General features: G+C 41.3%; 60 protein-coding genes, 3 tRNA genes and 1 pseudogene (2 of these 64 only partly in view). 25 read left to right on the top strand and 39 right to left on the bottom strand.

From position 1 onward, the window contains the following. The 3 genes in view from RM556_RS08550 to queE are tightly spaced (at most 26 nt apart) and all read right to left on the bottom strand, a layout consistent with a single transcriptional unit that may run on beyond the window. On the bottom strand, positions 1-889 hold the 5' portion of the coding sequence (locus tag RM556_RS08550) for an amino acid ABC transporter substrate-binding protein (protein ID WP_311374384.1). The gene continues 8 nt to the left of window position 1, outside the view; only the first 889 of its 897 coding nucleotides appear in the window; its start codon is at positions 887-889; its stop codon lies off the left edge, out of view. Further along, positions 879-1,262, bottom strand: coding sequence for a hypothetical protein (locus tag RM556_RS08545; protein WP_311360699.1), 384 nt, complete (start codon positions 1,260-1,262; stop codon positions 879-881). Before RM556_RS08545 ends, RM556_RS08550 begins: the two co-directional genes overlap by 11 nt. Before the next feature lie 26 nt (positions 1,263-1,288). Further along, positions 1,289-1,969: a 7-carboxy-7-deazaguanine synthase QueE gene (gene queE, locus RM556_RS08540; RefSeq protein ID WP_311360700.1), complete on the bottom strand. Its 681-nt coding sequence runs from the start codon at positions 1,967-1,969 to the stop codon at positions 1,289-1,291. An 83-nt stretch (positions 1,970-2,052) separates the two neighbouring features. Here queE and queC point away from each other — a divergent pair, with 83 nt between their 5' ends. Next, the gene (gene queC / locus RM556_RS08535) at positions 2,053-2,712 is read left to right on the top strand and encodes a 7-cyano-7-deazaguanine synthase QueC (protein WP_311374383.1); all 660 of its coding nucleotides are present in this window, start codon (positions 2,053-2,055) and stop codon (positions 2,710-2,712) included. 42 nt (positions 2,713-2,754) lie between these two features. Here the strand turns inward: queC and RM556_RS08530 are convergent, their stop codons facing one another. From RM556_RS08530 to RM556_RS08520, 3 genes are all read right to left on the bottom strand, one after another. Next, complete coding sequence (locus RM556_RS08530; RefSeq protein WP_311361736.1) at positions 2,755-3,684, bottom strand: LysR family transcriptional regulator; 930 nt, start codon at positions 3,682-3,684, stop codon at positions 2,755-2,757. Between the two features lie 427 nt (positions 3,685-4,111). Further along, complete coding sequence (gene uvrB, locus RM556_RS08525) at positions 4,112-6,127, bottom strand: excinuclease ABC subunit UvrB (RefSeq protein ID WP_311361735.1); 2,016 nt, start codon at positions 6,125-6,127, stop codon at positions 4,112-4,114. A gap of 2 nt (positions 6,128-6,129) precedes the next feature. Continuing rightward, positions 6,130-7,485 carry an MATE family efflux transporter gene (locus RM556_RS08520; RefSeq protein ID WP_311361750.1) on the bottom strand — a complete coding sequence of 452 codons (1,356 nt, stop codon included), beginning with the start codon at positions 7,483-7,485 and terminating at the stop codon, positions 6,130-6,132. A 938-nt stretch (positions 7,486-8,423) separates the two neighbouring features. Between RM556_RS08520 and RM556_RS08515 the strand changes: the two genes are divergently transcribed. The 9 genes from RM556_RS08515 to nth all read left to right on the top strand — a co-directional run bounded on the left by RM556_RS08515 (position 8,424) and on the right by nth (position 15,009). After that, positions 8,424-8,500 (top strand) — tRNA-Asn (locus RM556_RS08515). 29 nt (positions 8,501-8,529) lie between these two features. Beyond that, positions 8,530-8,606: transfer RNA gene (locus RM556_RS08510), tRNA-Asn, on the top strand. Positions 8,607-8,825: 219 nt separating this feature from the next. After that, on the top strand, positions 8,826-9,404 hold the full coding sequence (rsxA, locus tag RM556_RS08505) for an electron transport complex subunit RsxA (protein ID WP_311361734.1): 579 nt from the start codon (positions 8,826-8,828) through the stop codon (positions 9,402-9,404). Then, positions 9,404-9,973 carry an electron transport complex subunit RsxB gene (gene rsxB / locus RM556_RS08500; RefSeq protein ID WP_311374382.1) on the top strand — a complete coding sequence of 190 codons (570 nt, stop codon included), beginning with the start codon at positions 9,404-9,406 and terminating at the stop codon, positions 9,971-9,973. Before rsxA ends, rsxB begins: the two co-directional genes overlap by 1 nt. A 10-nt stretch (positions 9,974-9,983) precedes the next feature. Then, complete coding sequence (rsxC, locus tag RM556_RS08495; protein WP_311374381.1) at positions 9,984-11,960, top strand: electron transport complex subunit RsxC; 1,977 nt, start codon at positions 9,984-9,986, stop codon at positions 11,958-11,960. Next, positions 11,957-13,030, top strand: coding sequence for an electron transport complex subunit RsxD (gene rsxD / locus RM556_RS08490; RefSeq protein ID WP_311374380.1), 1,074 nt, complete (start codon positions 11,957-11,959; stop codon positions 13,028-13,030). Before rsxC ends, rsxD begins: the two co-directional genes overlap by 4 nt. Beyond that, positions 13,027-13,686, top strand: coding sequence for an electron transport complex subunit RsxG (gene rsxG, locus RM556_RS08485; RefSeq protein WP_311374379.1), 660 nt, complete (start codon positions 13,027-13,029; stop codon positions 13,684-13,686). The genes rsxD and rsxG overlap by 4 nt, the downstream gene beginning before the upstream one ends. After that, positions 13,679-14,380, top strand: a complete 702-nt coding sequence (locus RM556_RS08480) for an electron transport complex subunit E (RefSeq protein ID WP_311374378.1) — start codon at positions 13,679-13,681, stop codon at positions 14,378-14,380. The genes rsxG and RM556_RS08480 overlap by 8 nt, the downstream gene beginning before the upstream one ends. After that, a complete protein-coding gene (gene nth / locus RM556_RS08475) occupies positions 14,377-15,009 on the top strand; it encodes an endonuclease III (RefSeq protein ID WP_311361728.1) in 633 nt (210 codons plus the stop codon). Before RM556_RS08480 ends, nth begins: the two co-directional genes overlap by 4 nt. A gap of 48 nt (positions 15,010-15,057) precedes the next feature. Here nth and RM556_RS08470 read toward each other — a convergent pair whose 3' ends face one another. Then, positions 15,058-15,990: a LysR family transcriptional regulator gene (locus RM556_RS08470; protein ID WP_311361727.1), complete on the bottom strand. Its 933-nt coding sequence runs from the start codon at positions 15,988-15,990 to the stop codon at positions 15,058-15,060. A gap of 138 nt (positions 15,991-16,128) precedes the next feature. Here RM556_RS08470 and RM556_RS08465 point away from each other — a divergent pair, with 138 nt between their 5' ends. Beyond that, a complete protein-coding gene (locus RM556_RS08465) occupies positions 16,129-16,827 on the top strand; it encodes a CPBP family intramembrane glutamic endopeptidase (RefSeq protein WP_311374377.1) in 699 nt (232 codons plus the stop codon). A gap of 31 nt (positions 16,828-16,858) precedes the next feature. Here the strand turns inward: RM556_RS08465 and RM556_RS08460 are convergent, their stop codons facing one another. Continuing rightward, on the bottom strand, positions 16,859-16,990 hold the full coding sequence (locus tag RM556_RS08460; protein WP_311361751.1) for a hypothetical protein: 132 nt from the start codon (positions 16,988-16,990) through the stop codon (positions 16,859-16,861). On the opposite strand from RM556_RS08460, the gene RM556_RS08455 reads away from it, so the two are divergent. Next, entirely contained in the window at positions 16,959-17,486 is a 528-nt protein-coding gene (locus RM556_RS08455; protein WP_311361749.1) for a LysE family translocator, read from the top strand. The two genes, RM556_RS08460 and RM556_RS08455, sit on opposite strands and share 32 nt — an antisense overlap. A gap of 107 nt (positions 17,487-17,593) precedes the next feature. Next, positions 17,594-17,806 (top strand): annotated as a pseudogene (locus RM556_RS08450) (endonuclease III); the annotation flags it as partial. 110 nt (positions 17,807-17,916) lie between these two features. On the opposite strand, the gene RM556_RS08445 reads toward RM556_RS08450, so the two are convergent. From RM556_RS08445 to RM556_RS08430, 4 genes are all read right to left on the bottom strand, one after another. Next, positions 17,917-19,239 (bottom strand): serine hydrolase, encoded by a 1,323-nt coding sequence (locus RM556_RS08445; protein WP_311361725.1) that lies wholly within the window; start codon positions 19,237-19,239, stop codon positions 17,917-17,919. A 127-nt stretch (positions 19,240-19,366) separates the two neighbouring features. Then, complete coding sequence (locus tag RM556_RS08440) at positions 19,367-19,963, bottom strand: hypothetical protein (RefSeq protein WP_311361724.1); 597 nt, start codon at positions 19,961-19,963, stop codon at positions 19,367-19,369. 1 nt (position 19,964) lies between these two features. Beyond that, positions 19,965-20,420, bottom strand: a complete 456-nt coding sequence (locus RM556_RS08435) for an RNA polymerase sigma factor (RefSeq protein WP_311361723.1) — start codon at positions 20,418-20,420, stop codon at positions 19,965-19,967. A gap of 109 nt (positions 20,421-20,529) precedes the next feature. After that, positions 20,530-21,024: a hypothetical protein gene (locus RM556_RS08430; RefSeq protein ID WP_311361722.1), complete on the bottom strand. Its 495-nt coding sequence runs from the start codon at positions 21,022-21,024 to the stop codon at positions 20,530-20,532. A gap of 164 nt (positions 21,025-21,188) precedes the next feature. Here RM556_RS08430 and RM556_RS08425 point away from each other — a divergent pair, with 164 nt between their 5' ends. Beyond that, positions 21,189-22,238 carry a helix-turn-helix transcriptional regulator gene (locus RM556_RS08425; RefSeq protein WP_311361721.1) on the top strand — a complete coding sequence of 350 codons (1,050 nt, stop codon included), beginning with the start codon at positions 21,189-21,191 and terminating at the stop codon, positions 22,236-22,238. 41 nt (positions 22,239-22,279) lie between these two features. Here the strand turns inward: RM556_RS08425 and RM556_RS08420 are convergent, their stop codons facing one another. The 3 genes from RM556_RS08420 to RM556_RS08410 form a co-directional block, all read right to left on the bottom strand. Further along, positions 22,280-22,981: a DUF4386 domain-containing protein gene (locus tag RM556_RS08420; RefSeq protein WP_311361720.1), complete on the bottom strand. Its 702-nt coding sequence runs from the start codon at positions 22,979-22,981 to the stop codon at positions 22,280-22,282. 215 nt (positions 22,982-23,196) lie between these two features. Continuing rightward, a complete protein-coding gene (locus tag RM556_RS08415) occupies positions 23,197-24,051 on the bottom strand; it encodes a CPBP family intramembrane glutamic endopeptidase (RefSeq protein WP_311361719.1) in 855 nt (284 codons plus the stop codon). A 1-nt stretch (position 24,052) separates the two neighbouring features. Beyond that, positions 24,053-24,589 (bottom strand): MarR family winged helix-turn-helix transcriptional regulator, encoded by a 537-nt coding sequence (locus RM556_RS08410; protein ID WP_311361718.1) that lies wholly within the window; start codon positions 24,587-24,589, stop codon positions 24,053-24,055. A gap of 204 nt (positions 24,590-24,793) precedes the next feature. On the opposite strand from RM556_RS08410, the gene RM556_RS08405 reads away from it, so the two are divergent. After that, complete coding sequence (locus tag RM556_RS08405) at positions 24,794-24,982, top strand: hypothetical protein (protein ID WP_311361717.1); 189 nt, start codon at positions 24,794-24,796, stop codon at positions 24,980-24,982. Between the two features lie 21 nt (positions 24,983-25,003). Here RM556_RS08405 and RM556_RS08400 read toward each other — a convergent pair whose 3' ends face one another. Further along, a complete protein-coding gene (locus RM556_RS08400; protein WP_311361716.1) occupies positions 25,004-26,020 on the bottom strand; it encodes a helix-turn-helix transcriptional regulator in 1,017 nt (338 codons plus the stop codon). Positions 26,021-26,411: 391 nt separating this feature from the next. On the opposite strand from RM556_RS08400, the gene RM556_RS08395 reads away from it, so the two are divergent. Next, positions 26,412-26,822 (top strand): DUF6326 family protein, encoded by a 411-nt coding sequence (locus RM556_RS08395; protein ID WP_311361715.1) that lies wholly within the window; start codon positions 26,412-26,414, stop codon positions 26,820-26,822. A gap of 178 nt (positions 26,823-27,000) precedes the next feature. Here the strand turns inward: RM556_RS08395 and RM556_RS08390 are convergent, their stop codons facing one another. Further along, positions 27,001-27,852, bottom strand: a complete 852-nt coding sequence (locus RM556_RS08390) for a GGDEF domain-containing protein (RefSeq protein ID WP_311374376.1) — start codon at positions 27,850-27,852, stop codon at positions 27,001-27,003. A gap of 35 nt (positions 27,853-27,887) precedes the next feature. After that, a complete protein-coding gene (locus tag RM556_RS08385) occupies positions 27,888-28,694 on the bottom strand; it encodes an alpha/beta hydrolase (protein WP_311361713.1) in 807 nt (268 codons plus the stop codon). A 396-nt stretch (positions 28,695-29,090) separates the two neighbouring features. On the opposite strand from RM556_RS08385, the gene gloA reads away from it, so the two are divergent. Beyond that, positions 29,091-29,477: a lactoylglutathione lyase gene (gene gloA / locus RM556_RS08380; protein ID WP_311361712.1), complete on the top strand. Its 387-nt coding sequence runs from the start codon at positions 29,091-29,093 to the stop codon at positions 29,475-29,477. Next, positions 29,477-30,511 (top strand): glycerophosphodiester phosphodiesterase, encoded by a 1,035-nt coding sequence (glpQ, locus tag RM556_RS08375; RefSeq protein WP_311374375.1) that lies wholly within the window; start codon positions 29,477-29,479, stop codon positions 30,509-30,511. The genes gloA and glpQ overlap by 1 nt, the downstream gene beginning before the upstream one ends. Positions 30,512-30,515: 4 nt before the next feature. On the opposite strand, the gene RM556_RS08370 is transcribed toward glpQ, so the two are convergent. Further along, positions 30,516-31,388, bottom strand: coding sequence for an OmpA family protein (locus RM556_RS08370; RefSeq protein ID WP_311361710.1), 873 nt, complete (start codon positions 31,386-31,388; stop codon positions 30,516-30,518). A 166-nt stretch (positions 31,389-31,554) separates the two neighbouring features. Here RM556_RS08370 and rnt point away from each other — a divergent pair, with 166 nt between their 5' ends. Then, positions 31,555-32,196 carry a ribonuclease T gene (gene rnt, locus RM556_RS08365; protein WP_311361709.1) on the top strand — a complete coding sequence of 214 codons (642 nt, stop codon included), beginning with the start codon at positions 31,555-31,557 and terminating at the stop codon, positions 32,194-32,196. Between the two features lie 72 nt (positions 32,197-32,268). Continuing rightward, the gene (locus RM556_RS08360) at positions 32,269-32,463 is read left to right on the top strand and encodes a bacterioferritin-associated ferredoxin (protein WP_311361708.1); all 195 of its coding nucleotides are present in this window, start codon (positions 32,269-32,271) and stop codon (positions 32,461-32,463) included. 103 nt (positions 32,464-32,566) lie between these two features. On the opposite strand, the gene RM556_RS08355 is transcribed toward RM556_RS08360, so the two are convergent. After that, a complete protein-coding gene (locus tag RM556_RS08355; protein ID WP_311361707.1) occupies positions 32,567-32,896 on the bottom strand; it encodes a Grx4 family monothiol glutaredoxin in 330 nt (109 codons plus the stop codon). 287 nt (positions 32,897-33,183) lie between these two features. Between RM556_RS08355 and RM556_RS08350 the strand changes: the two genes are divergently transcribed. Further along, positions 33,184-33,765 carry a Fe-Mn family superoxide dismutase gene (locus RM556_RS08350; protein ID WP_311374374.1) on the top strand — a complete coding sequence of 194 codons (582 nt, stop codon included), beginning with the start codon at positions 33,184-33,186 and terminating at the stop codon, positions 33,763-33,765. A gap of 76 nt (positions 33,766-33,841) precedes the next feature. Here the strand turns inward: RM556_RS08350 and RM556_RS08345 are convergent, their stop codons facing one another. From RM556_RS08345 to prmB, 3 genes are read right to left on the bottom strand one after another with little or no spacing between them, the layout of a single operon-like run. Then, positions 33,842-35,056 (bottom strand): MFS transporter, encoded by a 1,215-nt coding sequence (locus tag RM556_RS08345; RefSeq protein ID WP_311374373.1) that lies wholly within the window; start codon positions 35,054-35,056, stop codon positions 33,842-33,844. 20 nt (positions 35,057-35,076) lie between these two features. Further along, positions 35,077-36,174, bottom strand: coding sequence for a chorismate synthase (aroC, locus tag RM556_RS08340; protein ID WP_311374372.1), 1,098 nt, complete (start codon positions 36,172-36,174; stop codon positions 35,077-35,079). 58 nt (positions 36,175-36,232) lie between these two features. After that, positions 36,233-37,237, bottom strand: a complete 1,005-nt coding sequence (gene prmB / locus RM556_RS08335; protein ID WP_311374371.1) for a 50S ribosomal protein L3 N(5)-glutamine methyltransferase — start codon at positions 37,235-37,237, stop codon at positions 36,233-36,235. A gap of 78 nt (positions 37,238-37,315) precedes the next feature. Here prmB and smrB point away from each other — a divergent pair, with 78 nt between their 5' ends. Next, positions 37,316-37,888: an endonuclease SmrB gene (smrB, locus tag RM556_RS08330; RefSeq protein ID WP_311361702.1), complete on the top strand. Its 573-nt coding sequence runs from the start codon at positions 37,316-37,318 to the stop codon at positions 37,886-37,888. A 61-nt stretch (positions 37,889-37,949) separates the two neighbouring features. Here smrB and RM556_RS08325 read toward each other — a convergent pair whose 3' ends face one another. The 4 genes from RM556_RS08325 to RM556_RS08310 form a co-directional block, all read right to left on the bottom strand. Then, positions 37,950-38,078, bottom strand: coding sequence for a DUF3149 domain-containing protein (locus RM556_RS08325; protein ID WP_311361701.1), 129 nt, complete (start codon positions 38,076-38,078; stop codon positions 37,950-37,952). Between the two features lie 131 nt (positions 38,079-38,209). Then, complete coding sequence (locus tag RM556_RS08320; RefSeq protein ID WP_311374370.1) at positions 38,210-38,833, bottom strand: hypothetical protein; 624 nt, start codon at positions 38,831-38,833, stop codon at positions 38,210-38,212. 157 nt (positions 38,834-38,990) lie between these two features. Continuing rightward, positions 38,991-40,568 (bottom strand): glutamate--cysteine ligase, encoded by a 1,578-nt coding sequence (gshA, locus tag RM556_RS08315; RefSeq protein WP_311374369.1) that lies wholly within the window; start codon positions 40,566-40,568, stop codon positions 38,991-38,993. Positions 40,569-40,683: 115 nt separating this feature from the next. After that, positions 40,684-43,527 carry a pitrilysin family protein gene (locus RM556_RS08310; RefSeq protein ID WP_311374368.1) on the bottom strand — a complete coding sequence of 948 codons (2,844 nt, stop codon included), beginning with the start codon at positions 43,525-43,527 and terminating at the stop codon, positions 40,684-40,686. A gap of 219 nt (positions 43,528-43,746) precedes the next feature. Between RM556_RS08310 and RM556_RS08305 the strand changes: the two genes are divergently transcribed. From RM556_RS08305 to RM556_RS08295, 3 genes are read left to right on the top strand one after another with little or no spacing between them, the layout of a single operon-like run. Further along, positions 43,747-44,307 (top strand): Hpt domain-containing protein, encoded by a 561-nt coding sequence (locus RM556_RS08305; protein WP_311374367.1) that lies wholly within the window; start codon positions 43,747-43,749, stop codon positions 44,305-44,307. A gap of 16 nt (positions 44,308-44,323) precedes the next feature. Next, the gene (locus RM556_RS08300; protein ID WP_311374366.1) at positions 44,324-45,052 is read left to right on the top strand and encodes a pseudouridine synthase; all 729 of its coding nucleotides are present in this window, start codon (positions 44,324-44,326) and stop codon (positions 45,050-45,052) included. A 34-nt stretch (positions 45,053-45,086) separates the two neighbouring features. Continuing rightward, positions 45,087-45,998: a ketopantoate reductase family protein gene (locus tag RM556_RS08295; RefSeq protein WP_311374365.1), complete on the top strand. Its 912-nt coding sequence runs from the start codon at positions 45,087-45,089 to the stop codon at positions 45,996-45,998. Positions 45,999-46,115: 117 nt separating this feature from the next. Here RM556_RS08295 and lysS read toward each other — a convergent pair whose 3' ends face one another. The 12 genes from lysS to RM556_RS08235 form a co-directional block, all read right to left on the bottom strand. Beyond that, positions 46,116-47,660, bottom strand: coding sequence for a lysine--tRNA ligase (gene lysS, locus RM556_RS08290; protein ID WP_311361694.1), 1,545 nt, complete (start codon positions 47,658-47,660; stop codon positions 46,116-46,118). A gap of 25 nt (positions 47,661-47,685) precedes the next feature. Continuing rightward, a protein-coding gene (gene prfB, locus RM556_RS08285) for a peptide chain release factor 2 (RefSeq protein WP_311374364.1) occupies positions 47,686-48,784 on the bottom strand; the annotation gives its coding sequence in 2 pieces (ribosomal slippage) (positions 47,686-48,708 and positions 48,710-48,784; 1,098 coding nt in all). A gap of 105 nt (positions 48,785-48,889) precedes the next feature. Continuing rightward, positions 48,890-49,462, bottom strand: a complete 573-nt coding sequence (locus RM556_RS08280) for an NAD(P)H-dependent oxidoreductase (protein ID WP_311361692.1) — start codon at positions 49,460-49,462, stop codon at positions 48,890-48,892. Positions 49,463-49,601: 139 nt separating this feature from the next. Further along, the gene (gene argS, locus RM556_RS08275; RefSeq protein WP_311374363.1) at positions 49,602-51,335 is read right to left on the bottom strand and encodes an arginine--tRNA ligase; all 1,734 of its coding nucleotides are present in this window, start codon (positions 51,333-51,335) and stop codon (positions 49,602-49,604) included. Between the two features lie 12 nt (positions 51,336-51,347). Then, positions 51,348-52,925: a peptide chain release factor 3 gene (gene prfC / locus RM556_RS08270; RefSeq protein WP_311361690.1), complete on the bottom strand. Its 1,578-nt coding sequence runs from the start codon at positions 52,923-52,925 to the stop codon at positions 51,348-51,350. Between the two features lie 99 nt (positions 52,926-53,024). Next, entirely contained in the window at positions 53,025-53,510 is a 486-nt protein-coding gene (locus tag RM556_RS08265; RefSeq protein WP_311361689.1) for a GNAT family N-acetyltransferase, read from the bottom strand. Beyond that, the gene (locus RM556_RS08260; RefSeq protein WP_311361688.1) at positions 53,507-53,869 is read right to left on the bottom strand and encodes a hypothetical protein; all 363 of its coding nucleotides are present in this window, start codon (positions 53,867-53,869) and stop codon (positions 53,507-53,509) included. The genes RM556_RS08265 and RM556_RS08260 overlap by 4 nt, the downstream gene beginning before the upstream one ends. Positions 53,870-53,979: 110 nt before the next feature. Then, positions 53,980-54,056 (bottom strand) — tRNA-Trp (locus RM556_RS08255). Positions 54,057-54,135: 79 nt separating this feature from the next. Continuing rightward, positions 54,136-54,936: a phosphotransferase gene (locus RM556_RS08250; RefSeq protein WP_311361687.1), complete on the bottom strand. Its 801-nt coding sequence runs from the start codon at positions 54,934-54,936 to the stop codon at positions 54,136-54,138. A gap of 1 nt (position 54,937) precedes the next feature. After that, complete coding sequence (pnuC, locus tag RM556_RS08245) at positions 54,938-55,546, bottom strand: nicotinamide riboside transporter PnuC (protein WP_311361686.1); 609 nt, start codon at positions 55,544-55,546, stop codon at positions 54,938-54,940. Continuing rightward, positions 55,543-55,800 (bottom strand): YkoF family thiamine/hydroxymethylpyrimidine-binding protein, encoded by a 258-nt coding sequence (locus RM556_RS08240; protein WP_311361748.1) that lies wholly within the window; start codon positions 55,798-55,800, stop codon positions 55,543-55,545. The genes pnuC and RM556_RS08240 overlap by 4 nt, the downstream gene beginning before the upstream one ends. 13 nt (positions 55,801-55,813) lie before the next feature. Further along, positions 55,814-57,671 carry the 3' portion of a TonB-dependent receptor domain-containing protein gene (locus tag RM556_RS08235; protein ID WP_311374362.1) on the bottom strand. The gene runs 251 nt beyond the window's last position, so only the last 1,858 of its 2,109 coding nucleotides appear in the window; the start codon falls outside the window, past its right edge; it ends in the stop codon at positions 55,814-55,816.

Genomic DNA, 57,671 nt, shown 5'->3' with positions numbered 1-57,671 from the left:
TAGCGTCCTCTCTTTTCGCTGCAGACTGAGCAGGTTGATACCAATAATCGGCATCATAGACAGGTGTATTAATGGGTAACAGAGGATTCTCAAGTTCAAAGTGAAGACGCTCATCTAATGCTATTTTGTCTAGCATCTCACCATGATACTCATAAAACAAGGCATCAAAACTGCCATCTTCAATCGCTCTTTGTAAGCCGACCTCAAGCAAGCGAGCCATCGTTACATTACGTTTATTCACAAAAAAGTACATTGCCGTTTTATAATGCAAAGCAACTCCGGGCTTGAGGAGCACGTCTGGATCGGCATTTTCTGCGCTGAGTTCAGGTAATACTTCAATTACAGAGCGCGGGTAAAAATCTGCTTGCTGTCGGGAGATAAGATTAGCCGCTTCTACGTGGTTCTGAGCAGCCAAGACATTGAAGCCATTTGCTTGCAGTATTTTAGTATCAGGCCAATCAACACCTTGCACCGGAGAATAGACAAGAAGTTCTTCCATTGATGTAATTTCTTTTTCATAAAACGGCTTACTTTTATGACTCAATAAGACTCGCCAACCGATAAGGCCCTTAGTAATGGGAATACGAATAGGCAGCAAATCACTTTCTCTTTGCTTGTCAGTCATGCTCCAAACCACATTAACTTCCAAATTTTCTCGCAGCTGTCGCAGTGCTTTGGACTGGTATTTAACTCGAGAAGATGCGCGCATTTCATAGCGCACGCCGGTTTTTTCAAGAGCTAACTTTAATAGAGCCTCAGGATACTTATGGCGCTCATCACCCTCATAGAGTGCACCCGGGTAACTGACGACCCAAGTCGCTGCTTGCACCTTCAAAAAAGCACTACACAATACTAAGCTGGCGATAAACAGTATCTTTTTAGGCATCATCAATAACCACCACAATTATTTTAAGTGCATTGTTTTCATCGGTCCCTAAAGTAAAAGAAAGCTGTATTTTATTCACTTCGGATTCCACTAACAAACCATTGAGATAAAGCTGAGAGAATTTTACCTTTGGCGACATTTGTACTGCTTTTTTTACAACAAACTCTAGTTCTTCACCATCAGCTAGGGAAAGTCGTCGACAATAGTTCATTAACCACTGCTTTAACTCAAGATCTCTATTAAATATGTACTTTTCATTATTGTTCATGACGACGCAGGGGAAATGAAAAAAGGCAAGACTGTCATGAAAGTCCCCTTTGATGAGTAAATTGCACAGTTCTTTTAAAAACAGTTGTTCATTAGGCTGAGGATCCACAAACGCTCCTATTTGATAAGATGATACTACTCGAGTCCAATAAATTTATGAGTTTGCAAAGACAAACGCCAGTTTCGTTGAATGCATGTTTTCACAGCAAAGTCAGTAGCGCGCTTTTGTTGACTGATAGGCTGCAGATAAATCAAAGGTTGTTTGTCCTTAGGCAATAGCGTTAATAATGAATCTAGCTCATCTATGTGCTTTTGCATAGCCACAGGATGTTTTATTTCATTTGCTCTTAGCAATGCGTCTTCCCGCATTTCATAGCCACCCTTCATATTGACCTTTGGAGATACCGTCACCCATGTTTTACTTGAGCACAAAATCTCGAACGTACCACTGGTTTCAATTTGTGTTGTGTAACCCAGTGAATGCGCGAGCTCTGTGAGGTCTCTTAAATCAAACATACAAGGCTCACCACCCGTGATCACGATATGTTTTGCGACATAGCCTTGCTGAGAAAATAAATCGAACAATGATGCTGGAGTGACAGTAAACCACTGTGAGGATTCAAAGTTTTGAGCCATCACGTCTTCTGAACTACTTTCATCTTCTAAATTAATTTGCCATGTATGCTTAGTATCGCACCAAGAACACCCCACTGGACAGCCTTGAAGTCTGACAAATATTGAAGGTGCCCCAGTGTATGAGCCCTCACCTTGCAAAGACTCAAACACTTCATTCACTTTTAAGCTTGCTTGTTGCATATACTCTCTTATTTCTGCATTTCTGTTTGGGATTTTAACAGGGTTCGTATAGAATCAGCACCGTTTTTTACAGGAGAAATGCAATGTCAGCGAAAGTCGTCGTAATATATTCAGGTGGTATGGATTCATTCACCGTGCTCAATAAGGCAATACAAGAAGGTTATGACGTTTATGCTGTTTCATTTGATTATGGTCAAAGGCATAGCAAAGAGCTCGAATTCGCTAGCGGTGTGTGTAAGAAACACAATATAGAGCACAAAGTAGTCGATATTAGTACCGTCAATCAACTTCTCAGTGGCTCGTCACTGACGGATAATATTGATGTACCAGAAGGACATTACGAAGAATCCAGTATGAAGTCGACAGTGGTGCCAAACCGAAACATGATGATGTTGTCGATGGCTGTTGCCTATGCTGTTTCAATTGAAGCTGAAGCTGTCTACTTTGGAGCTCATTCGGGTGATCACGCCATTTATCCAGACTGCAGAACTGAATTTGTTGAAGCAATGAATGCTGTTTGTAAAATTGCTAATTATCAGGCTGTCGAGGTAAGAGCGCCATATTTAGCGTCGAGCAAAATCGACATTTTAACTGACGGCCTTAAATTGGGTCTCAACTATGCAGACACTTGGACTTGCTATAATGGCAGGGAAAAAGCTTGCGGTCGTTGCGGTGCATGTCAAGAGAGACTAGAAGCCTTCGCTGAAAATGGTGTACAAGATCCGCTTGAATACGAAGCATAAAAAAAGCCAGCAAAAAGCTGGCTTTTTAACGTACTATCTACTTTACTTCTGACTTTCGGAAATAAAGTATTCTAATTCTTTGATACAGTGGCGCAATACAGGATTCAATCGAGTATTTTTACCATTCATTACAAACAACTCATGGCTGAATTCGAATAAGCTACCTTTACAGATCGGGACTAACCCCGTTGCTGCGCCCTGCTCTTTCGCGATGTAATCCGGAAGCAAACCTACATACTCGCCAGTCATTACCGCTGCCATACAAACGTCGTAAGAGTCAGAGAAAGTCTGGATTGCTAAACGATTTTCACCGTTGATGTAATTGACTGACGACAAACCTGACATACCGATAGCAGGAAAGTCTTCGATTCGCATATTATCTGGAAGCGCATCAGCTTCTCTGTATTTGGCAAGTGGATGTGTTGGCGCGCAGTATAAGCGTCCTTTACAGTGAACACCTGTTGGATGGAACGTCACTGATTCAGGCTTCACCATGTCATAGGTAGATAAGACCAAATGACATTCGCCAGACAGAGCAACGTGCTCTACTTCGTTATACAGTCGCGTTTGTATATTGACGTGAATATCATCGAATTTCTTCATCGTGCTCTTAACAGCTTTACTGACTGCCAACTGCATCGACGTCGCTAAGCCAGCCATCAAGACAAGCGTAATGTGACCACTATAATCATCGTGTAAACTTTTTAGATTGAACACAAAGTTATCAAACGCGTTAAATATACGTTTTGTTTCCTGAAATACGACCTCGCCTTCTTTCGTCATTTGAAAACCGCCTCGACCTCGGTGACAAAGCACCAAATCTAACCGTTCTTCTAATTTTTTGATTGCAGCACTAATATTTGGACGCTGCATTCTAAGCACTGGCTCAGCTGCAGTAAAACCATTGCAGGAAGCAACAGCGTAAAAGACTCGTAGGAGTTTGATATCAGATTCTTGTAAACGATTTAACATATATCCACCGCATTAGGTATACTTGCCCATACAACTTATCGACATACTATTCAAAGACGTGAGTCATTACAACGTATTTGTTATAAATTCGCATAACTAGAACGCTTATGAATAATATTAGTCCATTTAAAGACGCATAAACAAGATGAAACCAAGTGATGAGCGTGACTACATGTTTATCTGTGTTCATCCGTAAACCGCAACATATAAGAATGTTGCCAACTTCCGTGCTAGCGCTGTAAGCACCTGCAGTTGACCGCATTTAAGTCCCTCACCTCAAAGTCTTCTTGTGGCGAGATATGATATAAAAGCGTATCTAATTGGATACAATACAGCAAAATTCATACAATGAAAAGCGCCTAAACCCTTAATAAATAATATGAATGATGCAGTATTTCCTATATTTAGTGGGAATGTCGAATCGCATCTAAGAGAGCTTTAATATTTCAGCTCGAAGTGTTTCAACTTCATCTCGTAGACTCGCTGCTTTTTCAAACTCCAAGTCCCGCGCATACTCAAACATTTCCTTTTCAAGCGCACTGACTTTCTCCATTAGTTGGCCCGCCGTCATTGCTTTATAGGTTTTCTCCTTCTCTGCAACTTTGCGCAACCTCACTTTTCCAGAAGCCGGATGATTCGTGTCTCCCAAATCCATAATGTCTGTAATCGGTTTGTTCAACTGCTGTGGCGTAATGTTGTTCGCTTCATTATGAGCAACTTGTTTACTTCGCCGACGATCGGTTTCATCCATTGCCTTTTTCATTGAACCCGTAATTCGGTCGGCATACAGAATTGCCTTCCCGTTTAAATGTCGGGCAGCACGGCCAATTGTCTGGATGAGCGACTTTTCCGCTCGAAGGAAACCTTCCTTGTCTGCATCTAAGATAGCGACTAAGGAAACTTCGGGCATATCAAGACCTTCCCGCAGCAAGTTGATACCAACCAAAACATCAAATTTACCAATGCGTAAGTCTCGAATAATCTCTATCCGTTCCACTGTATCAATATCAGAATGTAAATAACGGACTTTTACGCCATGTTCATTCAAATACTCACTCAAGTCTTCCGCCATCCTTTTCGTCAGCGTAGTAATCAGCACTCTCTCATTCAAGGCAACCCGAAGGTGAATTTCAGACAGAACATCGTCTACTTGAGTAGCCACAGGTCTCACTTCGATTTCTGGGTCTATTAAGCCTGTCGGTCTTACCACTTGCTCTATGATGTCACCGTCACACTTCTCTAATTCATAATTACCTGGCGTTGCCGACACATAAATGGTTTGCGGAGAAATATGTTCAAATTCCTCAAACTTCAAAGGTCTATTATCCAAAGCCGATGGTAATCTGAAACCGAACTCCACCAGTGTTTCCTTGCGCGAACGGTCTCCTTTATACATTGCACCAATTTGAGAAACGGTAACGTGAGACTCATCGATAAATATAAGACCGTCTGCTGGAAAATAGTCGAGTAAGGTTGGTGGTGGCTCTCCTGGCGCACGACCAGATAAATATCGACTATAGTTTTCTATACCTGAACAATAACCAAGCTCTAACATCATTTCGATATCGAACTGAGTACGCTGACTAATGCGTTGCTCTTCAATCAGCTTATGATTGGCTTTTAAATTCTCTTTTCGTTCTTTTAACTCATCTTTAATCCGATCAATTGCAGCAACGATTTTTTCTCTTGGAGTAACGTAATGCGTTTTGGGGAAAACGGTGGTCCTGACTACTTTTTTATCTACCGCACCAGTAAGTGGATCGAATAGGCTTAAACTTTCAATTTCCTCATCGAATAGTTCAATGCGCACTGCTTGTTTCTCAGAATCCGCTGGAAAAATGTCAATAACATCGCCGCGCACTCGGAAAGTACCTCGCTCGAAGGAAATATCGTTACGCTTATATTGGAGCTCTGCAAGTCGCCTTAAGATGTCACGTTGATCCATCGTGTCGCCTTGGCGCAAATGCAACAACATTTTCATATAACTCTTAGGGTCACCCAAACCATAAATTGCTGAGACTGACGCAATAATCACAACATCGCGTCTTTCCATAAGGGCTTTCGTTGCAGACAAACGCATCTGCTCGATATGGTCGTTAATCGACGCATCTTTTTCAATGAAAGTATCTGTGCTTGGCACGTATGCTTCAGGTTGATAGTAATCGTAGTATGAAACAAAATATTCAACGGCGTTATCCGGAAAGAATTCCTTCATTTCCCCGTATAGCTGTGCCGCTAGCGTTTTGTTATGCGCCATAATGAGGGTTGGACGTTGAACTTCTGATATCACGTTCGCCATAGTAAAAGTCTTACCACTACCTGTAACGCCAAGCAGAACTTGTTTTGCCAAACCTGATTCGAGACCATCCACCAAGCCTTCTATCGCTTTTGGTTGATCCCCTGCGGGCTTGTATTTTGAAACTAAATTAAAACCTTTCGACATGATCAATCACTTTCTACAATTGGTAAAACAGGACTTTGCTCAATTTCTTTTTTGATATTTTGCTTAAACCAAAAATAAGAAATACAGGCAGTAAATAAATTCGCGACGACGCACCCCCAAAACAACCCTTCCAAGCCATATAGGTAGCTTCCTAGCCATGCAATAGGTACATAACACACGAATAGTCTGAGAATACTGAGTATCAACGCAGACATGGGTAAATGCATTGCGTTGAAAGAGGAGTTGGCAAGAATAATGATACCTTGTAAGCCATATCCAAGAGGTACTATCAATAAAAATAAGCGAATGTCTCTTGCCACACTGGCTTCTTCAGCGAATACGGCAGCAATCCAAGGTGCACATAGAGCCAACACGATGAACACAAACAATTGCCACGCAACAACAAACTTTGCGCACATATCAAACGCTTGTTTTATCCGCGAGAACTGATTTGCCCCATAATTCTGACTAATAAATGGTGGCAATGACATAGATAGCGCGAGCACGATAATACTCGCTATAGATTCTAAACGGTTTCCGACACCCCAAGCTGCCACAGCCTCGGCGCCATACGTGGCGACAACAGCTGTCATTACGCCACCAGCAATTGGGGTTAACATATTTGCTCCTGCCGCCGGGAGACCAATTTTCAATACACCCCGAGCAGCAACAATAAATTCAGCAAATGATAAGAGCCGGGTTTCAATGAGCTGCCTTTTTACCGCTAGCAGATGGATAATCCAAAACACACTCACTGCCCAAGCAATCGCGGTAGCAATCGCAGCTCCCTGGATACCCATAGCCGGAATCGGCCCCCAACCAAAAATGAGGATGGGATCCAACAATGCATTAATACCACCACCGGCTGCCATGATAATACTCGGGGTTTTAGTGTCACCAAACGCCCTAAGAACCGCATTGCCAACCATTGGTATAGCCAGAAACACACCAGCAAGATACCAAGGAGCCATATAGGCACTGATATAAGGCATCAGCTCATCGCTGGCACCCATCAGGGAAAAAGTTGCCTCTATAGAAAAGAAACCTATGGTGGATAGAACCCCAACCAATAAGGCCGCCAACATTAAAGCCCCCGTAGCAATAGACTTTGCGTTGGCCGTGTCACCGCCTCCAATATACTTTGCAATTATGGCAGACGTACCAATGCCCAAACCGATGTTCAGACTAATAACAGTGAATGTAACTGGAAAAGTAAAACTGATCGCGGCGAGCTGTTCGGTACCTAGCATACTGACGAAAAAAGTATCAACTATGCTAAAGGTCATTAACATAACCATCCCAAATATCATGGGAACGGTCATTCGCCTCAAAGTTGTTTTGATATCTCCGGACAGCATATCGTTGTGTTTTATCGTTTTAGTCACAAGCTCTCTTTTTTACTAATTGGGGCTATCAGCTTTGCTTTCTCTCAGAAAAATAATATTGCGATAATTTTTCAACACAAACTGTATGGTCGCCTTCATTGTATGTTTTTTATGAGTATTTAGATTTATATTTTCAATTTTATTTCATGACTTCTGTCATGCCGACTTTTTAACCACATTTTTTCATACCCGAGCTTATAGCCCCATTTATTGACAAGCTATTGAAAACGGTTCAAAAAAACGTCAATAAAATGTCACAATTGTCATTCGCTTTGTCATCATTTGAATTAATACACAGGTTTCAAACTCCGACACCTATGTCAACGTAAGAATTACCCAAAATAACAAAAAAACCATAAACACATGTTTTAATTGATAAATTTTATTTTTTTAGAATCTTAGTTATTTTTGTTGACAACGATAAGATGTTTGTAACTCATTTTTTACCAATTTCATTCACATACTTATCCACAGATCTAGTGGATAAGTGATTGCGCCCTAATAATGACGCTCAGTGTCGAGCATTTGCCAAATTTTTATGTAAGTCACTACTAACCTTAGGGACAAAACAGTTAGGTTACACTTTTATGAAACACTGGTTATAATAACAGTGGTCAAAGTAATTTTAATAACTTATTCATCTAAATATATTAAAATATTGGTATTTTAAGTCTTATGCACTTTTACCTACTCAATACGACGATCTACTCGATATTTAAATACTATCCTTATCAGCCAGTTAGCGTGTTTTAAATAGAAAACTACTTTCTGCAAAGCATCAAAAGTACAAAACGGATAAGAGAATTAGCTTGTTTACTTAATAAACAATCGAAAATTAAACTGAAAAAACCTCAGATCATTGTTGACAGGAAAGCCTTCGCTCATTAATATGCGCATCCGTTAAAAGCAGGTCCCCCTTAGCTCAGTTGGTTAGAGCGACGGACTGTTAATCCGCAGGTCCCCCGTTCGAGTCGGGGAGGGGGAGCCACTTTTAATGATAGTCATAGTAAGACCTGTTCCCCCTTAGCTCAGTTGGTTAGAGCGACGGACTGTTAATCCGCAGGTCCCCCGTTCGAGTCGGGGAGGGGGAGCCACTTCACACTGCAATTTCAGTACAAAATTCTGCACACCTTCAAAACAAATCAAGTTGTTAATTTGCTTAGAAAAAGCGATAATCACCCAAACAAATCTAAATGTAGTTTTTAGCAGTAAAAACACAGCAAAACTATACTTTAATAAGGTTTATACGACCTAGGTCTGTTTACCTAGATTTATCTCTCTATCTTTTAGTTAAAACGTTGAATTCAGTATAAATGACAGAAATCATTCTGCTACTCATAGGAACAGTGTTAGTAAATAACTTTGTTCTTGTTCAATTTTTAGGCCTGTGCCCGTTTATGGGTGTGTCGGGCAAATTAGAGACCGCGATTGGTATGTCAATGGCGACGACCTTTGTATTAACAATTGCGTCGATGTCGAGCTATTTGGTCGAAACTTACATCCTCACACCTTTGGGTATTGAGTACCTGCGAACCTTAAGTTTTATCTTGGTTATCGCTGTTGTAGTGCAATTTACTGAAATGGTTGTACATAAAACGAGTCCAACCCTATATCGCCTTTTGGGAATATTTTTACCCTTAATAACAACTAACTGTGCTGTTTTGGGTGTTGCACTCTTAAATATTACAGAACAACACAACTTCATCGAATCCATTATCTACGGCTTCGGTGCTGCTCTCGGTTTCTCGCTGGCCTTGGTGCTATTTGCCGCTATGCGTGAACGTTTGGCAGCGGCTGACGTTCCTACCCCATTTAAAGGGGCTTCTATTGCCATGATTACAGCAGGCCTCATGTCGCTTGCATTCATGGGTTTTACAGGATTAATTAAGTAATGTTGACGGTGTTTTCATTATTTATGGTCGCTCTCTTAGCGCTGGTATTCGGCGCTTTGTTAGGCTTTGCCGCAATTAAGTTCAAAGTCGAAAGCGATCCACTCGTTGAACAGATTGACGCCATACTGCCACAGACGCAGTGCGGACAGTGTGGCTATCCAGGATGCAAACCCTATGCTGAAGCTATTGCCAATGGCGATGTCATAAACAAATGTCCTCCTGGTGGCGAAGCAACGATAAAAGAACTAGCAGACCTTATGGGTGTTGAAGCTATTCCACTTGATGCCGCGCATGGTGTAGAAGATGTAAAGAAAGTTGCCTTCATTCGGGAAGATGAATGCATTGGCTGTACGAAATGTATCCAAGCGTGTCCAGTAGACGCAATCTTAGGAGCCGCCAAACAGATGCACACAATCATTGTCGATGAATGTACCGGTTGTGATTTATGCGTCGACCCCTGCCCTGTAGATTGCATCGACATGATACCTGTAGAAGTCGACGCTGCGCATTGGGAGTGGAACTTCAAGAAAGTGTCCGTTGGCGATATTCCTATTAAACAAGTATCTTAGAGGTTATTGGGTGTTTGCAGATTACGACAAAATTATAGAGCGATTAAGCTTGAATCAACTTTGGGATTTTCCTGGAGGTGTGCACCCTGCACAAGAAAAAGAGCTGTCGAATCAATCCAACATTGAAGCCCTAGCATTACCTGAGTTATTTTATGTCCCAGTAAAACAGCACATCGGGATCCATGGTGACCTATTAGTCAATGAGGGCGACAAGGTCTTGAAAGGCCAAGCCTTAACCAGTCGTGAGCAAGCGATGTCGGTGCCGGTTCATGCGCCGAGTTCAGGTACAGTGAAAAGCATCAAAGAGCATGTCTCAGCGCATCCCTCTGGCATTCCAGAGTTAACGGTATGCATCGAAGCCGACGGAAAAGACACTTGGTGCGACTTAAAGCCGATTGTAGATTATACTAAGGCCTCAAAAACAGATGTCATTCAAGCAATCTGTGACGCCGGTATTAGCGGCATGGGTGGCGCGGGATTTCCAACACACATCAAGTCAAGTAACGTCAAACCGATCGAGTTTCTTATTATTAACGGAATTGAATGTGAGCCCTATATCACATCAGATGACCGCTTGATGCGAGAGCATGCTTGGCAAATTCGTCAAGGTATTGATATTTTGGTTCACATACTGTCACCCAAACAAGTTATTGTGGCCGTCGAAGACAATAAACCAGAAGCGTTTGAAACTTTATCGATTGCTTGCCAGCAAAAAGAAAATTATCACCTAATTAGCGTGCCAACCAAATACCCGGCTGGCGGCGAAAAACAGCTCATTCAAGTGCTGACGTCTCGAGAAGTACCTGCGCACGGCCTTCCAGTAGACGTAGGTTGCATCATGTATAACGTGGGCACTTGTTATGCAATAGCCGATGCCATCGTTGAGGGCAAGCCACTGATAGAGAGAGTCGTCACGCTGACAGGTCAAGGCCTCTCAAATGCAAAAAATGTATGGGCTAGACTAGGAACCCCGGTCTCCCATCTCATTGATTCCGCAGCTTATGATGCAAGTAAACAAAAAGAAGCCAGATTCATCATGGGCGGACCTATGATGGGCTTCGCCATTACGTCTTTGCAAACGCCTGTTGTTAAAATAACAAATTGTATACTAGTGCCTAGCGACAATGAGTTACCGCATATTGACGGCGAAAGAGCTTGTATTCGCTGTTCTGCCTGCGCTGATGCTTGCCCTGCCTCACTGCTACCTCAACAATTATTTTGGTATAGCAAAGCAAAAGAGTTGGACAAAGCTGAAGAATATAATCTCTTCGACTGTATTGAATGCGGCGCCTGCGCTTACGTTTGCCCTAGCGAAATCCCTTTAGTGCATTATTATCGGCAAGCCAAAGCTGATATTCGAAATCAAAAAGAAGAAAAAGCAAAATCTGATCGCGCGAAGATCCGCTTTGAAGCTCGCAAGGCAAGATTACAGCGTGAAAAAGAAGAGCGTGAAGAAAAACACCGCTTGGCGGCCGAAGCAAGAAAAGCATCAATGAAGTCCGACGGTGGTGCAGCTAAAGACAAAATAGCGGCGGCCTTGGCGAGAGCCAAAGCAAAGAAAGAGGCTCTTGCGAAAAAAGCGTCTGGAACAAAAGTTACCGAACCGACAAATGAGCAAGTAGAAAAGACCGGTTCCCCTGAACAAGCTGAGTCAGCAGGCGCTATTGCAGACAAGGCTGAAGACCAGAAGAAAGCCGCTGCTGCTGAGAAAAAGAAAAAGGTGGCAGCAACTATCGCTAAAGCGAAAGCGAAGAAGGCAGCCCAAGCAAAAGAAGCCGATAAGCCGAGTGAAAGCGCAAAGAGCGTTGAACAGGCAGAGCCTACAGAAAAGTCAGCAGCCTCGGAACAAGCAGGCGCAAGTAGCAGCGAAGATGCAAAGAAAAAAGCAGCTGCCGCCGAGAAAAAGAAAAAAGTTGCCGCCGCTGTTGCAAGAGCTAAAGCCAAAAAGAAAGCTGAAGCTGCAAAAAAAGAGAATAAAGAATCATGAGTAAGTTAAGTATCTCAAGTTCGCCTCATCACCATATCCGCCGAGATACCGGTCAGGTCATGCGTATGGTTTGTTATGCGTGTATTCCAGGCATTTTAGTCAATATATGGTTCTTTGGCTTTGGTGTTTTAGTGCAGCTTTGCTTGGGCATAGCTACCGCACTTATCACAGAAGGCATTATTTTAGAATTAAGAAAAAAGCGAACTGAGCGTATTCTGAAAGATTACAGCGCAGTGTTAACTGCTATTTTATTGGCGATCTCCATTCCTCCCCTTGCTCCATGGTGGGTGATCGTCATCGGCACATTTTTCTCGATCGCGATCGTAAAACAACTCTATGGTGGTTTAGGCTTCAATATGTTCAATCCCGCAATGGCAGGATATGTGATGTTGCTAGTCTCCTTCCCTGTTGCAATGACCTCTTGGATTCCGCCACAGTCTATCGCTGAGCAATCACACAACTTGCTCGACGCGATATATACCGTTTTCACGGGATTCACTAGCACCGGATTCAGTATCGAACAATTAAAGGTTGGGTATGATGGTATTACAATGGCAACCCCACTTGACCATGTTAAAACAGCCTTGGTTCAAGGTTATACCGTATCTGAAGCACAACAAAATGTGATTTTTGATGGCATTTTTGGCAAGGGATGGTTTTGGATGGCACTAGCCTATCTTGCTGGCGGCCTTTATCTGGTAAAAACGAAGATTATCAATTGGCATATTCCTGGTAGCATGATTCTAAGTGCATTAGCATTCAGTCTATTTTTCTACCTGTTAGATGGTGACCAGTATGCATCCCCACTCTTTCATTTATTTAACGGTAGTTTGATTTTAGGCGCCTTCTTCATTGCGACCGACCCAGTGTCTGCATCTACCACCAACAAAGGTCGGCTTATATTTGGTGCGGCAATTGGTGTGTGGATTATCATTATCCGACAATGGGGCGGCTACCCAGATGCAATTGCTTTTGCAGTCCTTATTATGAATATGGCCGTACCTTTAATAGATTATTACACCCAACCTCGTACTTACGGGCATCAGAAGAAACAAGGTAAAGCCTCATGATCATGAATTATATGGGCAAAAACGGGTTGATTTTAGGGGCATTTGCACTGGTCACCACAGGCCTAATTGCTCTGACCTTCAATGGCACTGAAACACGTATCAAAGCAGCTGAAGAGAAGCAACTTCTATCCGTATTAAATGAGCTCGTCCCTGAATCACAACATACAAATGAACTGCATCTTGATTGTATTGTTATCAAAGACCCTTTATTGGGTAGCAGCGAAAGCAAGCGTATATTTAGAGCCCGCAATGAATCTAACAATGTAGCAGCGGTATTGGAAGCAACTGCACCGAATGGGTACAGTGGTGAAATTAAACTGGTTGTTGCCGCTGATATTAATGGTGACTCCCTAGGTGCACGAGTTATTAAACATGAAGAGACACCCGGTCTAGGTGATAAAATTGACATTCGAGTTAGTGATTGGATCTTGTCTTTCAATGATGTTCCTTTTGATGGGGAATCTGATAATCGTTGGCAGGTTAAAAAAGACGGTGGTCAATTTGATCAGTTTACTGGGGCGACGATTACACCCAGAGCAGTAGTTGAGGCGGTTAAAAATGCACTTCTCTACTTCAATCAAAATCAAGCACTTATTTTCAATACGCCGAGTAACTGCAATGCGACGAATGAACAAGAGGTGCTGATTGATGAATGAGTATCAAAATCTGAGTATCCAAGGTTTATGGAAAAATAACCCTGCGCTTGTTCAACTTTTAGGTTTATGTCCACTCTTAGCTGTTACGGCAACCGTCATTAATGGTCTTGGCCTAGGTTTAGCGACCACTCTGGTGCTTTTAGGCTCTAATGTCGTAGTGTCTATCGTTCGAAATTTTGTACCAAATGAAATCCGAATCCCTATATTCGTAATGGTGATTGCGGCGTTCGTTACTATTGTTCAACTGGTTATGAATGCCTTTACCTTTGAGCTATATCAGGCCTTGGGGATTTTTATTCCATTGATAGTTACCAACTGTGCCATTATCGGACGCGCAGAGGCGTACGCATCGAAGAATCCTGTGCACTTTGCAGCGTTTGATGGCCTGATGATGGGAATTGGCTTTACTCTTGTGCTTGTGGTGCTTGGCGGGCTTCGAGAAGTACTTGGTTACGGCACTTTATTAGCAGGTGCTGATTTACTCTTAGGTGAATGGGCAAAAAGCCTGACCATCGTTGTTTTTAAAACTGACAGTCCATTCTTATTGGCAATTTTACCCCCTGGCGCTTTTCTTGGTATGGGTCTACTCATTGCTTTAAAGAATATGATCGACAAGCGTATTGAACTAAGAAAAGCCAGTAAGCAAGAGGCAAAAGTAGTGCACCGTGCACGTGTCACCGGAACAGACATATGAATAAAGAAAAACGCTACGAAATTTTATCTCGCTTAAGAGCGAACAACCCTCACCCAACGACAGAGTTAAACTTTTCAACGCCTTTTGAATTATTAATAGCAGTCATTCTAAGCGCTCAATCCACTGATGTTGGTGTGAACAAAGCGACAGACAAACTTTACCCCATAGCGAACACGCCAGAAGCGATATACGCTTTAGGTGTAGAAGGATTAACACACTACATAAAAACGATTGGCCTGTTCAATGCCAAAGCGAAAAATGTAATCGAAACATGCAGAATACTCATCGAAAAGCACGGCTCAGTGGTTCCAGAGAGTAGAGAGCACCTTGAAGCACTACCGGGTGTAGGTAGAAAAACAGCGAATGTGGTACTTAATACCGCATTTGGCTGGCCTACCATCGCGGTAGACACGCATATATACCGTGTTAGCAATCGTACCAAGCTTGCTATGGGTAAAAACGTCGACAAGGTTGAAGAAAAGCTGCTAAAAGTCGTTCCTGCTGAATTTAAAGTCGATGTGCATCATTGGTTGATATTACATGGTCGTTATACATGCATAGCCCGCAAGCCACGCTGTGGCTCTTGTATTATTGAAGACTTGTGTGAGTTTAAGGATAAGACTGAATAGCTAGATTCACTTTAGTTAATTAGACACTTTATTTCACGTGCAATGCTTTTAATAAATAAGTTGCTGCTTAACTCTGCTCACAGATGTCTTTAGTTCTTTTGATATCCAGTTTTTGAGATTGATGATTTCGGGGTTCTCTGCTTTTTCATGAGGGCATACAAAGTAGTATGAGTATTTCATTTTTACTGCACGCCCAACTTGTTTGAATAGCTTCATTTCGAGCATATCGGTTTCCACTAAGCTCGCTCTGGCGATTGCCACCCCTTGACCAGCTGCAGTCGCCTGAAGTGCAATATCGGTTCGATTAAAGTTTTGTTCCATTTGACTATTTGGAAAACTAAGTCCTTGGCTTAGTAGCCAACCTTTCCACGAGCTTTCGTCAGTGCCTCTTTCGGCAATGACATCTACTAGCCGGGGAAAGTCGAATAACTTCTTCGGACAATCAATAAGCTCTCTATCTTTAGCGATAACATCACTTGCAACGGGGAAAACCCATTCATCACTAATAAAAGACATATGCAATGAAGGATCGTTGACATCGGTAAGGCGTATTGCTGCATCTATACCCTCATACTTCAAATCGATAATGTTATCGTCAGTTAGTACTGACAAAGGCTGACTCGGATATTCTTGGTTATATTCACTGAGTTTAGGGAGTAACCATTTGGTTGCCAATGAAGATATAGTCGTCAAGCTTAATGGAGCAGCAGAAGTACTCCTCAAGCTGGTCAATGTGCGCTCTAGTTCAGCTAAGTTTAATCGCGACTGGTTGTACAAACGTTGGCCAGCATCTGTAATTTTAATATATCTTGTTGTTCTATGAATCAGTACTACACCAGTGATTTCTTCTAGCTGCTTCAGTCTATGACTAACTGCACTTTGGGTTAAGTTCAGTCGCTCTGATGCTTTACTAAAGCTACCTTGTTCAACTATTGCGTTGAAAACTTGAAGACAGGTCAAAGTCGCAGAATGTAATGCCATATAACGGTTAATTATCTCATTTACTAATAAATAAGTGAAATATTATCATTTAAAAAATGGGTGTGAAAGCATTATATTTGCGTGAAAGTTACACTCAGAAAAACAGTAAAGCCTTAAACAATTAAAATGGTGGTATTAGTGAATTTAACCTCAAAACAGCGAATAATTTTCGAAATCATATGTGTACTCGGCACTATGCTATTAGTTAAAGATATAGCCGATAGATTTAACGTTATCGGCGCAGGCTCAATCGCAATGTGGTGTGGCATAGTTGTCGCTACTATGTTTATGAAGAAACAAAATATTACGTGGAAAGACAGAGGGCTCGGTTTACCTGGTAGTACCAAAGACGGGTTAAAATCGATAGGAATTGCTTTGCTAGTTGTGGTGGTGGTAATCGCTTTTATGGCAGCAATAGTTCCTATTGTTTCAACTGTTTTTGGTGTCACAGTTCCTGTAAGTTCTACTGATAAATTTGAGTTCATGTTGGGGAATCCACTGTATTTTGCGGCTTATTTATTGATAGTAATATGGGTTGGTGCAGCGGTTGGTGAAGAGCTATTAATGCGGGGCTTTTTATTAAACAACCTGATGTCGCTCTTTGGTCAAAGGAAAGTAGGCGTAATCGCTGCCGTTGTTTTGCATGCTGCTATATTTGGCATGCTGCATATATCGCAAGGCGTTCCGGGAATTATTGGCACGGGCGTTGTTGCTGTTATCTTCGCGGTTGTATATCTATTTAATGGTCGCAAACTATTCCCTCTGATTATCGCTCATGGAATCATCAATTCCCTAAGTCTGACAGCTTACTTTTTAAGTGATGGAAACATCACCTAATATCTATCGACTGCAAAGTTAACGAAAAAGTTTAAGTCACATTTCGTCGCACAGGAGCTTTTATGGAGTACTTGTTTTCTGTGATCATTTTTTCAATATCAGCGTCGGTAACACCAGGGCCAAACACGATAATGGCCATGTCATCCGGTTTGAATTTTGGCATGCGTAGAAGCATGCCATTGCTTTGGGGGGTATGCTTAGGTTTCTCCTTAATGCTCTTTTTCGTGGGCATAGGGATTGGACAAGTCTTTACACTGTTTCCTCAGCTAAACATATACATGAAGGTTATCGGCGTTGTTTACTTGCTTTATTTAGCCTACGTCATTGCATACAGTGGAGAGCTTAAAAAAGGGGCCAAGTTTGATCAACCTTTGAATTTTTTGAAAGGGGTGTTGTTTCAATGGGTAAATCCAAAAGCTTGGGTTGTATGCGTGAGTGCGGTGTCAACATTTACTACACCGGGGAATTCATACATTGGTCAAATACTTCTGCTTACCTCTGCCTTCTTAATAGTTGGGCCTTTATGTGTTGGCATTTGGATATTCTTGGGGGCTTTTTTAAAGCAGCATCTTATCAATCCTAGCTACATGAAAAACTTCAATATGTTTATGGCGCTTCTACTCATTTTATCTATCATTCCGGTAATAAAAGCTTTGTAGTAAATTCATTAAAAATTATAGGAAGTGGTAATCTAAAAGAACAGAATCAAACTGCATGAGTTCTTGGTAAGTATAGCGTTATTATGTTACTGATACCTTCCTTACCTTTTAACTGGCCAACAATAGGAGTGGACACGCACATATACCGTGTTAGCAATCGTACCAAGCTTGCGATGGGTAAAAACGTCGACAAGGTTGAAGAAAAGCAGCTAAAAGTCGTTCCTGCTGAATTTAAAGTCGATGTGCATCATTGGTTAATATTACGCGGTCGTTATACATGCATAGCCCGCAAGCCACACTGTGGCTCTTGTATTGTTTAAGATTTGTGTGAGTTTAAAGATAAGACAGAATAGTTCTAGAACTGTCTTAAGCGATAAGCAGAATGTCACAAGCTAAGCTTGCCAGTCCGCTCCACCGACAATGCATAGTGTTAAATAAATGTCGGCAAGACTTTTTCAGTGATAATTTGTAAATAAGACTGCGTGGCATGGCCCGTGACAACCACCACGACACCTAGTTCTTCAATAACAAGAATTGTGTTACCACCCGCACCTTGCGCTGAGTTCGAAGAATATACTTTCTCACCCACTTTTATATCTGTTTGCCACCAGAAATACCCATAAGCCGTCTTCAATATTTTATTGCCTGACGAAAATACCTGCTCTTCCGTTAGCGAGGCGGTGTGTTTTCCTACCATTCTTTTAATATACGATTTGGGAATTAATTGCTCATTTCCCCACCTACCCTTATTCATAATCAATGTGCCAATTTTTAACATATTACGAGAAGTGATGCTTGACCCACTCTCGGCCGTTAGCATACCAACTTCCCTTGTGCGCCAATCGTAATTGGTAATATTCATCTTATGGAACAATTCATTTTTCGCAAAACTCTCGACCGAGCCAGGTACAACGGTGCTAAGCACATTCATGACGATAATAGGATTAAAACTTTGGTAACTAAATGTCTTTGCTGACTCAACTATTGGGGCGGTATCTGCAAAGTATGCTTGGACTTGAGCTATTCCGTAATACTTGTCGAGGTTGCCTCGATATTCGGCCACGTTTTCTTTACTAATTTCCAATCCAGAAGACATTGTTAAAGCATCATGTAGCGTTATAGTCTCTGCACCTTTTGCCAATTTGGAACGGTCTACGCCTTTCAAAAGCGACACTACGGGTTTGTCTAAGTCCTCAAGCGATAGGTAGCCCAATTTAATAGCACGACCCACTAACAAAGCGGTATAGGCCTTAGTCGCTGAAGATTGAGGATGAGATAAATTTATACGGCCTCTTGCGTAGTATGACTCAAATACCATTTTTCCGTTGTGTGCAATCAGTAAACTATCCACTTCTGCATGCTCATTATTTGCGATTTCCCTTGCTAGGTCTAAAATCACTGTTTTGTTGCGACCTTCGTCATCGAGTTTCCCAACAGAAATTCCGTCATCAAGAAAAGCGGGCGCGGCATTCACATATGCGTTTTTAAGTTCGGCAAGATCCCAGAACTCCTGTTTAGTTTCAGGTATATTCCAGTGCCTAAGGTTTGCTTCATTTTCTGCTGCCATTGGAGGTGAAAGGTTCTCGCTTATCCCGTTTTCTAGTTCATCTCCAGCTATTGCAGCTTCTGAGTTACCAGACGCTATCGCTATAATTAATGTGATAAAGACGACAATCACCGCTGAAGAAGAAGCTTTCTTCTTACTTTGTTGTTTGCTGTTTGTTTTTTTGTTGTTTGTTTTTTCGTTGTTCATGGTCGAAATTCCTTAGTAAATTTTGGGCGCATTTGCCCGAAGCCACTTGCTCAACAAGTCGTTCAAAACGCCCTTAAAGTTTTTGTGAATAAGAGGGGTTAGTGACGAATGGACTGTCTGTGGTTAGTTAGCTCATTTCTGCCAATCGTTGCTCAATGTTCTTTAGCAATGGGGCAAATTTATTTTTGGCAGCGCGTTTATTTAAAAGGTACACACCCACAACCAGCAAACCAACACAAGCGTAATACCAGTACATACCCGACGGTATTTGAGGAATGCCTTGTTCGTTTACCTTTGCCCCTAGCGTGATGAGTAAAATTGCAATCGTCAGCGGCGCTATGTACCACCATACAACCGACTCCAACATCTGTTTTTGTTGCTGAATCTTTTGTTTTTCTTGGACTAAAAAGTCCTTAACGCTACCACTTTTCTTGGCGTATACTTTTTTCGCAGATATCAGTCGATATGGTATGTACATGCATGCGACAATCGCAATGATTAAACCAATGCTTTGCATCGTGCTTGCCGAATTTAATAAACCCCATATCCAAACCGGGATAAGAGATACTGCGATTCCAATTTCGAGAAAATCGCGACGTTTAACCTCATTATCAATCTTAGTGGTTTGCTGCTCAATCATGTCTATCACCTCAGTTAAATTATCAGGAGTTGATTCGGTTTCAATGGCTTGTTGCCAGTCTTGCTTTAAATCATCTAGTTTCACATCAATCTCCTATGTAGTTAGTTTCAAATTCATCTTTGATGCGCTTAATACGCGACCTAACGGCATTGGAACTAATACCAAGCACTTTGGCGCTGTCATCCGAAGATAGTCCATCTAAGTACATCATCAACAAGCTCGCATCTGTGTCACCTAGCCTATCCATAAAGTGGTTAAGAATGTCTGCTTGGCAGTTTTCCTGCGTAGGCTGAAGCTCTTCCATTGATTGGTGTAATGGAGATTGTTTAATCTCTTTTTGCTTCACAGCAGCCCGCACAAATGTACAGGCCGTATTCAGTGCTACTTTAAAAACCCAAGTTTCTTGTTTCGACTCGCCACTAAACGACTCGAAACTTCTCCAAAGCTGCAGTAATATTTCCTGATACATGTCGTCAAATTCACCGTCATGACTATATCGGGACGCGATGTACCGTATGCGCCCTTGGTTGTTCATAATCATTTGTTTGAATTCTTTACGCATCTGTATCTGCATATTGCCAATTGTTTAGATATTTAATTAGTCGGTGACAAAACACGATTGTGTCAAACATAATAAATTTTTTTGTAATTTACTTTTTGCGTCTCCATGGCTCAATAGCTTGTTTAAAATATCTCCACCAAACGTACTTCCATGGAGTGCAAATAATGATTAAACCAACCCCAATTAACGATCCTTTTACACTTACAACCCCCGGAATTTGCTCTTCTGCCATCCATAGTGGCAATGCGACAGCAGTCAGCCAAACTACTTTCCAAACGATTTCAAATAGCATAATCGGTAGAAATGCTAACGGACGAAACATGCCGCCTATAGCCAATAAAGCAAGTGTGAATAAAAGCGAATGCCCCACACCTCGCCATGCTGTCCACTCAAAAGGACCCTGTAAAATAGACATCAACTGCCATTTACCAATGACAAAAACTAGTCCCGCAAAAAATATTCGAAGTCCCCAAGTTTGCCAAAGTGGTACTAATGGCGCGTCATTTTGCGTTAAATTATCTTCGTTATTCATACTTCCATTTGTAATGACACCGTCATTATTTGTGTTCGACTTACTGTTCATAGCCATAACCTCATTTTTAAAATTTCGCCTCAATACTCCCATGCTGTATGGCTTTAGGAGAATCGAATTTGAAAATCGATACACGAAAGTGAAAATAAAAGTGAATACCATCGAAAAAGAACACGGTTAATGTAAAATAGCGGTAATCACAAGAGGTGTATAAATTGGAACTGCTAGAAGTCGCTCAGTTATTCATCGTATTGCTAAGCTTTGCATTAGGCATCTTTCATTTTCGCCTTAAAGAAAGACACCTTTTGCACTTTATATTTGCGATTTTTTGTGCCTCTAGCTCCATGTATATTGCACATAAATTAGCCAGTAACTATTGGGATCCTTATCACCATTTAATTGGACTATTGGGGGTTGGCATCTCTAGTGGATATTGGTTATTTGCGCGTGCATTTTTTCGAAAAAACAATCCTATTAATCAGCATCACCTTCTCTTTGTAGCCTTACTTTCTGCATGCCTGATATTACGCCACCTATTCCTCTTTTCTCAAAAAATAGGGTTAGTCGATTCAATTTGGCTGCCTATGCTTTCAAACGTTTTAACTGAAATAATCGCAATATTGTATCCTGGCATGCTTATTCTTATTTTCTGGGAAGGTTATAGGGTTTTACATGGCGCAACTGCCATACAGCGGAAAATGGCTGCTATTTACCTATCGTCATTCATTTTTTGCGTTATCAGTGTGATGTTAATTGGAGCTTCACTTCCTAGTACTCTAGCAGCTGGCGCTGGGAGAGACTGGCTTTCGGCTTTCGCATTTTTTGTCATACTGATCAGTACACATGGATTAATTATTTTTCGCCAACATCAGTTTGAGCAAAAAGAAAAAAGTACGAATTCAAACGTTCAGGAAGAGAGCATACTCGCTAAACAAATCCATGTAATGCTGGTTGAAGAAAAACGCTTTTTGGAACCCAATTTGCGCGTTGCCGATATTGCTCGAGAGCTAGACGTTCCCGAGTATCGTATCCGCGCCATTATGCTCAACCATTTTAACGCTAAAAACTTTAATCACTACGTTAATCATATGCGAGTCGAATACGCTAAAGCGATATTAAGTGCGCCTGATAAACGTGACTGGCCCGTACTTGTTGTTGGTATTGAAAGTGGGTTTGCTTCCGTAGCACCTTTTACCAGAGCCTTTAAGGAATTTTCTGGTTGTACCCCTGGGCAATATCGAAAACAACAGTTAGAAATACAATAGTTCGTTCAATCAAAAACAACCCAATCTAAAAATGAGTGAATTTATTTCAGAATTTGAGACCTTGGTTTAACAGAGCGATCTGTTATCCCCATGATTAAAAGCCACAAACAAGTACCTAGTTCGCCTAACGAAGCGGGCAATGAAACAAATGCTGGGAGTTCAACCTCAGGAAAGAGAAAATGCTGGAAAAATAGAATCAAATAACCGAAGCATCCTAACATAAGTAAAATACCCAACATTTTTGGGATGTACGCAGATTTAAAAATTAAATATCCTAAGGGAAATAACCATAAGCCCCAGAAAATTTGAACGACAGATATGCCATTGTTATACGACCTAAGTAAAAGCATGACATTCGTTTGAATTTGTTCAGTGCTTAACGAATTCAAAAAGCTAGCGTCACTGAGTAAAGTTAAAACATTTACTTTATCCACCATGTTAAATAGTGAAATAGGAACGCTTATTACGGAAAAGGCAACCATTAGTACCGCAAGACACCGATTTACATCTTTAAAAATATCGAAAAAAATAAGCGGTAATAATAGATAAATTACATAACTGAGAATTCCGGCAACAATACCTGATCGATAAAGAAACTCCGATGATGAGATATTGCTCAGCGTTAACGCTGCATCGCTCCAAACTATTAATTCAGTTGGTACATACTTTAAGTTGAATATACCTGTTATTACGAGTAGCAAATATAAAATGCCTGCCAATCGGCCTTTAGTATTTAATTTCATATGTGGTCCCTAATTATTGCAGTACACAGTGAGCGCCGCATATTGGCAGATAAGAAAGGGATTTATGCGCCGAATTCGAAATTCGACGTACATAATATTCAGTAAAATTAAAAATATACTACTGTTGGGCGGCGTTTGACGCAGAGTGTCTCTGTATTCCTTGTTTTGAATTTATTCAATTGCTGCTTTTGCTGACTATATCGATCGACAGAGTTTTAAGTTTTTTGAGCTAATGAAGAAAACTCCTTTACACCTTTCCTCCAATAGGCAAATGCAACAACTGTGGCTACCAACGCTAATACAGCTCCAAATTCATCAATGTAATAACTTGAGTTTTCGTTTGTAATGGTAATAGGCGTAAATACCTTTTGAATAAATATATTGGAAGCGCCATGATACATAACGGCGGTCCAGACACTGTCTGTTTTTAACCTGATATAAGCCATGATAGTGCCGCTAGAAACAATGAATAAGGTAAAGAAAAACAGTTGATAGTAAATCGATGTATCGGTATTCCCATACAAACCTAAAAAGATCAACGGCCAATGAAACGCAGACCAGAGTATGCCACTCACTAACACGACCCCAGTAAATGATGTTATTTTAGAAAGCTCAGGAACCAATAGCCCTCTCCATCCAATTTCTTCTCCTAAAATAGACGGAATTGACATTACAAAGCTGATACATGCGACTAAAAAGAAATGAAAAAGAAATATACTTAAATCATTCCATTCACTTAAGTTATAGCTTTGTTTTTTGTCCGCTAAGAATTCACTGTTGTATAAGCCACCGCCACCTAAAGACCAAATAAGTAAATAAGCCACTAATGCAATAGAAAAGGGTATCAGATAGCTTTTCCATTGCACTTTCCAACTCCCCCATTTCCAACCTAGCTCAGATAAGCTCTTCTTTCTAACTAAACAAGTTAAAATCGTAGCAGCGCCGACTGACAACATGAGGGGCGTTGCTTGCCCCATTCTAAATATCAGCCAAAATCCTAGGAAGTAAAAAGCAATAACGAAGGCCAAAAATGTTGCGAGCGTGATATAGGTGTCTTTAGTAGAGTTCATATTAAGCCTTCTCACCTTTTTTTAAAGCAACTCGTTGCTTATAGGATTGCAAGTGTTCAGGAAAACGCTTTCCAAAAGATTTGTTTTGAAGTGCTGTCATGGCTGAATTCAGGACACTTTGAATATCTACACCTATTTCGTCAGACAAGTCTTTAAATGCGTGCGTAGCATCCAAACAATACAAGTTGAGTATCTCAGATTTTTCTTTTCCTTTAGGCGTCAGGTGATACAAGGTTCTTCGCTTGTCATTATCATCTTTTATGCCTTCAACTAATTTTAACTTAAGCATTATTTTTAAACGCTGAGAAGCCAATTGATGAGACAAATTCAGTCCTTGGGAAATTTGCATAATAGATGCGCTCTCTACGCTAGATAAAAATAATAATGTAGATGAGGCAAAAACAGGAAAACCCATTTCTTTTTCGGTATATAACTCTTCCGACTGGCTTTGTATTAGACAATGTAAATCAAAAACGGACTTTGCCATGAACGCATAATTCGCTTTCAATTGATTACTAATATGTGATTCTTTAGTCATGACTTTTATTCTCTTATTCAAACCATATTATATCCGCAACCACTTGCGAAAGTTGTTGCTAATATTAGGTAAGCATTGCATATCAAGCAAGGAACTATTTGTAACATTATTTGAATTTATAAAATTCCATACCCCCTTAAACACACCAACAAGAGGCATACTTCAATATCTAGCTTTATGTTATTTTTCTGGCCAACGATTGCTATGAAGACGCAAGTATACTGTGATAGCAATCGTACTAAGCTTGCTATTGCCCGCAAGCCGGGCTGCGGCGGTTACGTTGTTGAAGATTTGGGTGAGTTTAAAGATAAAGTTGAGTCGAACTTCCTACTGTCGTTTATTACAAGCATTGCTATTGCTAATTTATTGGTAAAAGTAAGTCAAATGAAGTGAGAAAAATATGAATCAATTTCACTATTGTAGAGTGTTTCTATAAGCAGAGGGACTGTGCCCGACTATTTTTTTAAAAGCCGTATTGAATGTCGTCTTAGAATTAAACCCTACTTCAAAGGCGATATTCGTAATTAGCTTATTTTTGTCCTGTAACGCTAACTTAGCTTCTTCTATTCGAAAGTTGTTTACGTATTGAAAAAAATTAGTATTTAGGTGTTGCGACAGTGTTTCTGATATATGATTCTCCGTTTCGGCAATGCTAGCGGACAATTGGTTCAAAGATAAATTATCCTCTAAAAAGATTTTGTCTGATTTCATTATTCGTTCTAATTTTGTAGCAATTGACTGCATTTTTTCGGCACTAATTAATGCTGTTCGGTGCTTTTTACTCATTTTTGTACTATGCGGAATACCTTTGTCTGACTCATTAAGTCTTTTCTGACTTAAGGCTTTTTGGAGGAAAACAGCCAACGCGATAACTTCAAAACACGGGAGAATGATGCCTGTACCAAACCACCGTAATCCCAATGCATTTATGAAAAACTCAAACGCGTACATTAGCCAAACTATTCCCCAAACTAACAGCACAGGCTTAAACCAATCTAACGATTTTTGTTCAATATCTGAAAAACGCTCCAACAATTGTTGATGATGCGAATTATGTAACTTTAATGCCTTGTATAAGAAAAACACGGTATAAGAAATGAATATGAAGGTTGCGGCAATGCAGGTAAACAACGCTATTTTCCACAACTGAGGATCTCGTGTTTCTGGCTGAGCTAACGCTAGTTTTTCTTCGGGGCTGATCAAGAATAAGAAAGGAGTCATAACCAGCAAGACTAAAATGGGACCAATTAAAGTGGCCGCAACGACCTTTTTGGCGACGACGGTGTTTAATGACATAGTCGCATGAGCATAATAATAAAGAGCTGGGCCCAGTAACACTCTAAATGGAAATTGCGCTCCAGCTAAGTACGGCGCATAGACATACGCACCTGAATAGATAAATAACTCCCCTCCTAGATGAATTAATAGCAAAAGCAACAGCGCTTTGAGAAAAAAGTTTTGCCTTTCGTTTGGCCTTTGAAAAACATCTAACAAGGCAAATATTGTTATTCCTATCATGCAGGAATATAAAATAGTGGGAAGAAGGTTAACCATTAAAGATCACTAATGTGTAATGTACCGCAATTGTATAGTTAAAGAATCAATGAAGCTACCAAGCGCTAATCCAAAATAACCGATGTATCTAAACCAGCATCGATGCCCATACCTAACAAATAACGAACAAAAATTAAAAATAATTAAATAAAACGTTCCAATATGCCCATTTGAACGACAACACACCTAAATTTAGGCACCTTTCACATAGAAACAAATATCAAACGACTTACCACTTAAAAAACTTATATTTAAAGAGAGGAATACAATGAAAATTTTTGAACCGGATGGCAAACGTAAAAACTTATTATCTTTGCTTTGGATTTACCTAACCGTGAATTATATCTATTGCGATGTATTTATTTTACACGATGCCGATTATCTAAAAGCATTTTTATCCGGTGCAGTAGGTAACATGAAAATCACAGACGAATTCTTATTGATGTTTTCCTTTATAATGCAAGTTCCTATGATCATGATTGTTTTGTCTGGGACATTAACTTTTAAACTCAATAGATATTTTAATATTGTGGCAGGTATCATTACCACTTCAGTACAAATTGCAACGGTGAGCATGGGAGGCGCAATTTACTTTATGTTCTTCAGCACCTTTGAGATTTTTACCGGCTTGCTTATCATCTATTTGGCATTTACTTGGAAACAAGACAAAACGCCATAGAATGCATCAATAAAGCCTAAACAAAGAAGCTAATTACACAAGCGCGAGTATTTAGCTTCATCGCTTTTTTGCGCTAGCTTTTTAGTGTGAAAAACGGGTCAGTGTCTGTTCAGGTCTGAGTTAGCACGAATTAAGCGTGTTTAGCTTATACTCAGTCAAAACATTCATATTGTTATAGTCACTCAAGAATTTCGGTTCGATTGCGTCCTTTCTCTTTCGCTTTGTAAAGCGCAGTATCTGCTCGCTTTAATACTTTATCTAGCAGCTCATTGTCTTTCAGTTCGTTTTCACTCAAACCACTTATTCCAATACTCACGGTTAACTGTTCACTATTTGGTAGCAAGATTGATTTTATTTTTTCGTGCAAGCGAGATGCAAAAAGTTGAGCATCAATGACGTTTGAGTTGAATAAAATGATTAGAAACTCCTCCCCGCCCCACCGAGCTAGGATATCCGTGCTTCTTGATGCCTCTTTGAAAGTATTTGCCAACTTAGTCAATACTTCATCACCTACACCATGACCATGATTATCGTTTATCTCTTTAAACCAATCTATATCAATAATCAAAAATGATGTTGGACAAAACGATCGCGTTAATTGGTTTGCCATTTTCATAAAGTCATCGGCCGCAGCTCGACGATTTAGGAGGGAAGTTAAGGGATCTAGGCGTGTTAGCTCTAATAGTTTTTCGTTTTGGTTTTCCAAATGCTCTCTAGCTGACAGTAACTCTTGATAAAGCTTGTCCCTATCTTCAGCAGTCTGTATAGACCAAAATAAAACAGACTCAATCAAAGAAACATTCGCAACTGCATTAATTTTCCCAAGCTTTTGACTAACTAAGGTTATTTGAACTTCTGTGCACTGGCCATCCTTAATTAAAGCAGGTCGAATATAGCTTTCAAAAAAGATCCATGAAGCCTTTGATATAAAATCAAATAGACTGACCGCAGGGTTTAAGGGTATGCCAATAAGGTCAACTGCATATTGATTTAAATAGCTAACCTGATTGGTTTCTATGTCTGTAGTCATGAGTAAACACGGAAAATAATCTAGCTGTGTATTACTCAAGCAGTAAACCTGACTATTTCGTTAAACACCTCTTCCGGATGGGTCATATGTAAGCAGTGTCCGTGAGCCTCTAGTATGCTTAATTTAGAATTTGCAATTTTTTCATGAATGAAACGCCCTACGTCTACAGAGGCTAGGTTATCGTTAGCGCTCTGCAAAACTAATGTCGGCATAGATATTTGGGATAACGTAGCTCGATCGTCAGAAAAAAAAGTGACTTCAGCAAACGGTTTGGCATATCTTGGGTCCGTAGAGCAAAAGCTACCCTCTAGCTCATCAATAAGTACTGATTCATTATCAGCGCCCATCACAAGAGGCGCTAGGTAATTTGCCCATCCTATATAGTTTTTATCCATCAGGTTAATGAGCTCTTTTAAATCTTCTTTTTCGAAACCTCCCGCATATTCAGGGGGAAAGTTTAAAAAGCAAGGAGAAGGGCAGATCATAACCAAACGTGAGAAAAGATGTGGAGATTGAATGGCTGCGCGCATACCGATCATGCTGCTCACCGAGTGCCCTATGAATATAACGTCCTTCAACGTCAATTGTTCACATATCTCAACTATATCTTCTGCATACCCATCTAGGGAAGAGTATTTCTTTTTGTCATATGATGACAAATCCGATTGTCCACTACCTACATGATCAAACAGAACAACCCTGAAGTTTCTTTCAAGCATCGGTGTTAAAAACCGCCACATTTTTTGGTCACAGCCAAAGCCATGAGCAAGCAAAATTGTTTTGTCACCATTGCCAATAATATTAATATTATTTCGGACCTTGATATTGGTATTTAAAATCATCTAAACCGTACTCGACCATTAGTTGCATTAGCGATACTATCGTAGCGCAATGTTATTACTACCACTAAGGATAGCCTGTATAACGACAAAGTAAAACTATGCTCTCAAAGTGCTACCCAAAGATTTTAAACTCTATAGCCAAACCGACATAACATTGATGCCCATGATTCTTCAATACAGCATTTATCTTCGGTGGACGAATTTCGAATCGTAAAAGTCGATGTTATCGTGCTAGATGCTGCAATTGCTGACAGAGTTGCGACAAGATTAATAGAAGAGTATTTTACTGATCACCCTTGAATAGTTGGCTTAGGTGAAGTTCACATCCTCAGAGCACAGAAGTTGTGATAACACAAACAGTCGATACGCAATTATAAAACGAAATAGGAGATTTTAATGCGATTACTACATACCATGCTACGTGTTGGCAACCTCGAAGAGTCTATTGCTTTTTACACTGATACCCTTGGCATGCGTTTGTTGCGCCAAAGCGATAACGAAGAGTACAAATATACACTCGCTTTCTTGGGTTATGGCGATGAGGACAGTAATACTGTCATAGAACTGACTTATAATTGGGGTAAAACTGATTATGAACACGGCGACGCATTTGGTCACTTGGCAATTGGTGTCGATGATATCTATGCTGTGTGTGATCAAATAAAAGCGAAAGGTGGCGATGTCTATAGAGAACCTGGCCCAGTGAAAGGTGGCAAGACTGTCATCGCCTTTGTGCGCGACCCTAGCGGTTACGCGATAGAACTTATTCAAGAAGGAAAGTAATGATGATGACAGTGATGATGTTTTTTTTATTGCTGTCAACGTCGCAAGACCCGCAAAGCGAAGCACTTTCTTCACTCAATACAGAGAATGAAACCTCATTTGCTGTGATAGCTCACAGGGGGGCTTCTGGCTATTTACCCGAACACACTTTAGATGCTGCCACCTTAGCGTTTATGCAAGGAGCAGACTATATCGAACAAGATATTGTGCTAAGTGCTGATAATGTGCCCATTGTGTTGCATGATATTCACATTGATACAGTCACAAATGTTGAAAGTCTCTTTCCTGAACGCTCTCGCGAGGATGGCCGTTTTTATGCCATCGATTTCACATGGGCTGAACTGCAAACCTTATTTGTTCATGAGCGACAAAATATACAAGGTGAACAGGTTTACCCTAAACGTTATCGAGGGAGAGCGGCATTTAAAGTCGCTTCTCTTGAACAGCATATTCAACACATAAAATTACTGAATAAAATTCACGGAAAAAATGTAGGCTTTTATCCCGAAATTAAGGCCTCAGAATGGCATTTAGAGCAAGGTAAAGACATTACCCTCTTTGTGGTGAATGTGCTAAAAGAGCATGACTTGCTTGATAAGCAGGCGAAAATTTTTATACAGTCCTTTTATCCGACGACCCTAAAAAGGCTAAAATATGATTTTGGTGTGACTGCGCCACTTGTGCAGCTTATCGCTGAGAACGATTGGGCCGAAAGCTCTGCAGATTATGATTATTTGCGTACTCAAGCAGGTTTAACAGAAATAGCTAGCTACGCGCAAGGTATTGGCCCTTGGTTGCCACACATTTATTCATTCGAGGAAAGCCAACAAACTGGCCTTGTTGCAAATGCTCAAGCTCTGGGCTTGAAGGTTCATCCATATACTTTCCGTGCCGATGATTTGCCTGAAGCTATGACATCAGAGAGCCTATTAAAACTCACCATTGACACAATTCGGGTCAATGGGCTATTCACTGATCATCCTGATATCACATTGAATTATTTAAAGAGCAGCGCTCGAAGCAAGCAAGAATAACACATTACAACTTAGCCAACTGAATAACTACTCTGCGGTTTTTAGCTCTTGAAAGCTCGTTATCATTAGGTGAAACGTGTCGTTTTTCGCCGTGACCCGTTACTTCAATACGGCGAGTATCCACTCCCATAGATGTAAAGAAATCTCTGATTTCATTTGCCCTGCGAATAGACAGTTGTTCGTTATTCCATGAACCACCATAGCTATCAGAATAACCATCAAGAAGGACAAGCTCTAAGTCGAGATCTTCTTTCAAATACTCACCAATCATATCTAATCGGCGCTTTGAATAATTGGTCAATTCAACACTACTTTTCTTATAGCTCAGCACGGTGTAGGCAATATCTTCAAAGTTGAATGGCAAAAGATTAGCTACACAATCGGCAAATGCATGATAAGAAGGTTCAAAATTACTGGAATTTAAGGCCACGGCGACTGAGTCAAATCGATTATTCCAATCTTGGTAATGAATCGTTGGCCAGTAGCCCTTTTCTAACTCCGTCAACATTTCCCAAGCTGACTCAGATGGTAAATCACCATCATATTGCTTTCGCAGGTTCATTTGACCGATGGTCTTGGTCAACTCTCCTGGCATCCACTTAGGTGGCGTTGAATAAACCGTAGCCACATCATATCGATTGGGTAAACGAAGCATATCCAATACAAATTCTAAATTGAGTTGTTTAGAGGCCTCGGTCACAAATGAAGCAAGCCCATAACCTGGTACAGGATGCATTAATTCACACTTTAATCGTGTTTGTTCACCCAAAGACCATTCAGAATTCTCTACAGATGCTTTATACTCACGCAAGTTGGCTGATGCAATGAATGGGATCAGACAGAACATGCTAATTAGGAATTGATTTCTTTTTTTCATTTTAATTATTTCATCTAAAGAATGTCTCAAGAAGATTACTGTTACTATCGACACCAAGCAGCAAAAACTTAAGCAAATTAACATCTTTGACGAGTGCGACCGCTCAGCGGAAATGCCCCCACTCGCAACACTCTAGCACGCCACGATTGAAGGAAGATTGTTTCATATGTCAAATACCAACGCTTTATTAAAAGACCGCTTTCGCGGTTACTTTCCCGTAATAATTGACATCGAAACTGCTGGGTTTAATGCGCAAACCGACGCAATATTAGAAATCGCCGCGACAACACTTAAATTTGATGAGCAAGGCTTGTTGATACCCGACACGACTTTTCACGAGCACGTTCAGCCGTTTGAGGACGCGAACATTGAAAAAGCGGCTATTGAGTTTAATGGCATCGATCCCTTTTGTGCGCTGCGCGGTGCGAAAGAAGAAAGCGAAGTATTTAAAGCCTTATGTAAACATGTCAGGAAATATCAGAAGCAAGCCGATTGTCAGCGCTCGGTGATTGTTGCGCACAACGCCACATTTGATCAAAGCTTTGTTAATGCTGCCCTAGAACGGCATTCAGTGAAAAGAAGCCCCTTTCACCCCTTTGTGTCATTCGATACAACAACACTTTCTGCACTTGCCTTAGGACAAACTGTACTGGTGAAAGCCTGTGAAGCGGCTGGTATCGCGTTTAATCAATCAGAGGCTCACTCTGCTCTTTACGACACGCAACGCACCGCAGAGTTGTTCTGTTACATCGTAAACCGATATCAGTCATTTGGCGCTTGGCCCCTCGCAAACGCTATTGAGAATTAATCGCAAAAACACTTGCGCTCAAACTAAATAACAATTATTATCATTTGCATATTGATTAAGAGGCGTTTGAAAATGTTCGTATGCATGTGTTATGGCATCACTGACAAGCAAATAAAAAATGCAGTGGAAACCCACGGCGTTGGCAATATGCGTGAACTTAAACAAATTATGGCACTGGGTAGCCAATGCGGGAAATGCATTGAGCTTGCACAGGAAGTTATCGACAACACTATTATCGATGAAAGCCTATTTAAAGACGTAGGCTAAATTACTCTTTTCCACTCAATAAAAAATTTCAAATACAAAAAAACCAAACTGTCTGTTTGGTTTTTTTGTTTACACCCGAGAAATACAGGCTTGCGAACTAGAACTACTCGCTATCTGTTTTAACAGCAGCTTCAGTAATTAGAGGTTGTAGTTCACCCTGTTGGAACATCTCAAGAACAATGTCACAACCGCCAATCAATTCACCATTAATCCACAATTGCGGAAATGTTGGCCAGTCAGCAAACTTTGGCAACTCTGTGCGTATATCAGGGTTTTGAAGGATATCTACGTAAGCAAATTGCTCACCACAGTTCATAAGCGCTTGCACTGTTTGTGCTGAAAAACCGCAAGAAGGTAACTTCGGTGATCCTTTCATATACAAAAGAACAGGGTTTTGACTAATTTGCTCTTTGATTTTATCAATTGTTTCCATTAGAGAACCTTTTATTAATTGTTGCAATGCATCTAACAGTGAGGGTGTAATCGCAAAAAACAAGCGCCTTACCGTTAGAAAATCTAGATTTAAGCTTATGAGGTGAATATTAACGATATTACGCAGAAAAAGTAGTAAAAAATGATCTTCTTTGGGTTTATTTTCGAACTAGTTATAACTTATTAGCGAATTAATTCGTGATTATTCTTGGATTTACTATAATCATCCCAACTATATAGTTAAATAAAAATTCAAACTTGAAACACAGACCCAAAACGGAGAACAAAATGGCTTTTGAATTACCGGCACTACCTTACGAAAAAAATGCACTTGAACCGCATATCTCTGCAGAAACTTTAGAATTTCATTACGGTAAACATCATGCCACCTACGTAACTAAACTAAACGGTTTAGTTGAAGGTACAGACATGGCTTCAAAATCACTTGAAGAAATCGTAAAAAATTCAGAAGGCGGTGTATTTAACAATGCAGCTCAAATCTGGAACCATACCTTCTACTGGAACAGCCTAAGCCCAAATGGCGGCGGTGAAGCAACTGGCGCTTTGGCAGATGCTATCAACGCAAAATGGGGCTCTTTTGCTGAGTTCAAATCAGCTTTCAATGATAAAGCGGTAAACAACTTTGGTTCTAGCTGGACTTGGTTGGTAAAAACTGCGGATGGCAGCTTAGATATCGTAAACACAAGTAACGCTGGCACGCCAATTACTGAAGAAGGTGTAACGCCTCTATTAACATGTGATTTGTGGGAACACGCTTACTACATTGATTATCGTAATGTTCGTCCTAACTACCTAGAAGCCTACTGGGCACTAGCGAACTGGGATTTTGCAGCAAGCAACTTTGCATAATCGAACAGAAACATTATAAAGCCCGCGTATGCGGGCTTTTTTGTGTGTGCTACTGCCCTAATCTATAGAGTCACTCTTAAGTCTCGCTCGGCGCTTTGTTTAACATTTTACTACTAACAAGCAACACCATTACCGCACCAGTAAGCGCAAATCCGCTCGACAGCAAAAAGCTGAACCTCGCCCCTTCGCCTTGTTGCCATGTTTGCCCGGCAACAAAGCTACCAATTGCCCCGCCAACACCGAAAGCAATGCTTACGTACAAGGCCTGCGCTCTGCTTTGAAAACCTTCAGAGAAGTAATGGTGTAGGAAATACACAGATGTTGCATGTGTCATCCCAAAGCTAAAGGCATGTAAAATTTGGCTAAAAATAATGCTGCCAATGAATTCTGGGATGATTGCCAAAATAAACCAACGCAAAGTGGTTAATAGCAATGAAACAAATAACACCCACTTCACTCCTACCCTCGCGATAACTCGAGAAGCGACGAGAAAGATCCCAATTTCAGCCAATACGCCAATCGCTATAAAGAAACCCGTTTGCTTGCCGGAGTAACTTAAGTCAGTCATGTAAAGTGCAAAAAAACTATAGAAAGACCCAAAACTCATTTGAAGCAAAATGGCAGACAGCATAAAGACAATGAAAGGATAGCGTAAGGCCTCTTTCCACGTACTAGTATGCTGATTGTTCTGATCCGTAGAAACTGGAGGTGATGAGATCAGCAAGGAACTTAAATACAAACCGAATAAAGTGAAACTTGCTGTATAAATAATTACTTCGGTACTGAAGTAATCTAACAGCGCGCCTACCGAAAGGCTCATTACGATAAAACCAATACTGCCCCATAGTCGAATTGCACCATACCCACCTCGTGAGAGCTTAGTAGCGCTAACCGTCATTACTTCCAGTTGTGGTAATACCGCTGTCCAAAACATCATCATGATGCCGAAACTAAACGTTAAAGACCAAAAATCGAAAGAAAAGTACACTGCGCTGAAGGTGATAAACGCGAGTAAACATCCAAAGCGCACTATATCGCCACCGCGACCTGTCTTATCTGCAATACTGGCCCATAGGTTTGGACCCAATACCCGTGTGAGTGTAATGATAGCTAATAGGCTGCCGATTTCTTCAGAGCTAAAACCACGACCGTCTAAAAATACGCCAGCATAAGGCGTAATGACACCTAATTGGCCGAAGTAGAAAAAGTAGGTTAAAGATAATAAACCCAGATTTACGGAGCTATTCGCGGCAGCACGGCTTTTAGTTGTTATTAAGAAACGTAAAAACACGTGCATTGCCTTAAAGTTAATTATTTCTGTGCAGGAATGACCGGGGTTATCGACTCAACACCAGTATTTTGTGCGCGATGTCTTAACAGATGGTCCATAAGCACTAAGGCTAGCATTGCTTCAGCAATAGGTACGGCACGAATACCAACACAAGGGTCATGTCTGCCTTTGGTAATAACATCATCAGGTTTGCCATGAATGTCTACCGACTGACCAGAGATACTGATACTGGAAGTAGGTTTTAAGGCCATATGAACAAGGATCTCTTGGCCACTAGAGATACCTCCCAAAACACCACCAGCATGATTAGTGTGAAAACCGTCTGGAGACATTTCATCACGATGTTCAGTCCCCTTTTGGTTAACAACCTGAAAGCCGTCGCCAATTTCCACGCCCTTTACTGCGTTGATGCCCATCATGGCATGTGCAATCTCTGCATCTAAACGGTCAAAGACAGGCTCACCTAAACCGACAGGCACATTTGTCGCACTTACGCTGACTTTGGCGCCTATTGAGTTACCTTCTTTCTTGAGCGCTCGCATATACTGGTCAAGCTCGTCTAGTTTTGTTTCATCAGGACAGAATAATGGATTAGTGTTCGTCACGGTATGATCCACTTTATCCATCACGATTGGACCCAACTGGCTAATGTAGCCATTTATTTCAATGCCATGTAACTGTTTTAAATATTTCTTTGCAATTCCACCGGCGGCAACTCGAATAGCCGTTTCGCGCGCTGATGAGCGACCACCGCCACGATAATCTCTGAAACCAAACTTCTGCTGATAAGTATAATCTGCATGGCCTGGGCGAAAGGAATCTTTAATCTTTGAGTAATCTTGACTGCGCTGGTCTTTATTATTAATCAGTAAACCGATACTAGTGCCTGTCGTTTTACCTTCAAACACACCACTTAGGATTTTGACCTCATCATCTTCTCTTCTAGCAGTCGTATACTTTGATGTGCCTGGCTTGCGTCTATCTAAGTCACCCTGCAAGTCACTTTCGTCTAACTCTAAGCCTGGAGGGCACCCGTCAACAACGCCACCTATGGCGATGCCGTGACTTTCACCAAAAGTGCTAACCGTAAAGAGTTTTCCAAATGTGTTGCCGGACATGTTTCTTATTTCCTTTTTATTTCTTGTAGTATTTTCTTGCTTGCCAGTCGGCAATGACTTACTGCTGGTTTTGTTGCCAGTAATTCACCAGCGTTTCTTTTTGGACTGCAAATATGCCACTGCCGCCGTTCTCAAATTCACACCATTGAACCTCTAAACCAGGGAAGCGATGCGTCATGTGTACCTCACTGTTACCCACCTCAACTAAGATCCAAGCATGATCATTTAAATAATTCGGAGCTTGTTGAAGCATCACTTCGACTAAATCTAAGCCGTCATGTCCTGCAGCAAGCGCATGCTCTGGTTCATGCAGAAATTCATCAGGTAGGTCCTGCATATCCTGCTCATCCACATAGGGCGGGTTTGATATAATTAAATCATACCGCTGACCATCAAGGCTTGAGAACAAATCGGATTGCAAGGGAAAGACACGATCTTCTAGCTGATACTCATAAATATTCATCGAAGCGACGTCTAATGCGCCCGTATCGATATCAACAGCGTCCACAACGGCTGAGTCAAATTTATTAGCGATGGCTATCGCAATGCATCCACCGCCAGTACAAAGGTCAAGGATATGCTGTGGTTCAGAATCAGAGCTTAGCCATGGCTTGAAGCCATTCTGCAGCAGTTCAGCAAATGGTGAGCGAGGTATCAAGACCCGCTCATCGACATAGAAGGGCATACCAGCAAACCATGCCTGATGCGTAATATATGGAAGCGGGCGCTGCTGGTCAACACGTTGTTGTAACCAGTCAATCAATATCGCTTTTTCTGTTGTCGTTACCTTTGCCTGATACAGGAGCTCAAGTCTTGAGGCCGGCATATCGAGAGGTAAATTTAAGGCTTGGAAAACTAAACTGGAGGCTTCATCCCATTCATTGTCCGTACCGTGCCCAAAAAACACACCGGCTTGGTAAAACACAGAAATACTATAACGGATCCAATCCAGTACACTTTCTAATTCCTGAGCAACATGCGGCTCTATTAACGAATCGGAAAGAGAATCATCACTGTTAACCTCAGGGAACACTTCATTGTTGTCGGAATTGTCGACAGCCATTAACTTACTAACTCAATTAACTATAATCCTGATATGATACGCAATATCAGAACGAAATTCGCTTGTTATCTGCCACAAATGCCAAAAAAAGTTAAAAATACAGAATCTCATTCCCATAATCAGGATGAACTCTCGTTCAGCCGTTTGTTTGCTGATGCTAAACCAGTAAAGCATGACAAATATGTATTAACAGTGGATGAAAAAAAGCAAAGTCGACGTAAGAAGCATCAAGCAACAAATCAACTTGAGAAAAAAGCGAATGCGTTGTTTGAATTTTCAGATGGTTTTGAGGCTAACTTACTCAATCACGGTCCTCTTAGGTATGTTAAAGAAGGCGAGCGAAGTGACGAAGTCAAGCGACTCCGCAATGGCGAAATACCACCCGACCTTATACTTGATTTGCACGGCATGAATGCTCAGAACGCAAAGCACGAGATCGCTGCGCTTATTTACGAAGCACATAAAAAGCACTTGCATTGCGTCTGCATTGTACATGGTCTTGGTGCAGGAGTGCTTAAACGTAAAGTGCCTAGTTGGCTGGTTCAGCACCCGTTTGTAATGGGTTTTCATCAGGCACCACTCGAATGGGGTGGCTCAGGCGCATTACTGGCACTTATTCAACAGAATGACGAGCACAGAAAGTACGACTAAAAAAGCGCAGGTTATCAGCAGATTGCCCCTACGCCCTTTGCGTCGATAGCGTCGATGCTACTTATTTGTGTTCTTCTGGCGCACTATTATGAATAAACATATAAGTAAAATAAGCACTCATAATAAGCATTATTAAAATGCCTAACAAAGAACCCCAAACAACTGCATCACCAAAAATTAAATCTAACATAACTCACCTCGTTGGTTTGTTTCTCTATGGTAAGAATAGTTAAATTTTGGCTCTCTAATGCTGATCGAGATCAAGTCTTTGTGCCCGATTAATATAAGTCAGACGCAAAGTTTGAGGTAGATCAAATAGGTTTACGAAAAGAGACGCATAAACCAATTTTTACTGAGGTCTTCTTCGCAAACTTTCATTTGTTTGGCGTATCTTTTCGAGCGCGCATCAACTTTTTTAGCAACACCGACCAACCATTGCTTCTTACGGTATGACTTGCGTTTATAGCCGCCCCAGCCCTCGTGATAATTGAGATACTGCGCGTTAGCATCCCATTTAGATATGCGATTAATTTGATGGGTTTTAGTGATAAACCACCCCATGAAGTCTATCGCGTCCTCAAAGTCTTCGCGACTAGCAAATATATTACCTGTCTCTTTTTTATAATCCGACCAGGTCATTGTCTTTGCTTGTGAGTAGCCATATGCGGTACTCACTCTACCCCACGGTATGAGACCAAAAAACACATAATCTCTCGGAGGCAAGGCATCATGCCGAAATGAGCTTTCTTGATACATCATTGCCATCGGAACATGAATCGGAACGCCCCACTTTTCTCGCATATCATAGGCTGCGTCAAACCAATCTCGTTTTTCGTAAAAAATGGCACAAATGTTTTCTTTTTCTTTGGGTGGCTGAGTGACGCAGGCACTTAATAAGAATAGAAAAGCAGAAAAAATGAATAAATGACAAATATTTTTTAGCATGATGGGAACTTTTACACCTACAAGAACTCATAATATTACTGAATTAACGTGTTTCCCTGTTAACTCACTTCAAGCCCAACATTTGTTTGGGCTTTTTTTTTACAATAAAAAACGTTAATGAAACAAAATACGATGCGCCTTAAACGCACCGATCTTTTTATTTTGCGAAGTAACGCTCAATAAAGTCAGCAAAATCAAGCGTATCACTTTTTTCAATTTGCTCCCGATTGGCAATAGACTCTCTCGCTTGTTGCTTAAAGTCTTCTTCGCTGATATGAAGATAATCTAAACCACTCGCATACTTCTTATACTCAAGTGCGAGTTCTAAGCCTATTCGACTATTATCAATATTATTTTCAATCAAAGTGTTTAACCAACGTGCAGAAGGTGTTTGCGACGGATCTTTCACTTTTAAGAACTCTTTCTCAACAGAAGCACTATACTTTTCATTTCCATTTGCAGAATCCAGTATTAAGGCGACTTGTTTCAAATCACCAAACAGATCTTCGGCCCAGTCAGCGAGACTAATTTCTTGTTTATCACGCAGTAGATTTAGTCCAGGTTTTCGCCCTTCTAACACTACCTTGTTGAGGTTAGCTTCACTTTCTTCATAGGCTTTTTGCTCGAATTTGGGAGATTCGTCAAGCAAACAGTAAAGTAAAAATACATCAAGGAAATAGAACTGATTCTCTTCAATACCCAGCGGTGAGAATGGATTAACATCTAGCGCTCGCACTTCAATATAGCTAACACCACGGTCTTCTAAAGCATCACTCGGTTTCTCGAGCGATTTAGCCACCTGCTTTGGACGAATTGGACTATAAAGCTCATTCTCAATCTGCAATACATTGTCGTTTAGTTGTTCCCACTGACCGTTTTCTCCGGTTGGGAATGCCCGGTATTGTTCCGACGGTGTGTTGATTGCCGCGCGTACTGATTTTACGTACGACCCTAAATCGTTGTAGCAAATATTTAAGGATGACTGTTCTGAGTTTGTATAACCTAAATCACTCATACGCAAAGACGTTGCGTAGGGTAAATATAAAGTACCTACTCCCAGCTTTTCAAATGGAAACTTTTGCTCTTTACCTGCTAAAAACGACTGACAAAGAGCGGGAGATGCGCCATATAAATAAGGAATTAACCAAGATAAACGTCTGAAGTTTCTAATCAAGTCAAAATGATAGGCCGAACGTTGCTCTACGGTGTTTTCTACTTCATTCAGATCGCACCATGCCTGCCAAAACTCATCAGGCAATGAAAAGTTGAAGTGAACACCTGCAATAACCTGCATCATACTGCCGTAGCGATTATGCAAACCTTTCCGGTAGACCTCTTTCATTTTGGCTACATTTGAACTGCCATAACGCGCAATTGGAATGCTCGTTTCCTTATTTACAAAGCAAGGCATACTCATTGGCCACAAGCGTTCTTCTCCGATATTGTCATACACAAATTTGTGGATATCGGCCAGTTGCGCCAAGGTAACTCGCGCTTGCTTTTCAGGTGGCGTAATAAATTCCATCAAACTTTCGGAAAAGTCTGTCGTTATTGATTCATGAGTTAAAGGAGCCCCGAGTGCATCACCATGCATACTGCTTGCTAAACCACCGTTTGGGTTTACTCGCAATGCTTCCCTTTCAACACCATGCTTAATGTTTGGCAAAGAAGATTGGAACTGAGACTGTGACAATGCGCTAAGGCGATTTGAGAAGGTTTGCGGATCAATAGCCAAATTATTATTCCATTACTGGGTTTAAAAAACCCCTGCAATAATCTACTGCAGGGGTACTTTTTTTTGATTATCTCTAGTATAGAGGGTTAATCAATAAATCGCATCAAAGAATCTGTTACTTTGGCACGCTAAGATCGACAATCTCACGATCTAAGACAGTCAATTGCTCACGCAATGTCTCTGCATCACCAACAACAATAATATCCATTGAGTCAGTATCTAACCAACGGGCAGCCAATTTATTGAGTTCTTCAGTCGTCACTTTGTTAATAATGTCTTTTTGACGATCTCGATACTCTTTATCTAAGTCGTAACCGAGCATACGGATCAAAATACCCGCTTTACGCGTCGGTGTTTCAGAACTAAGCGCATCTCGTTGAGTGTAGGCTTTTTTCATTAATTCAAGTTCTTCTTCGGTCATTCCTGACTTTTGATACTCAGAAATTTCACTTAAAAACTCTTGAATACTGGCGACAGTATGTTGACCAGCAACATCAGCCCCGGCAGAGAAAGTACCGGTAAGTTTACCACCACTAAAGCCACTTCGAGCGCCATAGGTATACCCTTTATCTTCGCGAAGATTCAAGTTGATACGACTATTGAACATGCCACCTAGAGGGAAGTTCATCAATCTCGATTTAAAGTACTCGCCTTCAGCGTCATACACCATTGCATGCTTAACAATTGATATTACTGATTGAACGCCACCTGGATTGTCCACTAAATAAATCTTACCTTTTTCTGGCGCATCAAATTCACCAAAACTAGGTAACTCATATGATTTAGCTTCCCACGTTGCAAGCAACTTTGTTGCTTCTAGTGCTTGCGCTTTGGAAATATCACCTACAACCACCATATCGACTAAATTCGGTCGATAATAAGCATCATAGTAGGCTTTCAAATCATCTACAGTAATTGATTCAACACTGGCAGTTGTTCCACCTTCAGGCTGACCTAAGATAGTATCTTCGCCATACAAAACAAGAGCACGTGCTCGACTTGCCAGCGCTGATGGATTCTTAAGTACTTGCTGTAAGCCTTGTAAAGTATTTTGTTTCAAACGAGTGAAGTCTTCTTCTTTAAAACCGGGTGAGAACAGCTTTTCTTTCAAAATAACTAATGTTTCATCTAGGTTTTTACTGAGTGAAGTCACGTACACATTTGTGTAGCGACCAGAAGACGTAAAGGTGATACGACTACCCAACAACGCTAAGCGATTAGCTAGCTCTTCATTACTAGAAAGGGCTGTAGACTCATTCATCATTTGAGCAGTCATTGACGCTACACCTGGCTTGCTTGGAGAATCCAGTAACGTACCTCCCTCCATCGCAATATTCATAAATACAGTAGGCGTTTCTTTTGTATCTACACCTAATATCTCGATGCCATTATCTAAGTTGTGCTTCCAAAAGTCTGGAATCCCTACGATTGGGTTCACACCAGCGCTTGGCTGAATACTGCGGTCAAAGTCATCTTTAATGACGGCTTGTTTAATATCCGCTTGTTCGCCTGTTTGTGCTTCAAAATTGCGCTCAGGTAAGGTGAAGTTCTGCTCTGCAACAGCAAGTTGTGCTTGTCCTTTTGGTACAATGCTCAGTACAACTGCTGGTTTGTTTTTAACATATTGATTATAAACTCGCATTACATCTTCTTTTGTCACAGCATTATATCGCTCGATATCGGCTTGAATACCGTCGGGCTCATTGCTAAATATTTCACCGCTCGCTAATTGGCGAACCTTTCCTGCAACACTTTGCAAGCCAAAAATAGTGTTACTTTCGATGCTCGCTTTAGTGCGTTGTAAATCATCGTCTTGCACGCCGCGCTCTTCAAATTCAACCAATGTCTCATCAATGATCGTCTGCATTTGTTTAAGGCTTTGTACTTTCTGAGGGTTAACAAGAGAAAGCAAGGTAAATTCACAGGCTAATTCACGACATGGATGCGACGCGAATGCTTGAATCGCTAAGCCATTCTTTACCATATTCTTGTATAATAACGACGTTTTCCCACCGCCAAGAATATCCGCTAACACGTCAAGTGGTGCTTCATCTGGATGCTTCGCATATACCGTTGGCATAGTGATTTGTAGTAAAGGCAAGTGCACTTTATCTTCTAAAGTGATGTAACGCGTCTCAGCCAGTTTTGCTGGTGCTTTTTCAGCTTTTGTTACTTCAGGGCCGCGAGGGATGCTGCCAAAGTATTTTTCGACCCATGCTTTCGTTTCAGTTTTATCAATTGCACCGCCGATAGTGAGCACGGCATTATTTGGTCCGTACCATTGTTGGAAGAATTTTTTTAGGTCATTTACATTAACACGGTCAAGATCTTCTACATAACCGATCGTTGACCAAGAATAAGGATGTCCAACAGGGTAAAGTGCTTCGCCCGTTCTCTCAAAGCGCAAACCATAAGGTTGATTATCGACACGCTGACCACGTTCGTTTTTAACGGTTTCACGTTGATTTTCAAACTTCTCTTGAGTCACGGCATCTAACAAGAACCCCATTCGGTCTGCTTCTAACCAAAGTACTTTTTCAAGTTGATTTACCGGAACAGTCTGATAATAGTTAGTGATATCACTATTTGTAGAACCATTCATTGTACCACCGGCTTCGGTCACAATTTTAAAGTGCTCTTCATCTGCCACATTTTCAGAACCTTGAAACATCATATGTTCGAAGAAGTGCGCAAAGCCTGAACGTCCTAGTTCTTCTCTTGCAGAACCAACATGGTAAGTGATGTTCACTTCAACCAAAGGATCAGAATCGTCTTGATGAAGAACAACAGTTAAGCCATTGTCTAATTCATATTTTTCATATGGGATAGTTGAGCCAGATAAGCCAGTATCAAGTTGTTCTTGATCCTTATCCTTATCGGCGGTGCTACATGCCCCGAGTACGATGACTGATGCAGCAACTGCGCTCAGTGCAAGATTTCTTTTTAGATTTTTAATCATTTTTAACCTGTTTTTAATTATTATAAAGCGGTATTCTTTCGCCGTTCTCTCGTCTTGCAGAGTTTACAAAACCCCTATTCAATACTATAACCTTGAATATCGCTAAGCTCCAATATGAACGAAAATAAAAGTGTAAACAGATAATTCAGCTTGTTTACACTAGTCACATTGCATTAGTATGCCTACAAGCCATTAACGAACTAACGTCTGGACCTAACTATGTCATCAAACCTTCCACTTCTTAACTACGATTTTGCGCTTAACCAGTTGGGTGGAAATGAAAGTTTGTTAAGCAAAATGTTGGGGAAGTTTTTAAATGAATTTGAGTCAGTGTCAAGCGAGTTAACCGAACTGCTAGCCTCTGGAGATATGAAAAGCGCTAAGATGCGCGTTCACACCATAAAAGGGATCAGTGGTAATCTGGGCCTACAAGCATTGTATGAATGTGCAACAACGTTCGATGCTCAGTTAAGAGAAGCCAATTATCAAGAAGAGACGTTTCAACATTTCAGCGCCTTAATTGAACAAACCTGTGCTCAAATACAAGAAAGTGAACAAATCAAAGCGCCAGCAAAAACACTTGTTCCACCTACTCTTTCTCTCGAGACCAGCAAATTGGAACTAACGAGAAAACTCGAACGCAATGAATTTATCGATGATGATACCTTAATTAATCTTGTATCTGGTTTATCCATGAGCGAAGAGAAAAGTAAAGAATTGATCGATTTGATTGAAGAGTTGCAATATCAAGACGCGCTGAATTTAGTCTCTGCTCAATAATTAATATCGCAACAACATGCTAAGCCTAGTCTTTGAGCATACCGATTTCTTAGTCGTTAATAAACCGACCGGAATGCCTATGCATGACGCACAAAATGGCATAATTCCCAGTGCGCAAGTTATCTTCGGCGTGAGTAAGCTATGGCTTGTGCATCGTTTAGATGACGCAACTTCTGGCTGCATAATACTTGCTAAAAACCAACAAGCTGCGAGTGCCCTATCTCAATTATTCCAGCGTAGAGAAATACAAAAATATTATATTGCTATCAGCGACAAAAAGCCGAAGAAGAAGCAGGGTAAAATTATAGGTGATATGCAAAAGGCAAGGAATGGTAACTATAAACTGACGCAAAGCAGAGTTAAGCCAGCAATTAGCCAGTTTTTTAGTTTTCCCTTACATCCATTGCCACTCGCTTCTGAAAATAACACCTCTGCAAGTGACGCTAATTCAAATGACAGCTTGCCAAAGAGCTTGCGCCTATTTATGGTCAAACCGCTCACTGGCAAAACACATCAAATACGCGTGGCTTTGAAGTCACTCGGTAGCCCGATCTTAGGCGATCAGCGTTACTCTAGTAGTCAAGCAGATAGGCTTTATTTGCACAGCTATGGCTTATCATTTAGATATCAATCTGAACATTTTCAATTATCGGCATTACCGCTAGCGGGATCTTTGTTTGAATCCTCGATAATGCAGCAATGCTTTGCACGCTACGGTCAACCATGGGAGCTTAAATGGCCTTAACTTTTAAAAGAAGTATCATTATGGTGCGCTTAGCATGAAGGTTGGCATTATTGGACGTGGTGCGATAGGCGTATGCCTTGCTTCTTATTTGAGTAAACAAAACCAAATGCAAACGGTTTTATTTATCCGCGATACCTATGAGCCCATTTCACCTCTATATCTCCAACAGGTAGACGGTGTCGACATTGCGATCACCGCGCCGCAAGTAAACTTGAATGCGGAAACACTGAAAGATATCGATTTGCTCATCTTACCCATCAAGCATTACCAAGTGGAAACCACCCTACTGGCGCTGCAAGGAAAACTGTCTCATCATACGACGGTTTTGCTCTTGCACAACGGTATGGGTACTCAAGCACTCATTGAAAAGCACCTACCAAATACCCCATATTTGATCGGAATTACCACGGATGCTGCTTATCAGGTATCGGCTAACCGTTTTCATCAGGCCGCCTGCGGAAAGTTAGAGATAGGCTGCCCCATACAAACTTCTGAAATCGATTCAAGAAATGTGTCGACGCGATCAATGACCGAATTAATGAAGTTACACCCGCGCTTGACGTGGAGAGAAGACATTGAATACGCTCAATATCAAAAACTTGCTATAAATGCTGCGATAAACCCGCTAAGTGCAACGAAAAACTGCAAAAATGGTCAAGTTAAACACTTTAAAGATGAACTAAAACAAATTAAGAGCGAAATATTTGATCTTTATGAATTTATGAATCTTCCAATTGATAATCATGAACTTTCGCAGCAAATAGACGATGTTATCGACTTAACAAAGAATAACTACTCATCAATGCATCAGGATTTTAATAAAAATCGACAAACTGAAGTTGATGGGATCCTCGGCTTTTTGCTATTAAAAGGCGAAGAAACAGGAATGAAGCTACCGTTTATTGAGAGCCTCTATCAACAAATAGTCTCAAGTGGCTCAGCATGAATCCGGCAATGTTTATCGCAACACCTCGATAAAACTTGCACTATTATTTAAACAAAAAAAAAGCGCCCTGAAGGCGCTTCTTTGATATTTAACTATGTTGCTACTTGCGTTTCTTGTTTACTGCTCTTGGCTTTGCGGCTTCATATGCGGGAACAAGATAACGTCTTTGATCGTCGGGCTGTCAGTGAATAGCATGACTAAGCGGTCGATACCAATTCCTTCACCAGCTGTAGGCGGTAAGCCATACTCTAAGGCAGTAATATAGTCTTCGTCAAAGTGCATAGCTTCATCATCACCGGCATCTTTCTCTTCAACTTGTTTTTTGAAACGGCTTGCTTGATCTTCAGAATCATTAAGCTCAGAGAAGCCATTTGCCAACTCACGTCCACCGACGAAAAATTCAAAGCGGTCAGTAACGAAGGGGTCTTCATCATTGCGTCGAGCCAATGGAGACACTTCCCAAGGGTATTGCGTGATAAAAGTGGGTTGGTCGAGTTGTTCTTCTGCCGTTGCCTCGAAAATCTCGCACAAGTACTTGCCTGGCCCCCAAATACCATCAACTTCAGGCTCTTTAATATGTAGTTGCTTGGCCATTGCTTTAAGTTCATCTAAGTGGTTCTCAGGATCGTTTATCGCAGCAGCATTTGCATCAGGCCAGTATTTCAAAACGGCATCACCCATGCTTAAACGCTGAAAAGGTTGTCCGAAGTCATACTCTTTCGTTTCAATGACCTCGCCTTCTGCATTTTTAACAGTATTAGTGATAACACTTGTACCCATAACGGTCTCAGCCAAATGACGTAACATTTCTTCTGTTAAGTTCATTAGGTCATTATAGTCGGCGTAAGCTTGATAGAACTCAAGCATCGTGAATTCTGGGTTGTGGCGCGTCGACAAACCTTCGTTGCGGAAGTTTCGGTTAATTTCAAACACTCGCTCAAAACCGCCAACGACTAAACGTTTTAAATACAGCTCAGGTGCAATACGCAAGTACATATCGATATCAAGGGCGTTATGGTGAGTCACGAAAGGTTTTGCAGTCGCACCGCCGGGGATAACTTGTAACATCGGTGTTTCAACTTCCATGAACTGGCGATCAGCTAGAAAATTACGGATGCCATTGACTATTTGGCTACGTACTTTGAAAGTGTTTCGAGTATCAGGATTAGTGATCAGGTCAACATAACGTTGGCGATATTTAGTTTCTTGATCAGCCAAACCATGGAACTTCTCAGGTAAAGGTCTAAGTGCTTTAGTTAATAGTTGATACTGATCCATATTGACATACAAGTCGCCTTTACCGGATTTATGTAGATCGCCACTCACTCCAATAATGTCACCGATGTCTAAAGAACCGTATTTCTCTTTAATGTCTTTCTGGATGTCTTTTGCTGCATATGACTGGATCTGACCGGTCATGTCTTGTAAGAGCAAAAAAGGTCCTCGTTTCGCCATGATGCGACCAGCGATACTCACCTTGTTTGCTTCAGAAGCCAAGGTTTCCTTGTCTTTATCACCAAATTTAGCTTGTAAGTCTTGTGCGTAATGCTCGCGGTCAAATTGATTTGGGAAGCCATTTGATGGGCAATTTTCACGGATTTGCGCTAATTTTCCTCTACGCTCCGCAATCAATTTATTTTCATCTTGCTGATGGTCACTCATGTGTTGTCCTGTTAATGCTAATAGTTTACAAACCAGACTTGAGGCTGGCTTCAATAAATTTGTCTAAATCACCGTCTAAGACGGCTTGAGTATTACGCGTTTCAACGCCTGTGCGAAGATCCTTTATTCTGGAATCATCAAGAACATAAGACCTAATTTGACTACCCCACCCTATGTCAGACTTACCGTCTTCTAGGGCTTGTTTCTCGGCATTTTGTTTTTGTAGCTCATACTCGTACAATTTCGCCTTCAACTGCTTAAATGCCTGATCTTTGTTCTTATGCTGAGACCGGTCATTTTGGCATTGCACGACAATGTTTGTCGGTAAATGCGTAATACGCACAGCTGAATCGGTTCTATTGACGTGCTGACCACCAGCACCGGACGCTCGATAGGTGTCAATGCGTAGGTCTGCCGGATTAATATCTATTTCGATATCATCGCTCACCTCAGGGTAGGCAAATGCCGATGCGAATGACGTGTGGCGACGATTACCTGAGTCAAAAGGAGACTTCCTCACTAAGCGATGCACGCCAGTTTCTGTTCGCAGCCAACCAAATGCATATTCGCCGCCAAAGCGAATCGTTGCACTTTTAATCCCCGCGACGTCTCCATCGGATACCTCAATCAACTCTGTCTTAAAACCGTGCTCTTCGCCCCAGCGCAAATACATGCGCAGCAACATATTAGCCCAATCTTGCGCCTCAGTGCCGCCAGAACCGGATTGAATATCTAAATACGCGTCGTTGCTATCGTTCGGACCAGCAAACATACGTCTAAATTCAAGGACTTCAAGCGACTTTACTAGCTCAGCTAACTCGGTCTCAGCCTCGTTAAGCGTATCTGCGTCCTCGGCTTCAACAGCCAATTCTACCAGGCCTTCAACATCCTCGACGCCTTGCTCTAAATTTTGAATGGTCACAACCACTTCTTCTAAGGCAACTTTTTCTTTGCCTAAACCTTGTGCTTGCTCTGGATTATTCCATACATCGGGGCTTTCTAATTCTCGAGAAACCTCTTCCAACCTTTCCATTTTAAGGTCGAAGTCAAAGGTACCCCCTAAGCGAATTCGTTCTTTCACGAACATCAGCAATGGCGGTTTGAATAGGATTTAGTTCAAACATAAGTTCCAAAAAGTAGCTTAAAAATCAATGCGGGAATATTACAGAAATTTGCGCAGGTTTAATAGACGAAAGTCCTCGGAATTCAGATGAAAACCGAGGTATTATTTATTTTTTTGACTGTAAAACAGCTTCGGCCAATGAGCGGCCAATGTTGTGCAGGTTTTTAATCGTTTTTTCATCGCTGACAACGTTGTTGTCGTTCACCAACTTATTAACGCCACTGACGGCTAGTTGATTAGGCAATACGTTAATACCGATGTTGCCTAGAAGCATTCTTAAGGGAACAAGTCCTCTAATACCGCCCAAGCCACCGGGTGATGCAGCAATAATCGCAGCGTATTTTCCGCGGAAAGCTTGTAATGGCTTTTCACCCTCTTCCATTCGAGACGCCCAATCAATCGCATTTTTAAGAACCGCACTATAGCCGCTGTTATATTCTGGACTCGCTATTAAAAAGGCATCGTGACTCATTAATAGTTGCTTAAATTTCGTCGCGTTTTCTGGCATGCCAGACTCAGCTTCTAAATCCTCATTGAACAAGGGCATATTGAATTCTGACATATCAATTGTAGTGACTTCTACGCCTTCTATCTCAGCGCCTTCAGCTGCACACTTTGCAATGCTAAAGTTAAATGAACCCTTTCGAGCGCTTCCTGAAAATGCTAGTAGTTTTACCATGGTATCCTCTGTCGTGGGGCAGTCTCACCACCCCAACTTTATTATCTGAACAAATTGGTACGCATATTATGATTTATTGTTCACCACAACATGCACACTGACACTTCTGTACTGTTCAAAATGCCAATGGGCCTGATGTTTACATCGCATCCAAAGTTTGAATACCTAAAATTTCCAAACCTGTTTCTAATGTTCTGGCAGCCAAACTTGCTAAACCTAAGCGACTTGCGCGATTCTCTTCTGAAACATCAGACTTCAAGATTGGATTAGCCTCGTAAAAACGCATGAATGCACTAGCGACTTCATATAAGTATGTACACATCAAATGTGGCGTAGCTTCTTTTGCAACGGCTTCTAACACTTCGTCAAACTGCATCATTTTTACCACCAGATCGTGCTCTTGAGCTGATTCAACGGTTACCTTAGCGCGGAAAGCATTCAGGTCTTCGTTCGCATTTCGAAAAATACTTTTCACTCGAGTGACAGCATACTGCAAATACGGGGCGGTGTTACCTTCGAAACTCAACATTGTATCCCAGTCGAAGATGTAGTCGGTTGTTCTGTTTTTGCTTAAATCAGCATACTTAACAGCACCAATTCCGACGGTCTTTGCAACATCAGCCTTGTCCGCAGCGCTCAAGTTTGACTCTCGTTGATTAATCAGCACACCCGCTCGCTCGATCGCTTCGTCGAGCAAATCAGAGAGTTTAATTGTTTCACCAGAACGCGTCTTGAATGGTTTGCTATCTTTACCTAACATCATGCCAAATGGACAATGTTCGTAGCTTTCATCTTCACGTAAGTAGGCGGCTTTCCGCGCAACAATTTCTGTCTGCTTAAAATGCAAGGCTTGACGCGCATCTGTGAATATTAAGGTGCGATCTGCTTTCAATTGCTTCGAACGGTAGCGAATTGCAGCCAAATCAGTTGTTGCATAAAGATAACCACCGCCCGACTTTTGTACGATATACACAGCGGGATCACCGTCTTTGTTGGCCAGTTCGGGAATAAACACAACTTTGGCCCCTTGGTCTTCCACCGCTATATTTCTTTCACTTAGGTCTGCAATCACATGCGGAAGATCGGGGTTGTATGCGCTCTCGCCCATGACATCGTCGCGACTGAGGCCTACATTAAGTTTCTGATAAACTTCTTCGCTGTGTTGAATACTGATATCAATGAATTGTTGCCATAAACCTAGGCACTGCTCGTCACCGCTTTGTAATTTAACGACAAACTCTCTTGCACGGTCAGCAAAGCCATCTTCGTTATCGAATCTCACTTTTGCTGCACGGTAAAAGTCTTCCAGGTCTGATAGCGCCGTTTCGGCAACCGATGACTTGTTAAGTTGATCACTCAAGTGGGCCAGAAGCATCCCAAACTGTGTTCCCCAGTCACCCATGTGGTTCTGACGAATAACATCATGGCCTAAAAACTCAAGTACGTTGACAACCGCATCACCGATAATGGTGCTACGTAAATGTCCCACATGCATTTCCTTGGCTAGGTTTGGTGACGAATAATCAACAACAACGCGCTGTGTCGGCTGCTTCTCTACTGTTAATTGAGCATCCGCTAGGGCTAGTTCACACCAGTGTGATAACCAGTCGTTCTTAAGGTGAATGTTTATGAAGCCGGGACCCGCTATCTCTAATTTTTCAGCAAGGTCTTGCAACTCAACATGCTTGAGTATTTCTTCTGCAATATCTCGTGGCTTCTGTTTAAGCTTCTTTGCCAGCGCCATTGCACCATTGAACTGATACTCACCGAAATCAGGACGAGTACTGCGGCTTATCGGGATAGGCGCATCTTCAATGCCCATCGCTTGGATTGCTTGTGAAAATCTCGCACTGAGTAAATGATGAATGTTCATTGCTATAAAGCCCTAGTGTTCTCGTGTTGTTTTAAATTCAATATCTGGGTGACGCTCTTGCGCTAAGGATAAATTGACCATTGTTGGAGCAACATAGGTTAAGTTATCGCCGCCATCGAGTGCTAAATTTGCTTCTGCTTTACGTCTAAATTCGTCCAGTTTCTTAGCGTCCTTACAATAAACCCAGCGAGCTGTCGCCACTGCAATTCCTTCGTAAATAGCGTCTACATTGTACTCCGCTTTTAAACGGGCAACGACCACGTCAAACTGCAGCACACCCACTGCTCCTACTATTAAATCGTTATTTTGTAAGGGACGGAATACCTGCACGGCACCTTCCTCAGACAATTGAATTAAACCTTTCTGCAGTTGTTTTTGTTTCAATGGATCTTTTAAGCGGATACGTTTAAATAACTCTGGAGCAAAGTTAGGTATCCCGGTGAAACGATACTTGTCACCTGAGGTAAATGTATCACCAATTCGAATTGAGCCATGATTGTGCAGGCCGATAATGTCACCCGCATAGGCGTCTTGCAACAAAGAGCGGTCACCGGCAAGAAAGGTCACAGCGTCTGCAACTCGAATATCTTTGCCAATGCGTGTGTGGTGCATCTTCATCCCTTTTTCATACTTGCCAGAAACGACACGACAGAATGCAATCCTGTCTCTATGTTTAGGGTCCATGTTTGCTTGAATTTTAAATACAAAACCACTGAACTTTGAATCTTGGCTTTCTACTCTGCCTTCGTCGTGTTCTCTGCCTTGTGGCTTTGGTGCCCATTCCACTAAACCATCGAGCATGTGATCAACACCAAAGTTACCCAATGCCGTACCAAAATACACTGGCGTTAGCTCACCGGCTAAGAAAGCCTCTAACTCGAATTCATGCGACGCACCTTGAACCAGTTCTAGCATGTCTCTTAGCTCATCGGCATAACTACCAATGGCTGTATCTAACTCAGGATTATGTAAGCCTTTGATAATTTTCGTTTCTTGTATGGTGTGGCCTTGACCACTTTTATACAAAATTGTTTCGTCTCTCAACAGATGGTAAACACCTTTGAACTCTTTACCCATGCCTATTGGCCACGTAATTGGAGCACATTTTATCTTGAGTATATCTTCAACTTCATCAAGCAACTCAATAGGATCACGCGTATCCCGATCAAGTTTGTTCATGAAGGTGATTATTGGTGTATCTCTGAGTCGCGTGACTTCCATCAATTTGATCGTTCTTGCTTCTACACCTTTTGCAGCATCAATCACCATCAAACACGAATCTACAGCGGTTAGTGTGCGGTAAGTGTCTTCAGAGAAGTCTTCGTGCCCTGGAGTATCGAGGAGATTAACAAGGTGCTCTCGATAAGGGAATTGCATCACAGATGTAGTAACAGAAATACCACGTTCTTTTTCCATCTCCATCCAATCAGATTTTGCATGCTGGCCGGACTTTTTACCTTTAACGGTACCTGCTGTTTGTAAAGCATTCCCAAACAACAACACTTTTTCTGTGATAGTGGTTTTACCGGCGTCGGGGTGAGAGATGATTGCGAAGGTTCTGCGCTTCTCTATTTCACTCTGATAGGTCATGATGTCTCATTTAATGGCACGAATTCAAGGGCGCGAATTGTACCCTCTTCTGAGGCGTTTTTGAATGCTAAAAAGCAATTAGAGTCTGTTTATGTAAATCTACAAGACTTTTTTCATGATGTAGGCATTTTCTCGAGTTGGCGGGTTTTTATCTGTTTTCTTTGTCTCTACACCGTGACTCACATCAACTGCAGTATCATAATAGTTTTTACGCTCGCCTATCAATTCAAACCCTAAGGCACGGTAAAGGTTAATCGCCTTTTTGTTTGAGTAACGAACTTCTAACAAAATGGATTTTTGTTTCATTTCCGCCGCTTTAAGAAAAGAAACTTCCATGAGTTTACGACCAATTCCTTTATTGCGATGAGCTAGGTCAACGGTAATATCCTCGAAGGTAAACTCATCCAAAACACTACTCAACAAAATATAACCGACCACCATCTTATTTTCCTTCGCTACGAGCGAAAGTCCATTCATTGCTGACTGATGAAAGGTTGTGAAAGACCAAGGGTTAATCCTGGCCGTTTTAAATATTGAATAGGCAATGGCAACGTCATCTTCTTTAAAAGCCGAGACGGTGATCATTTAACGTCTCTTCGGAGGTGCTGTATGGCCAGCCAAAGGGTCTTTTTCATTGCAGGGCTTTGCATCTGCTTTAATTGTGGAGTCACTAGCACATTGTCTGATAAGGCAATGTGGGGAGCGTCTTCTATAAACCATTGTAGATTCGCATCTTGCAGTGAACCAAAACCAATGGCTTCAAGCACTTTTTGAACAAAAGGAGAATTTTCATCCACACGCTCAGGATCTTGTTTTACTTGAGTTTCAGTAACAGGTTCTTTTTCATCGATTAATGGCTCTTCAGCCGATTGCGCTTCAAGCGTTCGAACAAAAAGAGGGATGGACATGGCTTGTAACACAGCTTGTTGGTATTCAGTCGTCATGTAAAATGCCGTTACCTAGATTACCTATTTGGCTATAGCATAGACAATTAAGATGCGAGTTTACAGTTTTTTAAACGCGCGGTCACATGCTGGAGTCAATTATGGATAAGTGGCAGGGGTGGAGGGACTCGAACCCCCAACCATCGGTTTTGGAGACCGCTGTTCTACCAATTCGAACTACACCCCTGAAGTGCCGAGCATTATACGTCTAGGAAAAAAAAAGAAAAGAATTTTATGCATAATTATCGGAACAGACAAACAAGTGATTATTTTTTAGGCTGCAAACCTACTGCGTCGTACCATAATTGGTAAGTGAGTTGTAAATATTCACTTTGAATCGCGCATTCTTGATATACATCGTCGATCGCTATTTCATTGTATTTGGCGTAGGCACTCAACAATAAGTCATGCTGTTCTGAGTTAAAATTATTCACTTTCGCACAGGAAAGCAAGTCGAAATAACGATTGCCTATTCCAGCATATTCCCAGTCTAAAATGATTTTAGTCGGCGGACATAAATGCGCCCAAACGAGATCATTATGACAGAAAACCCATGATGATGACTGCTCGTTAGCTTGCTTGTTCCATTTCTCGGTCACTGCGGCAACTTGTTCAATCACAAAACTAGAAGGGCTGGGGATGGACTCAAGATAATTGCGCCATTCTGCAGGCAAATCAATGACCCGAGTATTGACATTAATTTTATGAATTAAAGACATGGACTTCACTAAGGCGTTCACATGCAACTCATCAAAGAATAGAGGAATTTGGCTACGATGCTGTTTAATCCACTGCTCTACATATATGCCGTTATCAGGACATATATACAAAGGCGCTGGAGCTACTTTTTTCTTAGCCAGATGTGCTTGTAATTCAAACCTTTCGAGCCGATCAATATTCGTTGCTTCTTCACCTTCAAAGCATTTTACTAAGAATTCATTTTTTTCATCATTCAGATAAAAAGAGTGGTTAATTGCACCACCGGATAAAGGGTAAAGAAGCGCGTCATCAGACAAACCAAGAGGTTCGCTAAGCAGCGTTAATAGTTCCTCTTTACCCTTTTTCAACTCAGCAACCTTTTATTAAATCCTTACGCCATTGCCACAATCCATAGACAGACATTAAGGTGTAAAAAATCATAAGCAAGCTCGTTGGATACAATCCATTTTGATAGACCAAATAGGCGCTTAAAGGGTTAACGGCTAACCAATAATACCAATTGTCTATTTTCTTGCGAGCAACCATTACTGTTGCAAAAACCGAAAACACCGTTGTACCCGCATCTAAGTATACCCACTCAGAAGTGAACCACTGACTTGCTAACAATGACAGTAACAGTGTAATCAAACAACCAGCGGACAGAATATACAAATGCGACAATAAGGACAAGTGACTTACAGGTAACGAAGGGGCATGGCTCTCTTTACTTGATGACCAACTGACAAAACCAACGACAGCCATCACAACATAGTACACATTTAGCATCATATGGAAGATTAAGGTGGTCTCCCAAAATAAGTACGCATAAATAATGGTACTAATCAAAGCGCAGGGCCAACACAGGATGTTTTGTCTAGAGGCAAATACGACATACAGAATGGACAGAAGCACAGCAATGACCTCTAATGGACTTTGCTGTGCAAACTGCTCTAGCGCCTGCTGAAAAAATTCGTTCAACGTCCAGAGCCCATCTTATCCCCGTTTAAAAACTTACAGACAAAAACGGCTTGTCCCGTTTCAGAGTAGGTGCGTTTCATTTCCCTTCCTAACACCAACATAACATGCTCATACTCGCCACTAATAATAGTGCTAGCTGCAGAGGTGCTGGTATCTAATTGAGAGTCGTCATTTAGACGGTCAATAAAGGCCTGAATGGGGGCAATGTATTTTTCATTTAATGGGTAAAGTGATATATCAACCACAAGTTTCATCATACTCTCCTTTTTAAAAACGGTAAGTAGCTGTAAGACCTAACTGCCTTTCTTGACCAAACTGATAATACGGTTTGGCTGGGAAATAACCGTCTCGAGGATCGTTATTGAAACCACCAAAGCCTCTTGTTAGTACCTCTCTGTCGAATATATTCTTGGCCCATAACTGTACCTCAACATTCTCTGACTGCCAGGTGACATAAGTATTTACCAGAGCAGTGAAAGGTGCTGTTTCATCATGCCCCACAGAAAAGCGGTGCCTATCCTTTCCTTCGAACTCAACTAACCATGATAAAGCATCCGTTAGCGCATAATTACTTGAAGCGTAAAGAGTCCACTTTGGCGCTTGCGCTTGAAACTGTTTTGGTACGAATGTGCCGTCTACCGTCTCATAGTTACCAAAAGTAGCGTCTAAGTAACCTACGTTTACGCGCATCGTCAAAGCATCATTGATTTGCCATTGGGTTTGCACTTCCATGCCTTTGTTTAAGCCAGTGTCTGCGTTACCGATAACATCGATGAATTCGACTGCTCCGCTACCGTCTTCACGATCTAAGACTGCAAAGTCACTAACCTGCGCGTCTTCACGCTCCATATAGAAAAACGTGAGTGAAAGCTGTCCTTTTACGCCATTGTCGCTTGCTATCTTACCCTTCACTCCTAGCTCGTAGTTCCAGTTATATTCAGGTTCAAATAAGCGATCAGAGTCACCGACTCTTTCATCCGGATTAAATCCGCCAGCTTTATACGATCGTGAGATACTACTGAAAATCGATGCTTGGTTTATACGATATTGTGCACTGACTTTTGCAGCAAAAAGTGTATCGTCTAATGACTCTGAAAATGCGTTGGAATCAAGGTAGTCAGCTTCAAACTGTTCTGCTCTTGCGCCGAAGGTAAGAGAGAGAGGCTCCCCCACTTGCAAACTGTATTCACCATACATGGCTAATGAGTTTGGATCGTAAGTACTAGTGAAATCGGCAGAGGCAAAGGTATATTGACGCAACAATGATTGCTCACTGCTTTGATAGTAAAAACCAATGACCCAAGGCTGTTCCTCAGTAGAAGCAAAGCGAGCATCAAGGCTTTGGTTACTGATGTCTCTGGTGTACTGATCAAATGACGCGTACTCATCAGGATGAAAACCAACAAAGGTCCAATCTTCGTCATAAGCATAGTCTAGCTCAGCTTCGAGTTGAGTTACTGCGATGGAAAATTGGGTATCATCCCAATCATGTATATACTTGACACTGACCGCTTGGGTATCGGTGCGATCAAATCCGGGTTCGTCTGAACGAGTTAGGTTGTCATTATCAAGTGAAAAAGCGTCATAACCATTGTCTATATCAAAATGATAAAGTTTTAATTCAAGATCAGCGTTGTCTGCCAGACTATAGTCTAAGCTGACTTTTGCTGTAAATTCGTCAATATTGTTCGTGTCATCTTTACCCAAAAAGATATTCTCAACGAAACCATCACTCTTCACTTGTTGAATAGCAACACGACCCGTAAGACCCTCTGCGATCTGATCTGAATATGCGCCGCCCCACTTCTGATAGCCAGACTGACCTAACCCCAATTGCACAAAGCCCTCTTGAAAATCAGTGCTTTGATTGCTAACTATTTTAACGATACCTGCTAAACCCGTTGCACCGAAGCCGGTTGACTGTGGGCCTGATAATACTTCAACTTGTTGAACGTCGAATAGGGTTCCAAGGCCACCGATACCAGAAAAGTTAATTTCATCGACAACTAGGGCGACAGAGGGGTTAATAGGTTCTGAAAATTGACTACGCTCACCAATCCCGCGAATTTGAATAAATTTGCCTCTTGATGCCCCACTAGAGAAATTTAAGTTGGGTACAACTGCG

The organism is Alteromonas sp. W364, assembly GCF_031846205.1.
Classification (GTDB): domain Bacteria; phylum Pseudomonadota; class Gammaproteobacteria; order Enterobacterales; family Alteromonadaceae; genus Glaciecola; species Glaciecola blandensis.
This window is presented reverse-complemented; position numbering and strand designations above follow the sequence as displayed.

Coding starts and splice junctions, on each gene's coding strand:
- queE (WP_311360700.1), bottom strand. CDS start 1,969: ATGCAACAAGCAAGCTTAAAAGTGAATGAAGTGTTTGAGTCTTTGCAA.
- queC (WP_311374383.1), top strand. CDS start 2,053: ATGTCAGCGAAAGTCGTCGTAATATATTCAGGTGGTATGGATTCATTC.
- RM556_RS08530 (WP_311361736.1), bottom strand. CDS start 3,684: ATGTTAAATCGTTTACAAGAATCTGATATCAAACTCCTACGAGTCTTT.
- uvrB (WP_311361735.1), bottom strand. CDS start 6,127: ATGTCGAAAGGTTTTAATTTAGTTTCAAAATACAAGCCCGCAGGGGAT.
- RM556_RS08520 (WP_311361750.1), bottom strand. CDS start 7,485: ATGCTGTCCGGAGATATCAAAACAACTTTGAGGCGAATGACCGTTCCC.
- rsxA (WP_311361734.1), top strand. CDS start 8,826: ATGACAGAAATCATTCTGCTACTCATAGGAACAGTGTTAGTAAATAAC.
- rsxB (WP_311374382.1), top strand. CDS start 9,404: ATGTTGACGGTGTTTTCATTATTTATGGTCGCTCTCTTAGCGCTGGTA.
- rsxD (WP_311374380.1), top strand. CDS start 11,957: ATGAGTAAGTTAAGTATCTCAAGTTCGCCTCATCACCATATCCGCCGA.
- rsxG (WP_311374379.1), top strand. CDS start 13,027: ATGATCATGAATTATATGGGCAAAAACGGGTTGATTTTAGGGGCATTT.
- RM556_RS08480 (WP_311374378.1), top strand. CDS start 13,679: ATGAATGAGTATCAAAATCTGAGTATCCAAGGTTTATGGAAAAATAAC.
- nth (WP_311361728.1), top strand. CDS start 14,377: ATGAATAAAGAAAAACGCTACGAAATTTTATCTCGCTTAAGAGCGAAC.
- RM556_RS08470 (WP_311361727.1), bottom strand. CDS start 15,990: ATGGCATTACATTCTGCGACTTTGACCTGTCTTCAAGTTTTCAACGCA.
- RM556_RS08455 (WP_311361749.1), top strand. CDS start 16,959: ATGGCCATGTCATCCGGTTTGAATTTTGGCATGCGTAGAAGCATGCCA.
- RM556_RS08460 (WP_311361751.1), bottom strand. CDS start 16,990: ATGCCAAAATTCAAACCGGATGACATGGCCATTATCGTGTTTGGCCCT.
- RM556_RS08445 (WP_311361725.1), bottom strand. CDS start 19,239: ATGAACAACGAAAAAACAAACAACAAAAAAACAAACAGCAAACAACAA.
- RM556_RS08435 (WP_311361723.1), bottom strand. CDS start 20,420: ATGATTATGAACAACCAAGGGCGCATACGGTACATCGCGTCCCGATAT.
- RM556_RS08430 (WP_311361722.1), bottom strand. CDS start 21,024: ATGAACAGTAAGTCGAACACAAATAATGACGGTGTCATTACAAATGGA.
- RM556_RS08420 (WP_311361720.1), bottom strand. CDS start 22,981: ATGAAATTAAATACTAAAGGCCGATTGGCAGGCATTTTATATTTGCTA.
- RM556_RS08415 (WP_311361719.1), bottom strand. CDS start 24,051: ATGAACTCTACTAAAGACACCTATATCACGCTCGCAACATTTTTGGCC.
- RM556_RS08410 (WP_311361718.1), bottom strand. CDS start 24,589: ATGACTAAAGAATCACATATTAGTAATCAATTGAAAGCGAATTATGCG.
- RM556_RS08405 (WP_311361717.1), top strand. CDS start 24,794: ATGAAGACGCAAGTATACTGTGATAGCAATCGTACTAAGCTTGCTATT.
- RM556_RS08395 (WP_311361715.1), top strand. CDS start 26,412: ATGAAAATTTTTGAACCGGATGGCAAACGTAAAAACTTATTATCTTTG.
- RM556_RS08390 (WP_311374376.1), bottom strand. CDS start 27,852: ATGACTACAGACATAGAAACCAATCAGGTTAGCTATTTAAATCAATAT.
- RM556_RS08385 (WP_311361713.1), bottom strand. CDS start 28,694: ATGATTTTAAATACCAATATCAAGGTCCGAAATAATATTAATATTATT.
- gloA (WP_311361712.1), top strand. CDS start 29,091: ATGCGATTACTACATACCATGCTACGTGTTGGCAACCTCGAAGAGTCT.
- glpQ (WP_311374375.1), top strand. CDS start 29,477: ATGATGATGACAGTGATGATGTTTTTTTTATTGCTGTCAACGTCGCAA.
- RM556_RS08370 (WP_311361710.1), bottom strand. CDS start 31,388: ATGAAAAAAAGAAATCAATTCCTAATTAGCATGTTCTGTCTGATCCCA.
- rnt (WP_311361709.1), top strand. CDS start 31,555: ATGTCAAATACCAACGCTTTATTAAAAGACCGCTTTCGCGGTTACTTT.
- RM556_RS08360 (WP_311361708.1), top strand. CDS start 32,269: ATGTTCGTATGCATGTGTTATGGCATCACTGACAAGCAAATAAAAAAT.
- RM556_RS08355 (WP_311361707.1), bottom strand. CDS start 32,896: ATGGAAACAATTGATAAAATCAAAGAGCAAATTAGTCAAAACCCTGTT.
- RM556_RS08350 (WP_311374374.1), top strand. CDS start 33,184: ATGGCTTTTGAATTACCGGCACTACCTTACGAAAAAAATGCACTTGAA.
- aroC (WP_311374372.1), bottom strand. CDS start 36,174: ATGTCCGGCAACACATTTGGAAAACTCTTTACGGTTAGCACTTTTGGT.
- prmB (WP_311374371.1), bottom strand. CDS start 37,237: ATGGCTGTCGACAATTCCGACAACAATGAAGTGTTCCCTGAGGTTAAC.
- smrB (WP_311361702.1), top strand. CDS start 37,316: ATGCCAAAAAAAGTTAAAAATACAGAATCTCATTCCCATAATCAGGAT.
- RM556_RS08325 (WP_311361701.1), bottom strand. CDS start 38,078: ATGTTAGATTTAATTTTTGGTGATGCAGTTGTTTGGGGTTCTTTGTTA.
- RM556_RS08320 (WP_311374370.1), bottom strand. CDS start 38,833: ATGCTAAAAAATATTTGTCATTTATTCATTTTTTCTGCTTTTCTATTC.
- RM556_RS08310 (WP_311374368.1), bottom strand. CDS start 43,527: ATGATTAAAAATCTAAAAAGAAATCTTGCACTGAGCGCAGTTGCTGCA.
- RM556_RS08305 (WP_311374367.1), top strand. CDS start 43,747: ATGTCATCAAACCTTCCACTTCTTAACTACGATTTTGCGCTTAACCAG.
- RM556_RS08300 (WP_311374366.1), top strand. CDS start 44,324: ATGCTAAGCCTAGTCTTTGAGCATACCGATTTCTTAGTCGTTAATAAA.
- RM556_RS08295 (WP_311374365.1), top strand. CDS start 45,087: ATGAAGGTTGGCATTATTGGACGTGGTGCGATAGGCGTATGCCTTGCT.
- lysS (WP_311361694.1), bottom strand. CDS start 47,660: ATGAGTGACCATCAGCAAGATGAAAATAAATTGATTGCGGAGCGTAGA.
- RM556_RS08280 (WP_311361692.1), bottom strand. CDS start 49,462: ATGGTAAAACTACTAGCATTTTCAGGAAGCGCTCGAAAGGGTTCATTT.
- argS (WP_311374363.1), bottom strand. CDS start 51,335: ATGAACATTCATCATTTACTCAGTGCGAGATTTTCACAAGCAATCCAA.
- prfC (WP_311361690.1), bottom strand. CDS start 52,925: ATGACCTATCAGAGTGAAATAGAGAAGCGCAGAACCTTCGCAATCATC.
- RM556_RS08265 (WP_311361689.1), bottom strand. CDS start 53,510: ATGATCACCGTCTCGGCTTTTAAAGAAGATGACGTTGCCATTGCCTAT.
- RM556_RS08260 (WP_311361688.1), bottom strand. CDS start 53,869: ATGACGACTGAATACCAACAAGCTGTGTTACAAGCCATGTCCATCCCT.
- RM556_RS08240 (WP_311361748.1), bottom strand. CDS start 55,800: ATGAAACTTGTGGTTGATATATCACTTTACCCATTAAATGAAAAATAC.